At 40.3% G+C, this 57,671-nt stretch carries 45 protein-coding genes (2 of these 45 running past the window's edge); 31 read left to right on the top strand and 14 right to left on the bottom strand.

The genetic code is table 11. From position 1 onward, the window contains the following. Positions 1–3,334, top strand: part of the annotated coding region (locus AAZR93_RS20045; RefSeq protein WP_434720862.1) for an Ig-like domain-containing protein (this coding region is incomplete at its 5' end). 904 nt of the annotated region lie to the left of the window's left edge; 3,334 of its 4,238 annotated nt are in view. Between the two features lie 72 nt (positions 3,335–3,406). Here the strand turns inward: AAZR93_RS20045 and AAZR93_RS20040 are convergent. The 6 genes from AAZR93_RS20040 to AAZR93_RS20015 form a co-directional block, all read right to left on the bottom strand. Continuing rightward, the gene (locus AAZR93_RS20040) at positions 3,407–4,228 is read right to left on the bottom strand and encodes a helix-turn-helix domain-containing protein (RefSeq protein ID WP_434720861.1); all 822 of its coding nucleotides are present in this window, start codon (positions 4,226–4,228) and stop codon (positions 3,407–3,409) included. 521 nt (positions 4,229–4,749) lie between these two features. Continuing rightward, positions 4,750–5,976, bottom strand: a complete 1,227-nt coding sequence (locus AAZR93_RS20035; protein ID WP_434720860.1) for an SGNH/GDSL hydrolase family protein — start codon at positions 5,974–5,976, stop codon at positions 4,750–4,752. Further along, a complete protein-coding gene (locus AAZR93_RS20030; protein ID WP_434720859.1) occupies positions 5,948–7,108 on the bottom strand; it encodes an SGNH/GDSL hydrolase family protein in 1,161 nt (386 codons plus the stop codon). The genes AAZR93_RS20035 and AAZR93_RS20030 overlap by 29 nt, the downstream gene beginning before the upstream one ends. Further along, entirely contained in the window at positions 7,095–8,513 is a 1,419-nt protein-coding gene (locus AAZR93_RS20025; RefSeq protein WP_434720858.1) for an MBOAT family O-acyltransferase, read from the bottom strand. The genes AAZR93_RS20030 and AAZR93_RS20025 overlap by 14 nt, the downstream gene beginning before the upstream one ends. A gap of 263 nt (positions 8,514–8,776) precedes the next feature. Beyond that, positions 8,777–9,583, bottom strand: a complete 807-nt coding sequence (locus tag AAZR93_RS20020; RefSeq protein ID WP_294109832.1) for a protein bax — start codon at positions 9,581–9,583, stop codon at positions 8,777–8,779. Positions 9,584–10,207: 624 nt separating this feature from the next. Then, a complete protein-coding gene (locus AAZR93_RS20015) occupies positions 10,208–11,224 on the bottom strand; it encodes a LacI family DNA-binding transcriptional regulator (RefSeq protein ID WP_294109830.1) in 1,017 nt (338 codons plus the stop codon). Between the two features lie 179 nt (positions 11,225–11,403). On the opposite strand from AAZR93_RS20015, the gene AAZR93_RS20010 reads away from it, so the two are divergent. The 5 genes from AAZR93_RS20010 (at position 11,404) to AAZR93_RS19990 (ending at position 15,475) form a co-directional block, all read left to right on the top strand. Further along, positions 11,404–11,538 (top strand): hypothetical protein, encoded by a 135-nt coding sequence (locus tag AAZR93_RS20010; protein WP_294109828.1) that lies wholly within the window; start codon positions 11,404–11,406, stop codon positions 11,536–11,538. Then, positions 11,539–12,798, top strand: coding sequence for an MFS transporter (locus AAZR93_RS20005; protein ID WP_434720857.1), 1,260 nt, complete (start codon positions 11,539–11,541; stop codon positions 12,796–12,798). Between the two features lie 50 nt (positions 12,799–12,848). After that, complete coding sequence (locus AAZR93_RS20000; RefSeq protein ID WP_294109825.1) at positions 12,849–14,057, top strand: adenosylhomocysteinase; 1,209 nt, start codon at positions 12,849–12,851, stop codon at positions 14,055–14,057. 102 nt (positions 14,058–14,159) lie between these two features. Then, positions 14,160–14,477: a putative quinol monooxygenase gene (locus tag AAZR93_RS19995; RefSeq protein WP_336430996.1), complete on the top strand. Its 318-nt coding sequence runs from the start codon at positions 14,160–14,162 to the stop codon at positions 14,475–14,477. Next, positions 14,474–15,475 carry a Gfo/Idh/MocA family protein gene (locus tag AAZR93_RS19990; protein WP_434720856.1) on the top strand — a complete coding sequence of 334 codons (1,002 nt, stop codon included), beginning with the start codon at positions 14,474–14,476 and terminating at the stop codon, positions 15,473–15,475. Before AAZR93_RS19995 ends, AAZR93_RS19990 begins: the two co-directional genes overlap by 4 nt. Before the next feature lie 76 nt (positions 15,476–15,551). Here AAZR93_RS19990 and AAZR93_RS19985 read toward each other — a convergent pair whose 3' ends face one another. The 4 genes from AAZR93_RS19985 to AAZR93_RS19970 all read right to left on the bottom strand — a co-directional run bounded on the left by AAZR93_RS19985 (position 15,552) and on the right by AAZR93_RS19970 (position 19,273). Continuing rightward, positions 15,552–16,697 (bottom strand): DUF4056 domain-containing protein, encoded by a 1,146-nt coding sequence (locus AAZR93_RS19985; RefSeq protein WP_434720855.1) that lies wholly within the window; start codon positions 16,695–16,697, stop codon positions 15,552–15,554. Further along, a complete protein-coding gene (locus tag AAZR93_RS19980; RefSeq protein WP_434720854.1) occupies positions 16,697–17,842 on the bottom strand; it encodes a BamA/TamA family outer membrane protein in 1,146 nt (381 codons plus the stop codon). Before AAZR93_RS19980 ends, AAZR93_RS19985 begins: the two co-directional genes overlap by 1 nt. Further along, positions 17,842–18,837 (bottom strand): hypothetical protein, encoded by a 996-nt coding sequence (locus AAZR93_RS19975; RefSeq protein WP_434720853.1) that lies wholly within the window; start codon positions 18,835–18,837, stop codon positions 17,842–17,844. Before AAZR93_RS19975 ends, AAZR93_RS19980 begins: the two co-directional genes overlap by 1 nt. A gap of 253 nt (positions 18,838–19,090) precedes the next feature. After that, on the bottom strand, positions 19,091–19,273 hold the full coding sequence (locus tag AAZR93_RS19970) for a hypothetical protein (RefSeq protein WP_434720852.1): 183 nt from the start codon (positions 19,271–19,273) through the stop codon (positions 19,091–19,093). Positions 19,274–19,531: 258 nt separating this feature from the next. On the opposite strand from AAZR93_RS19970, the gene AAZR93_RS19965 reads away from it, so the two are divergent. From AAZR93_RS19965 to arnT, 7 genes are all read left to right on the top strand, one after another. Beyond that, entirely contained in the window at positions 19,532–20,989 is a 1,458-nt protein-coding gene (locus tag AAZR93_RS19965; RefSeq protein ID WP_434720851.1) for a DUF4026 domain-containing protein, read from the top strand. Between the two features lie 69 nt (positions 20,990–21,058). Further along, the gene (locus AAZR93_RS19960; protein ID WP_434720850.1) at positions 21,059–21,517 is read left to right on the top strand and encodes a regulatory protein RecX; all 459 of its coding nucleotides are present in this window, start codon (positions 21,059–21,061) and stop codon (positions 21,515–21,517) included. Between the two features lie 253 nt (positions 21,518–21,770). Next, positions 21,771–23,174: a carbohydrate porin gene (locus tag AAZR93_RS19955; protein WP_434720849.1), complete on the top strand. Its 1,404-nt coding sequence runs from the start codon at positions 21,771–21,773 to the stop codon at positions 23,172–23,174. A gap of 211 nt (positions 23,175–23,385) precedes the next feature. Further along, complete coding sequence (dcuC, locus tag AAZR93_RS19950; protein ID WP_294109806.1) at positions 23,386–24,744, top strand: anaerobic C4-dicarboxylate transporter DcuC; 1,359 nt, start codon at positions 23,386–23,388, stop codon at positions 24,742–24,744. Positions 24,745–25,080: 336 nt separating this feature from the next. Further along, a complete protein-coding gene (locus AAZR93_RS19945) occupies positions 25,081–26,340 on the top strand; it encodes an aromatic amino acid transport family protein (RefSeq protein WP_434720848.1) in 1,260 nt (419 codons plus the stop codon). A gap of 320 nt (positions 26,341–26,660) precedes the next feature. Next, positions 26,661–27,935, top strand: coding sequence for a bifunctional O-acetylhomoserine aminocarboxypropyltransferase/cysteine synthase (locus AAZR93_RS19940; protein ID WP_434720847.1), 1,275 nt, complete (start codon positions 26,661–26,663; stop codon positions 27,933–27,935). 465 nt (positions 27,936–28,400) lie between these two features. Next, positions 28,401–30,047, top strand: a complete 1,647-nt coding sequence (arnT, locus tag AAZR93_RS19935) for a lipid IV(A) 4-amino-4-deoxy-L-arabinosyltransferase (protein ID WP_434720846.1) — start codon at positions 28,401–28,403, stop codon at positions 30,045–30,047. 62 nt (positions 30,048–30,109) lie between these two features. Here the strand turns inward: arnT and AAZR93_RS19930 are convergent, their stop codons facing one another. From AAZR93_RS19930 to AAZR93_RS19920, 3 genes are read right to left on the bottom strand one after another with little or no spacing between them, the layout of a single operon-like run. Beyond that, a complete protein-coding gene (locus AAZR93_RS19930; RefSeq protein ID WP_294109797.1) occupies positions 30,110–30,286 on the bottom strand; it encodes a hypothetical protein in 177 nt (58 codons plus the stop codon). Further along, positions 30,286–33,387 carry a MexW/MexI family multidrug efflux RND transporter permease subunit gene (locus tag AAZR93_RS19925; protein ID WP_434720845.1) on the bottom strand — a complete coding sequence of 1,034 codons (3,102 nt, stop codon included), beginning with the start codon at positions 33,385–33,387 and terminating at the stop codon, positions 30,286–30,288. Before AAZR93_RS19925 ends, AAZR93_RS19930 begins: the two co-directional genes overlap by 1 nt. 10 nt (positions 33,388–33,397) lie before the next feature. After that, positions 33,398–34,507: an efflux RND transporter periplasmic adaptor subunit gene (locus tag AAZR93_RS19920; RefSeq protein ID WP_434720865.1), complete on the bottom strand. Its 1,110-nt coding sequence runs from the start codon at positions 34,505–34,507 to the stop codon at positions 33,398–33,400. A 331-nt stretch (positions 34,508–34,838) separates the two neighbouring features. On the opposite strand from AAZR93_RS19920, the gene soxR reads away from it, so the two are divergent. From soxR to AAZR93_RS19885, 7 genes are all read left to right on the top strand, one after another. Further along, positions 34,839–35,336 (top strand): redox-sensitive transcriptional activator SoxR, encoded by a 498-nt coding sequence (gene soxR, locus AAZR93_RS19915; RefSeq protein ID WP_294109793.1) that lies wholly within the window; start codon positions 34,839–34,841, stop codon positions 35,334–35,336. Positions 35,337–35,534: 198 nt separating this feature from the next. Beyond that, entirely contained in the window at positions 35,535–36,374 is an 840-nt protein-coding gene (locus tag AAZR93_RS19910) for an SDR family oxidoreductase (RefSeq protein WP_434720844.1), read from the top strand. 35 nt (positions 36,375–36,409) lie between these two features. Next, on the top strand, positions 36,410–37,654 hold the full coding sequence (locus AAZR93_RS19905) for a styrene monooxygenase/indole monooxygenase family protein (protein WP_294109789.1): 1,245 nt from the start codon (positions 36,410–36,412) through the stop codon (positions 37,652–37,654). A gap of 15 nt (positions 37,655–37,669) precedes the next feature. Continuing rightward, positions 37,670–38,206 (top strand): flavin reductase family protein, encoded by a 537-nt coding sequence (locus AAZR93_RS19900; RefSeq protein ID WP_434720843.1) that lies wholly within the window; start codon positions 37,670–37,672, stop codon positions 38,204–38,206. Between the two features lie 14 nt (positions 38,207–38,220). Then, positions 38,221–39,003, top strand: a complete 783-nt coding sequence (locus AAZR93_RS19895; protein ID WP_434720842.1) for a cyclase family protein — start codon at positions 38,221–38,223, stop codon at positions 39,001–39,003. Positions 39,004–39,006: 3 nt separating this feature from the next. Beyond that, on the top strand, positions 39,007–40,620 hold the full coding sequence (locus AAZR93_RS19890; RefSeq protein ID WP_434720841.1) for a phytoene desaturase family protein: 1,614 nt from the start codon (positions 39,007–39,009) through the stop codon (positions 40,618–40,620). Between the two features lie 75 nt (positions 40,621–40,695). Then, on the top strand, positions 40,696–41,589 hold the full coding sequence (locus AAZR93_RS19885; RefSeq protein WP_294109782.1) for a SphA family protein: 894 nt from the start codon (positions 40,696–40,698) through the stop codon (positions 41,587–41,589). Positions 41,590–41,742: 153 nt separating this feature from the next. On the opposite strand, the gene AAZR93_RS19880 is transcribed toward AAZR93_RS19885, so the two are convergent. Then, the gene (locus AAZR93_RS19880; RefSeq protein ID WP_434720840.1) at positions 41,743–42,732 is read right to left on the bottom strand and encodes an AraC family transcriptional regulator; all 990 of its coding nucleotides are present in this window, start codon (positions 42,730–42,732) and stop codon (positions 41,743–41,745) included. Between the two features lie 858 nt (positions 42,733–43,590). Here AAZR93_RS19880 and AAZR93_RS19875 point away from each other — a divergent pair. The 11 genes from AAZR93_RS19875 to AAZR93_RS19825 form a co-directional block, all read left to right on the top strand. Next, a complete protein-coding gene (locus AAZR93_RS19875; RefSeq protein ID WP_434720864.1) occupies positions 43,591–45,789 on the top strand; it encodes a thiamine pyrophosphate-dependent enzyme in 2,199 nt (732 codons plus the stop codon). Between the two features lie 10 nt (positions 45,790–45,799). Then, on the top strand, positions 45,800–47,359 hold the full coding sequence (locus AAZR93_RS19870; RefSeq protein WP_434720839.1) for an indolepyruvate oxidoreductase subunit beta family protein: 1,560 nt from the start codon (positions 45,800–45,802) through the stop codon (positions 47,357–47,359). Between the two features lie 10 nt (positions 47,360–47,369). Then, a complete protein-coding gene (locus AAZR93_RS19865) occupies positions 47,370–47,789 on the top strand; it encodes an acyl-CoA thioesterase (RefSeq protein WP_294109774.1) in 420 nt (139 codons plus the stop codon). A 28-nt stretch (positions 47,790–47,817) separates the two neighbouring features. Next, positions 47,818–50,127 carry a bifunctional salicylyl-CoA 5-hydroxylase/oxidoreductase gene (locus tag AAZR93_RS19860; RefSeq protein ID WP_434720838.1) on the top strand — a complete coding sequence of 770 codons (2,310 nt, stop codon included), beginning with the start codon at positions 47,818–47,820 and terminating at the stop codon, positions 50,125–50,127. A 29-nt stretch (positions 50,128–50,156) separates the two neighbouring features. After that, entirely contained in the window at positions 50,157–51,284 is a 1,128-nt protein-coding gene (locus AAZR93_RS19855; protein WP_336430991.1) for a cupin domain-containing protein, read from the top strand. Positions 51,285–51,422: 138 nt separating this feature from the next. Continuing rightward, positions 51,423–52,334, top strand: a complete 912-nt coding sequence (locus AAZR93_RS19850) for a fumarylacetoacetate hydrolase family protein (RefSeq protein ID WP_434720837.1) — start codon at positions 51,423–51,425, stop codon at positions 52,332–52,334. Positions 52,335–52,364: 30 nt separating this feature from the next. Continuing rightward, the gene (locus AAZR93_RS19845; protein WP_434720836.1) at positions 52,365–53,396 is read left to right on the top strand and encodes a carbon-nitrogen hydrolase family protein; all 1,032 of its coding nucleotides are present in this window, start codon (positions 52,365–52,367) and stop codon (positions 53,394–53,396) included. Further along, positions 53,393–54,148, top strand: coding sequence for a maleate cis-trans isomerase family protein (locus AAZR93_RS19840; protein WP_434720835.1), 756 nt, complete (start codon positions 53,393–53,395; stop codon positions 54,146–54,148). Before AAZR93_RS19845 ends, AAZR93_RS19840 begins: the two co-directional genes overlap by 4 nt. A gap of 85 nt (positions 54,149–54,233) precedes the next feature. Then, complete coding sequence (locus AAZR93_RS19835; protein WP_434720834.1) at positions 54,234–54,725, top strand: MarR family winged helix-turn-helix transcriptional regulator; 492 nt, start codon at positions 54,234–54,236, stop codon at positions 54,723–54,725. Between the two features lie 285 nt (positions 54,726–55,010). After that, positions 55,011–56,657: a Na+/H+ antiporter gene (locus AAZR93_RS19830; RefSeq protein WP_294109756.1), complete on the top strand. Its 1,647-nt coding sequence runs from the start codon at positions 55,011–55,013 to the stop codon at positions 56,655–56,657. A gap of 461 nt (positions 56,658–57,118) precedes the next feature. Continuing rightward, positions 57,119–57,671: the 5' portion of an AAA family ATPase gene (locus tag AAZR93_RS19825; RefSeq protein ID WP_434720833.1), read on the top strand. Its footprint extends 17 nt past the window's final position; 553 of the gene's 570 nt are visible here — the first part of the coding sequence; the start codon lies at positions 57,119–57,121; the stop codon falls past the right edge of the window.

Here is a 57,671-nt window from a genome sequence, read left to right as displayed (position 1 = left end):
TGAACCTGGATGCAAAGTTACGTTACATTTAAATAATGAATTAGTTTCGACGACGACGGATAGCAATGGTGTCTGGAGCTTAACTTTACCTAATGAATTACCGAAAGATTTTACTGGGAATTTTAAAATTAATGTCACGGATGCGGCGAGCAATATATTTGAGAGAACAGCCAAATTGGTTATCAGTAGTCATAAACCAGAGCTTTCAGATATAGATCTTATTAATCCTTCAAATTTGGGAAAATTTAATAAAGCTAAATCAATTAATAGTCTTACCCCAACGTTTCGGGGAAAAATAAATGATGATTCTAGTTTAGAGTTTAAGTTTTCTTATTCTTATCAAAATAAGAAACAGAACTATTTGTTTCCTATTACTAAAATAGATAAAGATGGAAATTGGAGCTTCACTATTCCAGAAGGGATATTTGACAATGATCGTCGTTATGATGTGGATAATATATCTGTTGTTGCAACGTCTTCTTCGGGAGTTTCTTCGGAAAAAGCATTTTATAAGCCTGGATTGCAGATAAAAAACTGTATATTGAAAATAACAGGTGAAGTTTCAGCCGAATCTAGTAGTACAGGAGAAAATAATGAACGTCTTAGCTCTAGTCGCTCACCTTATTTACAAGGCTCTATTGAAGGGAGTTCAGATAGGGATGAATTGAAAGGAACCATTTATATCGGAGGTAAAACATATTCAGTAGATTTTGGTAAAAGCCGAAAATCATGGCATTTTAAAGTCCCTGATAATGTTCAACTCCCTTTAGGTGAAGTCCCCTATACCCTAACATTTAAAGATGTTTATGGTTCGGTAAGGGAGGCTTCTTTCTCTGTAGTGATCAGTGATTTTAAATTTTATCTTGACCCTGATACGGACTCTGGAGAAGTTGGAAACAACTTTACTAACCATAAACACCCCGTATATAAAGGTCAAATCACGGCAGGCGGCACGATTTCAGCTAAGGTGAATGGTAAGGATTATTCCATTCAAGCAAATGAGAAAGGGGAATGGCGTTTCGAAGTGCCTATTAGCGGGGACGGAGCTTATCATATTAGTTTTATTCAAGATGATGGAAGCCTTGCTGTTGCACAAACGACACTAAATATCCTGACTACTGATCCGGTCTTTAATGACTTTCATATTGTGGATAAGCAACTTTATAGTGGCACTCAAGTTTCTAATGTAATTAATCCACAACTGGTTTTTACCTATTCTGGAAATATGGATTATTACCTGATAACGGTGAATGGCAAAACCACAAGACATAATAAACTACAAACTAAATATAATGGTTCTAAAACGACGTTTGCTAATGAGTTAACTTTATCAAATGGTGAGCATACCGCTAAAATTACAGCGTTTGATGTTGCGGGAAATAAAACAGAGCATAAAGTCATTATTAAAGTGCTTAGTGATGAACAAGGTATTACTTCACCGAATATTGAATTTGGTATTAATGATAAACAGTGTATTTCTACAAAAGATGGCAAGTTATTATTTAATCAAAACGAGATTAAGTTTACAGGGATAACAACTTCCGCAGGCCAAATTACGCTAAAAGACATGACGGGAAAAACCATTGGTACGACTAAGGCAGATAATAAAGGAAGTTGGGAATTAACATTGCCTAATAATATTGTTCCCATTGATATAAAGGATGGCAATAATATTTCTCTATCGATTACGGCAAAAGATTTAATTGGCCGCGAAACACAGTTTGATTTTGACTTACTCTATGACGTTACCCCTCCAGAAATAACTGCAACTTTAGATGACTTACTTTCAAATAGCGGTGTTATTAATATTAATCAACCCACATTCAGTGGGATTACAAAAGCAAATGCCACGGTATGGTTAACTATTAGTAAACAAAAATATTCAGCCATAGCGGATGCTAATGGTAAATGGAAAATAAAATTAGACGATAAACAAGAGTTAAATGATGGCACTTATAAATATGAAATCGAAGCTCATGATATTCTTGGCCAAATTAGTTTAAATAAATTATCAGGTGATTTTACGGTAAAAACAATTGCCTCCATTAATGGTGAGCTAGACCCTGATTCAGATTCTGGGGAGAAGAAAGATAATCATACCAACGTAAATAAGCCAGTATTTAAGGGAGTAACAGAGCCAAATGCCACTGTACGGCTCGTTTTCAATAATAAAATGGCATCAACTTATGAAAGCATAGCAAATGAAAGAGGAGAGTGGTCGATCAATGTGGATACCGAATTGAGTGATGGTATCCATGATTATGTGATTTTTGCGATTGATAATATTCAAGGCATTAATGGTAAAATTAAGGGGCAGTTAACCATTGATATGACAGCCCCCGATTTGCTCATTGGCGGTGCAGTGGACCCTACGGACTTTACGACTAAACAGGACATTTTAGCTCGTATTACGACACCGACTTTTGCGGGGATTGCAGAGCCAGATGCTTATTTAGAAATCACAGTTGGTCAAGATATTTATAAGGGTATCCTTGTTGATAAGCACGGAAACTGGAGCTTTACGTTATCAGAACCACTAATAGATGGTGAACATGATTATCAAATAAGGATAACAGATATTGCAGGGAATCTAGGGATAGAAAGTTTAACCGGCAAAGTTACTATTGATACCAAAGCTCCTGAACTTTCTGGTTCCTTAGAAAATTCTACTAACTCTGGGGATAAAAGTGATGATATTACCAATATCAACACACCAAAATTCAGTGGCATAACAGAGCCTGATGCGTTAGTCGAGCTTAAGATTGCTAATGCGACTTATCAAGGGAAGGCTGATAAAAGTGGTAAATGGACGATATCTGTTACGGATACCTTGATTGATAAAACCCATGATTATCATATTGAAGTAAAAGATGCAGCGGGAAATACGAAGGAGATGACAGGGCAAATTACTATTGATACCAAAGCTCCTAAACTTTCTGGTTCCTTAGAAAATTCCACTAACTCTGGGGATAAAAGTGATGATATTACCAATATCAACACACCAAAATTCAGTGGCATAACAGAGCCTGATGCGTTAGTCGAGCTTAAGATTGCTAATGCGACTTATCAAGGGAAGGCTGATGAAAGTGGTAAATGGATAATTCCTGTCACCAAGCTACTGGCTGATGGTTCCCATAAATACACGATTGAAGTGAAAGATAAGGCAGATAATAAGGAAATTATAGTAGGCAAAATTACGATAGATTCAACCTTACCCGATGCATCTGTTAGTCCTGCACCAGTACCAGTAGAAAATAAAGTGGTGATGCCAATTGATATTCCACCAGTTGATAATACGATATCTCAAATAGATATTGATAATCTCTATTTCTAGCAAAGCGATTTTAGAAAAAACAGTTGAACCTCAGCATAATAAATGGTGAGGTTCAATGTGTTAAATAATAAATTATTTGAATAATGGGAATGTAGCCGCTGGTTGTGCATGAAAACTTTTAAAGGCAAGTAAAAAATAAGAAACATCATCATAACCGACTTCATGTGCAATACGTGTCATTGGCATATTATCTGCTTTAGATAACATCATGGCTTTATTCATCCGAGACATTAAACTTATTTTAGAAAAACTGGTGTATTCACTCGATAGACGACGTTTTAGTGTTGATGCACTCATATGAAGTTTTTTAGCAACTGTATCTAAAGTACAGCATTGCTTTCCTGCACCATAAAAAATCAAGTCATAGACCTTATCTTTTACTGATATGTTCATTGAGGCATGCAGTGCGGGAATAAATCCATCCACAAATAGGAAAAAAGACAGTATAAAGCTTAAGTGGATGTTAATGACATTATTATTGGAAAGTAGAAGTAGTTCCTTCGTAGCAGAATAAAATACATTTTCAATAATAGGATTTTGTTGTAATTCGGTGTAGCAAATATTATTAACAGATTTTGATTTTGTTTTATTGAGAAACAAAGAAGAATGTTGTTGGTAAAAGCATTTTAGCATCTCGCTGGTTATCGGGATTACATCGACTGCCAATGAGTCATATTTATCACTGCGGATTATCTCAATAGATCCGCCTTTAGGTAGAAAGCAAATATTTGAGGTTGTTAGCGTTTGCCATTGTCCCTCTTCTATTCGTATTTTAATTTCACCTATACTGATTTTTAGTAACAGGGAGTGAGTAAGATAAAAGCTATTTTTTGTTTTATTGGATAGTGTTTCAATATAGGTATGAAACGTTTTTTCACAAAAAGTAATCGACATAAAATAAACCTGAATAAAGTATTACCCATGATTGCAGACCGTAAAATGACTCTGGGTATCGCAAAGAGTGGTTCACGGTTTTTTTTCAAAAACAAACCTTGATATTTATTTGTCTGGAAAATGGTTTGTTATCTGACTCTCATTCAATAAACATCGACTGACAACGATGCTATTTCTCGATTGAACATAGGTGATACTAATTTTATGGTGTGAATATTTATTTAAATAATGGTCACGATTTTTTATGTTTTTTGGGGCGTAAAATAAAGTCGAAAAAAGTCAGACATATTCATATTTTTGATGGTTTAACTTAATGTTTTTATTTGAGTTATTTGTTGGCATTACTGATGCGATGGCAGAATTTCATGGGGCAATAAATAAAAAAGTCAGAAAAGTCCAAAGTGGAATGGCGGGAAATTCCTTAGAGTATGAGAACATGCGCAGGAAAACTAACAGGAATAGAATATAAAAACGGCAGGAATGCATATCCCTGCCGTTCTCGTTGATAATATTTAAAGCGATTAGTTTAGCAGTTGGTTCAATTGGCTGTATAAACCTTGTGCACTTTTCTTGTAACCATCAACAGACAAATGTACGTTATCAGGACGCGCTAAATCTTGAGCCGCCCATGTTCGAATTGAACAAGGCCCTCCCATAAAGGCTTGCCAATCCCAGAATAACGTATTTTCTTGGGCTGCTACTTTCTTCTGTATTTGAATTACATTCATTAAGTTAACTGGCATTTGTGCCTGACAGCTTGCGGCGTTACTGAATTTGATTGAGTCGTTTGGCCCAACTAATAAAATTACGCTATTAGGCACCTGTTGGCGGATTAAGCGGATTTTTTCGCTTAAAACTCGCTCATAAGCTACTAGATCTAAGGTATCGTTAAAGGCCTCATTGGTACCGTAAGCTAAGATCACCATATCGGGCGACATTTGTGCCAAGGTTTCACTCCATTGTGGTTGCCATTTATCAACCATACTCAGAGTAGCGCCATTTAAACCGAGCGCAGAAAGCATCACGCCAGGTTGTGTTGAACGCAGCAACCAACCGCCAATTTTTAAATTATTTTCTTTACCCACTGAAACTTGTGCGGGTAGTTGAGTATTAATTGGTGATGAGAAGCGCCAACTACTACCTGTTGCAGGCAAAGAAAGTACGGATGATGCCGCAGGAGAAACATTCATCTGCGTATCAGAGGTTGTCTGGTAAAGCGCTTGTAATTGATAGTTTCCTTGTGCGGGCTGTAATGGCTTTAACAATATGCTATTACTTGCGGCGGCAGGTTGCGCAATTAAGCCGCCCAAGGGGTAATCAAAGCGTTCATCTTTACGGCTTGAAAATAGTGTCCATTGTTTTTTATCACTCACGCGATTAATGGTGGCAGTTCTTTGCCCCGGAACCGAGATTGGTGGTACAAAACCAAGACCCGCATCCCCATAGCGTTGTTGAAATAATGTTCTCAGATTACCACTAAAAAAGTCAGCCGCAGTGTGTGAGTCGCCTAATTGGACAATATGAACCTGTTGGTTACCTTGGCGCAATTTACTGGCAAAATGGCCCAGATTGGGTTCTGCGTTATTTATCAGTTGCCCTTGTTCAGTGGCTGGTTGGCCTTTTGATGGGGAAACTGTCGTGGTTCTATCCGCTGTATTTTGGCAAGAAAGTAGCCCAAGCGACAGTAGCGTAATGACGCTAGCTGCGGCTAATTTTCGACTAACTTGACGTAGATTGTTCAGTTTCATGAGGTTCCTTTGCTTCCTCTTCGAAATGAATGAGTGAAAAAACTTTTTCAGCAATGGCTTGTTGTCCTTTTGTGCTGAAATGGATCCCATCACCACTTCTTAATTTAATTGTGCTGCTTTCATCCCCAATATAGTCGGAATAAGTGTCATTTTTATATTTTAAGACATCATTCGCGGAAAAATAAATTTCACCGTGATTCTCGACCTCGGATTGGTAAAGACTTCTTAGGAATTTCATACCATCAGATAGCGTATTCTTACGCATATTGGGGGGGCCAATCCAAATCACATCGACATTGTGCTGGCGAGCGGTCGATAATATATCACTAATACGCTCACGATACACCTGTTCCCAGCCTTCGCTTTTAAATTTGACATATTTATAGCCTGCTTGAGGTGGCATATCCCATGGGTCATTTGGCCCTAAAAAGACCACTAATACTTTAATATTAGGATTATCATTCAACGCCTTGGCAATAGTTTGTGGCCAATTAAAAAAGCGAGGATAGGCAAGCCCTGTACTTTGCTTACTTAAATTAATGCTATCGATATTATATTTTTTCAAGAGCATGTTTTTAACGTGGGGTGCGATGCCTTGCATCATCGAATCCCCTGCAAAGAGTACTTGATCCCCTGTGGCGATATTGGCGATATGCTTCGGTACGATGGGGATGTTTTGCTTAGCTGTAAACGTGCCAAAATGAATTTTGGTGTTATTTGTTCTTGCTTGTGGGCGCTTAAGTAATTCAGGAAAAGTGACCGATAAGGTTTCTGCGGGATAAACATAGCCATTGAGGAAATTTAGCCCAACACGATAATCATGAGGAAAATTGAGTTTACTGTGCTGATTGGCTAAAGCTTCCGCTGCTTTCTCTTCTTTCGCTTTCTGTCCAGAAGCATGGTAGGCAAAAGAGCTCCCCGCTGCTTGTATACCCTCATTTAAATGAGCGCCATAGTCCCATGTGGCGTTTCCTGCCATATTTGACCATGGGGTATCCTGATGATACTTCTGCTGCCAGAAGCGCTCTAATGAGCTTTGGTTCAACCAGATAAGTAATAAACCTGCAATCAATACAATAAAGAGTACTTGCCCGGCTTTTATCAGGGTATTTTTAAACTCAGAAGTTAGCATAAATAAATCCTGGCATTCCAGATGGAGAAAGCATAAACATAATGGTAAGAACGATAGCCAATGGAATGGGGTAGTAGTACCAAGGAATTTGTTGATATTTCTTTGCTATGTAATGGTAACTTTGAACAAAACAAGGGTAAGCAAGTAGTAGCACCCAAAAAGCGATAATTAATCCAAGGCTGGCACTGACAGAGGCAATAAATCCAGGTGCAATAATTTGATTGAGCATCATGATTGCATCATCAAAAGTTTGGCTGCGGAAAAATATCCAAGCGAAGCACACAAAGTGGAAGGTAATAATACGCGACACTAGAGTCGAGAGTGTTTTGTTTGGTAATGTTTTTGTCCAACCTAATTTTTCCATACAGAAACTTTTAAGGTTGAGTAATACAATCCCTAAACCATGTATTGCTCCCCACACCACAAATGTCATTGCGGCGCCATGCCATAACCCTGAAATTACCATTGCGAGAAAAACGTTGGTATTCATTCGACTAAATCCCTTACGGTTGCCACCTAATGGGATATAAACATAATCGCGAATAAAGGTTGATAAGCTAATGTGCCAACGCGCCCAGAATTCTTTGAGGTTAGCGGCTATATAAGGTGCATTAAAGTTAACGGGTACTCTATAGCCAAGTAATAGCGCAATACCTGTGACTAGGTTGGTATAACCAGAGAAATTAAAATAGATATTCCAAGCATAGGCGTAGGTTGCCACTAAGATTTCTCCCGCACTGTATCCAGTAGGGGCATCGAATACGGGATTAACATAGTTCTCGGCAAGAAATGAGCTAAATAAAAATAGCTTAACTAATGCCAAGCAGATAAGCAGTATTGCTTTTCGGGTATCTAATATTGTCCGAGTTTCAGCTTGTATTTGCGGTAGGAAGTTTTTTGCTCGGTTAATTGGGCCTGCGACGATGCTAGGAAAAAAGGCAAGGTATAAAGTGACATCAAAAAAGTCAGCTTTAGCTATTTCCTTACGGCAAACCGAGACTGTGTAGCTAACGGAATGGAAAGCATAAAAGGATAGGCCTAATGGCGCGAGCAACTCAATAATAGGCAGCCCAACACTGAAACCGAATTTGTCTAATGTTTGTTGTATGGTTTCTTGGAAAAACGAATAGTATTTAAATAAAGTAAAGCAGCCAATAATTCCTGTGGCTAGAATGACATAAATCCATTTATTAGTGAGCCAATTTGTTAGCCAGTTAGTTAATAGAGAAATGAAAAAGGTATAGCCGAATAATATATAAGCAAAGTCAGGGCTAAATGAATAAACAAAAAAGTAGCTTGCCGTAATAAGTAAGCCATTTTGTAACTTTGCGCTTGGTTGACAACTCCAATAAATAAGGAAAAACACTAAAAAAGAGCCAAGAAACTCAAACGAGAAAAAATTCATGTTGGACTCAAAATGTTAATTATTTTAGTAGTAAGAAGATGCCCTATGATATTTATTATCATGCCTTATGCAATAAGATTATTGCTCGTCATATTTCAAGCAGGTGCGTTGTTGGTCTCTCTCAACGACTTAAGTCACATACTTATGTCTGTTCTCTATATTGATGCGTTTTTTTAGGCGCTGATTTATCTTAGTTGGCTCAATAAAAAAATCCACTCTATTGAGAGTGGATTTTTTAGTGTCTTGTACCTGGTGATACAAAATTAAATGCGAGTTATTGCTCTTTTTTGAGCTTGTGTAATCAATTCTTCGTTACTCGCGTACATCTCTTGTAAATAGCGGTTATAAGTAGAACCTAACTCTGAGTAGCCTTTCATATCATTGATAAGTTTTGTGGTATCTAACTCATCAGTTGATTTACGTTGTTTCGCTCTTGAATTACGTAGTGATTCATAAGCATTGTGGGTATTCATATTCTTCATATAGGCAGTTACGGTGCCTTCAACTGAAGAGTATACAGAATAACCTTTAACTTTCCCTTGTTTAGCCTGACACCCGCTTCCGCAGCGCATTCCAAACAAATTACCATTTTGTGTTGCTAGTTGAGATGTACCCCAACCTGATTCTGTTGCAGCTTGTGTCGCCACTAAATGTGTCGGCATGATATCCACACGACTGAGTAATTTATCCCAGTTAATACGTTGTGGGTTATTACATTTCATACCATAGCTATCACATATTTGAGCCAGTTGGCGTAGCTCTTGTGCGCTCCACTTCTTGTTTTTACGCACTGAAAGGAGCCAGTTTCGCTCTTCCATAATCTGTTGATTGACTTTTTCAATCACGGGGACAACCGTTTTCAAAAACGCTTTCTTACGTGGTGTACCAGTTGGGTATTTTCGCAAATCAGGCAACGATGTTTGAGCTTGATTTGTGCTCTGCACTGCCTTGTGAGAATACTCTTTTTTGAGCATGGTACTGGTGCTGGTAGAGCCTAAACTAAGACTCGAAAATAATAGTAAAAATAAGAAAGCGAAGACGGCTTTTGTCCTCATCGTTCGAGAGGGCATTTGCTTCTCCTAAGTATCTCTGAACAAAATTCGACCGAATAGTAGCAGAATAATTTTTCATGAGCTACTTATATCCGGCTGACATTAGCTAAATTTCTGTATTGTTTTGTTATGGTTTGAGGGTAAATTAAATTTATGTTTATTTTTTTGTGGTTAGCTAAAATAATTTATAGTACCTTTTAGTTATTTATAAATTATTATTACTTATTTGCCTTGATGTTGGCGTTACATAAGTCAAATTTGATTAAAATACAGTCAATACATGTACTTATTGAAAGGTTATTTTGGTTAATAAATGAGCGGTTGGTAGTGTGTTTTTTAATCGAATTGAGAAATGCATCTTTTTAGGAATGTTTACATGTCCTAGTAATGAGTAAGAAAGTGGTGGGTAAAACACAATAAAAGAAAAGTAAATTTAGCATAGGTTTTATCGAAAAAAATCATTTTAAAAGGTCGTAAAAATGGAGTGGGAGGTGACATATTTTGATTAAATAATCTCTTTCTTGGGTGATAAATTGTAATGTTGATAATGTTAATATTACCTATTAGTTAAATGTCTCTGGAAAGGGTGAATGAGTGACTATTTTAATAATGAGTCATTGAAGAATGATCACCCAGTATAAATTAGCGGGTCGAATTGCGGGGAACATAAATAAGTTCGATGAGTTCTTTTTGCTCAGTGACTTGAATATCATTTGCCCTATCTATAAGCATTTTGATTGCTAAGGCACCTATATATTCGGCAGGGATCTGTACCGTTGATAATTCAGGATATAAATAATGACAAAGGTCTGTATCATTAAAACCAATAACAGCGATGTCTTGGGGTATCTCAATATTATGTTTTCTTGCCGCACGATAAATGGCGCCTGCAAGTAAATCATCATCACAGATAACGAGATTAGGCTGGGTTTGGAGTAATATTTCTGCGCGATAAGTCGCTTCTTCAACAGAGAAAGTCGAATATTCAAGATGCAGTGTTTTATTTTGGTGTTCTAGTGCATTAAATTTACTTTCGAATATGCGATGTCGTCTAAGAAAATGCCTTCTAGGGAATTCAGCGCGAAAGTAACCGATTCGATAACGATCTGATTGCTGAATGTATTCGATGATTTTATTCGTTGTTTCAGTGATATTAAGCTCAATATCAATATTGTCTTCATTATCGGGCTCAATATAGACGATTTGTTTTCTATAACTGGCTAATTTGAGCGTAAATTCATCACTACAAGCATATATAATGCAGCCACTTATTACTTTACTTTGAAAAAGGGAAATGAGTTTATCGCACCATTCATCATTAGCGATACTGTCGAGGAGAATAACAGAATAACCTGATTTAGCAGCCGCTATCTCTGCGGCGTAAATAACTTTTCCAAAATAGGGTTGTTGTAGATCAGGTACCACAAAGGCAATATTGGTTGATGAACCATTACGTAGCATTTGAGCGCTGACATTAGGTTGATAATTTAAGTCTTCAACGACAGCTAAAACGCGTAATCGAGTGGCTTCAGAAACCCTACCTTTTGATTTACCGCTAAGAACAAGTGAAACAGTTGATTGTGAGACATTTGCTAATTTAGCGACATCTTTACTATTAATAGAGGGTTGATATGTCGAACTATTCTTTTTTTTAGTCATAACGCAAATACCTTTTTTTATAGCAAGTGTAACAAAGGTCTAGGATAATAAGGTGGATATTAATTTGTTTTACCTCGTCTTATTTATAGGGTGAAAATATGCACTATTAATATGAGTAAAGCGAATGAGTAAAGTAAATTTATTTAAGCCAATTAAATAAGTAATACGTATGACTTACTGTGAATTACCTCACATTAGGGAATAATAATCATATGTATGATGCGATGGTCGGTACTATAGTTTGGTCAGTAATTTATAGTTTGGCCGATAATAGCGGTGACATAAATGGCATCCTACAGCTAACGGGTGATTAAATGAGTACAATATTTAGATTAAAAGTTGTGTCGTTTTTACAGTATTTTATTTGGGGGTCTTGGCTCGTGACCTTGGCATCGTATCTATTTAATACGTTGCAGTTTAAAGGGAGTGATATTGGATTAGTTTTTAGTTCATTGGGTCTCGCTTCACTTTTTGCACCTGTAGTGATTGGTATGGTTGCAGATAAAATTAATAATCGAAAACTGGTATTTATTACCCTGCATTTGCTTTCAGCCGTTACCTTAATTTTAGTGGCGTATAGCACCAGCGTAACCATGCTATTTTTAGTTTTATTATTGAATTTAATGTTTTATATGCCAAGTATATCGATGTGTAATAGCATCCTATTTGAGTTACTAGAACAGCAAAAATTAGAATCAAATAAATATTTTCCTAAAATTCGTGTATTCGGTACTGTCGGGTTCATCGCTGCTATGTGGACGATAAGCCTGTTAAAACTCGAAACGAGCCATTATCAGTTATTTATCGCTTCGGGTGCTTCTGTTGTCCTTGCCATTTTCTCGCTCACCTTGCCAGCGGCTAAAGCTATTGATAAATCTGAGAAAGAAGCTGTCACGACATCTAACTTTAATATGAAAAACATTTTATTCGTTTTTCAAAAACATAATGTTGTTGTATTCCTCTTTTTTGCGATGTTGTTGGGTTCGGTTTTGCAAATCACTAACACACTGGGTGTGCCTTTCTTGCAAGATCTGGCAAAAAATCCAGAGGCGGAAGGTTCATTATTTGCAAGTTTTCCAACGATCTTCTTGTCTATTTCTCAATTTTCAGAAGTCTGTTTTATTTTAGTACTTCCTTTCTTACTTAAGAAAATCAAAATAGAGACCATCTTATTATTCAGTATGTTGGCGTGGATTTTACGTTTTGGCCTATTTGCTTATGGTGATTTCTCAACCATTGGTACTTTCGTACTTCTGTTATCAATGATTGTTTATGGCTGTGCGTTCGATTTCTTTAATATTTCAGGTTCTCTTTTCTTAGATAAAGAAATTCCATTGCAATATCGCTCAACTGCCCAAGGGATATTTACGACCTTTGTGAATGGTTTTGGTACTTACCTTGGTGCGATGTTAAGTGGTTGGGTACTTGATTTAAATACGGTTAATGGCGTTGTTGACTGGCACATGTTCTGGATTGTTTTTGCCTGTTATACCGGCTCATTCACCATTCTTTATTCAATTTACATGTTGCTTAGAAAACCGTCAGATTCACAAGGTGAAACTGTTAACCACTAGAAATAGATGTGGTTAGTTGTGAAAACGCAACAACATAATAGGTGAAAGTGATGTTGAACGAAACTGAGTACCGTATTAAAGATTTAAGTCTAGCGCCGCAAGGAATGAAGCGTATTAATTGGGCGAAAGCACATATGCCAATTATGCAAAGCTTAATGATCCGCCTTGAAAAAGAGCAACCGTTTAAAGGCCTGACTATCAGTATTTGTCTACATGTCGAAGCTAAAACGGGTGTGTGGATTGAAGCGCTAACTAAAGGCGGCGCTAAAATTGCAATAACAGGCTCTCCGGGTTCAACGCAAGATGAAACAGCGGCTGCATTAGTCGAGTATTACGGTGCTCAGGTTTTTTCACAACGAGCAGAAGATTTCGCTGACCATATTAATTATTGCAAAGAAATTTTACGCGTAGGGCCCGATATCATTGCTGATAATGGGGCTGATTTACATGAATTGATCCTCACTGACCCTGAGTTTAGCCATTTACAGACTAAAATATTAGGGGCAACCGAAGAAACCACGACAGGAGCGAATCGTCTACGCGAAGATTTCTCTGCAAATCTTTGGCCGACGCTAGTTATTAATGATACTCAAGCTAAGCGGATCATTGAAAACCGTTATGGTGTGGGCTCATCAGTGGTTGAAAGTATTGCTCACGCGACTAATGTCATGATCCACGGTAAAAAAGTGGTTGTGATTGGCTATGGTTATTGTGGCTCCGGTGTTGCTCAACGATTCAGAGGGATGGGGGCACATGTTACTGTTGTTGAAACTAACCCGTTAACACGTCTTGAGGCTCACTTGGAAGGTTTTTATACCGCACAGTTGAGTGATGCTATTCCTGATGCAGATTTTGTTGTGAGTGTCGTGGGTCGTGATAACGTGTTAACAGCTAAAGATTTTCTCTTAATGAAAGACAAAGTTATTATTGCTAATGCAGGCCATTTTCAACGAGAAGTTGATGTTGAAGCATTAAATGAACTTGCCGAATATAAAGAAGAAATCATACCGAAAATCAATCTATATCAATTGAAAAATAAAAAACAACTGTACCTGATGTCGGATGCAAATTTAGTTAATTTGTCTGCCGGAAATGGTAATCCAATCGAAGTGATGGACTTGGGATTAGCGTTACAAACCTTGAGTCTGGAGCGTATCGCTTTAGCGAGTCAGTCATTAGCTAAAATACCTCAGCCGGTACCTTATGATATTGAAATGGCAGTGGCTGAATTGGCATGTGACAACTGGATAAATCATTAATTGTATTTTAACTAGCTCGTAGAAGATGTTTTTTATAGGTCATTCAACGAAAGTTAATGCAACAGTGTGTGCAAATTTAAATCAGCTCATAAGAGAGTGTGTATGGAAGAGATGGGGCATTTTGTTACCGCTGAGGTTTATGTCAATTCACCATGGTCAGTTGAAGAAGCAAAGGTGGCAATAGATGCATTTTGCTTAGCGATGCGTCAGGAACCTGGCTGCTCACTGGCATATGCATGGCAGGATAATGCTGATCCTAGTCGGTTTATTCTATGGGAGCGCTATGACAGCCTTGCTGCTCATCAGCAACATTTTACCTTACCTCATACGCAGGCCTTTATCCAAGCCGGTTGGGTTAAACTGATCCGTGCATTTGAAACTACGTTATCTGATGATGAGCCCAAGGAGCCTACTCGATGATTAATTGGGGTATTTTGGGAACAAGTTTCATTTCTGGGGTGATGGCAGATGCAATTGCCGGTGTACCGGGGCATCAAGTTTATGGTGTTGCAGGGCGTTCAAGTGCCAATCTGGCTGCCTTTTGTCAGCAGCATCCAACAAAACATGTGTTTAATGATTATGCACAAATAATTGCTGACCCAGAAGTCGATGTGATTTATATCGCTTTACCTAATCATGTACATCATGAATATATTCTTCAGGCTGCTCGTGCAGGAAAAGCTATTTTGTGTGAAAAATCACTCTCTGTTGATATGGAGAAAACACAAATTGCATTAGCAGCAATAAAAGAGCATAAGGTTTTCTTTCTTGAAGGATTGATGTATTTGCACCATCCGTTGATTACTGAGTTAGTCGCTCAATTGAAAAGTGGTGTTGTGGGCGAAGTTCGCTCAATTACTGCACGTTATGGTGCTGATATTGTAAAATTTGTTAATCCAGACAGTCGAGGTGCGATTTATAACCTTGGTTGTTATCCCGCCTCTTTAATTCACTTAGTCATGCAGCTTAGTTATGGTGAAATGGCAAATCGCTATCAAATCGCGGCAAACGGTAGACGAGGTGCAGATACTAATATCGTAGAAACTTCAGCGCTGTTAACTTGGCCTGGGCTTGCTGTGGCACATCTACATTGTGTAGAAGATTATGGCATGTTTTGGGATTTTAGTATTCAAGGTAGCGCTGGAACCTTGCGCATTGAAAGTAACCCTTGGTTACCAGAGGTTCAAGGAAATGTGATAACTGTTAAACCTTATGAACAACCAGCTCAACGGATTGAAATTTCAGCTGAGGGTGATGCTTTTTATTATCAAGTCCAAGCGGTTGGAAATGCGTTAATGCAAAAACAGCTCGAAGCAAAGCGTCCAGCGGTGGGTTTACAAGATTCATTAGAGATTATGCAACTGTTAACGGAATGGGAAAGTCAGGCGCTTAATTTTAGTGATAATTTTTGCCATTAGTTAGCAATATAGACGAATGATTTAAATTTGATATCTATGCCGTGAATTAATAAGGTTCACGGCATAGATTATATTATTAAGGGCGCAAAATTTGTTGTTGTGCATCTTGCGCTTTGGCCGCTTCAGCCAGTAGTGAAAAGTCAGAAACTGTCCAATAATGTGTCGATGTGGGAAGCTGCCCCATATTTGTTGTTGGCAATAAGCGTAATTCAGCTAATTGTGTAAGTGAATAACCAAGGTAGCTATCTGGCAGGCTTAATCGCAAACCTTCCGAGGGGATCATTTGAGTTGGAAATAAAGGCAATCGATTATCTTTAGTTTCATAGTCTCTGGTTAACACAAGAAACTTTTCTGGAACGCGTTGGTAACTGTTCCACCAAATACCATCTACTTTATCAAACATTTTACGGGAATCTTGCTTCTTTTTATCACCGAGTTGATGTAATGCTACAGGGAGTATTTGCGTGATGGATTGAGCGTACATAGGTAATGATTGTGCTCGACCTTGTAAAATCAATGTCATCGAAAGTCTTGCCCCCAATAAGTTCGAATACAAATCTTCAGGGGAAAATGCCGAAATACCTTCAGAGAAACCTGGTACAGATTGGTAACCATACCATTGGGCTATTTCATGCCATGCGGCAAGTTGGAATGCAAGTTTTGCGGCTAAATAAGCGCTGAGAGTATAGCGTTGCTTGGCGGATTGTGGCGCATGAAATGCGCTAAAATGAATTTGTCTGCTTGTCAGCTCATTACTGAGTGTTAGCGACCATTCTTGGCCAAGGCGTGGATAAATTTGGCTAAATAAATAGAATGTATAATCGGCGGTGTCTCGGACATGGGAGACATCAATAAAACTGCCTTTATCTGTGTATAATAATCCGACTTTTTCATGACTGACACCCATCAACGCAGCAGCTGCGCCCACAAAGCTATCATTATAATGATGTTCGCCGAGTTTATCGGCCTCAACGATATTGTCGATGGTATAAAAAGGAACAGGAACTCCCCAAAGCTGTGCCTGTAAGTCATAACCAAATGCACAGCAAGCTCTCAAACCTTGTGGCGGCTCTAATTCATTAACGACAGGCCAACTTTGCAAGGCTTCTTCTTGGCTATCGCTCGTTAAAACAGGGGCAATAATTGATAAGTTCTGTTTTTGGGTATTTTGGCAAGCCGCTAAAAATACCGTCATGCATAAGATAATAATAGATTTATACATTAGAATGCCTCACCCACCTGAAAATAAACCCCGGTGCTATTTCGACCAATACCAAAATCAAGGCGTACATTCATTCTCGGTTTAAATTCAAAGCGATAACCAACGCCAACCGTAGGTAGCCAGTGCCCTTCACCTAATGAAGAGGGGGAGTCACTCATGGTACCAGTGCCAAGCCAGCCGACGACACCGTGTCGCCAATCGAGCTTATGTCTTAACTCAATTTGGCTGGTGAAAATATTATTATCACGGTAACGTCCTTCATAATAACCGCGCATCCGGTTGCCATTACCAAGCAGAGATAGTTGATCCCAAGGAACGTTACCCGTTGTAAAACGGACATAATTATCGATAGCAAAAACGGTCTTGTCAGTTATTTCATGGTAATAAGCATATTGGAGTTGAGTGGTTTGAAAGCGCGTATCACTGCCAAAACTAGGTGCAAAATAGGTGTAGATTACTTCAAAGGCTTGGCCTTGGTGTGCATTAGGTAAGAAGTCACGGCTATCATAGCTAAAATAAGTACTCATACCTGAATTGACTACTGAGCGTCCACCAATGGTTTGTGAAAAGTATTTTCGTGCACCTGCATCTGGGTCACTGGCGTTCATTGATGAAAAATGCCACCCTAATCCAAAATAAGTTGCATCAGTGAGTTTGTATAATGCTCTTGGGGTAATTTTGAATTCTTGGGAATGATACTTTTCTTTATTATTATCATTTTTCCCTGCGGCGTAACCTTTGCCCCAATAATAAGTGGGTACATTGTTTAATGTACCTGAAATAAATAATCGCCACTGGTCGTTATCAATAAAATTATAATTGGTAAAATTAATACCAAAAGCCCCTGTTGAAGAGGCGAAACCACTTAAGCCAATCGAAGAGGGCTGTGTGATTTTATCTTCTTTATCAATACGGTACAGTCCAACTATAGCCGTACCGACTCCCAGTCCCATTTCAGGGGTATAGAAAGGTCCCGGTAATATTCCCCAATCAACCGTTTTACTTTCATCAAAGCTATTTTTACCACCAAGCTCATTGAGCCAGCCATCAATTTGTTGGCGTTCAGGTAAAATTTGTGCCTGAGATATTGGCATAATAAAAAGGCTGAGCAATGTCAGCCTTTGAAGAATATTCAGTTTTAACATTAAAAACGGAACTCTCCCGAGACATAAAAGGTATTACGGTTATTAAAACCGAATTCAGTGAGCACATTAAAATTACGTGTGAATTCTACACGTGCTCCAACAGTGTTGTTCCATTTATGGGCAAGATGTTGTTTGACGTCGAATTTCATTCCAGGATCATCTAATGCATCAACAAAACCTTTAAAAGCCGGAGGTAAACTGAGATTATTTACATCCCCTTTAAAACGTTGGGTAATATCTTGATACATTGCACCAGTCCAAATTTGAATTTTAGTATTTCCTTGGCCCTCAATAAGCGGATCGAGAGTAAACTGATAACCAATACGTGGTGAGATGATCAATGCTTTAATATTACCATCGAGGATATCTAAATCTGTTCGGGTATAATTAAGATCAAGTGTCGTAAATATGTTTTCATAGCCACCAGCAAGGGTGAAACCAGCACCATAAGTTTTGCCTTTAAAATCTAAATCAAATGGTTGATCTTTTAAAAAGTCCAAAGGGAGTTTTCCAAACCCAAGATCAAAGCTACCACCTTTTAAAATAGTATGGGATTTACCTTTGGTATGGCCATATAAACCATACACATTTAAAAATGGAAAGATCCATGAGTCTATTTTTAATGTGTGGGTTTCACTTTTTTGGCGGGTATGTCCTGCATCTATACTCAGAGCATCTGCTGTTTCTGGGTTTTTAGGCATGATGAAACCAATTTTATCCACCACAATATCTTGGCGCATATTCATATAACCATAACTTGCCCCAAATGGTTCAGGTAAATCATAGCCTCGGGCGCGCGCTTCGTCTCCCCAAATAGGCAGTACTCGTGACTCTGTAGCAGAAGAACGAGTAATACCCCCTTCATTATTACTTTTCGGCGCACCAGACTCACTCATGGTCATGGAAAATAAAGGACGATCGTTATCAGCAAAACTGGCAGGAATAGAAATACAAGATGAAAGGATCAGCACAGCGCTGAATGATATGCGTGTCATAGGTGAACTCAATATACGAAAAATAAAGAAGAGAAAAACAGAATAAGCTACAAAGCTCATTCTTCTTCGTAGAATATTAGCATAGGATTTGGTTTTTTTGATGGCTCATGATGCTATTTTATATTCACCTATTAGTGAATATAACAAGGGTTGATAGTTAATTAAGGTTAATAATATTGTGGCTAAGTTCAAGGTTTGTGCCGTTATTCATTATAATCGGCACAATAATTAGCATAAGCGATGAAATTAAACGCTATTTCTTATTCTGTTGATGAAAATGAACACGTTCATGGAAATAGGTTTTTAAGTGGTTTTCCATCTGGTGGACTTTTTGCTCTAATGCATTGATGAGTACATCATCGTTATTCATGTCAAATACGCGTTGCATAGCAAGGTCATCAACGTATTCTTTTTGTTCGTGAGTTAAATTAGACATATTTCATAACCTATATTTTGATGCAATTGAATTATTTTATCGACTAAATATCATTGAACCGATAATCAATAGAGCACTATTGTGCCTTAGTGAATACGGGATGAAAAGTAGAATAAATTATTGTCGAATAATGATAATTCATTAGCTTAGACGAAATGCAAAGTATTAAATCACAATATAAAATTGTTAAGAATAATCACAATATTCTTAATGAATTTAAGCTGATATCCTCAAGTAAATAAATAATGGGTCAAAATAATGAACAATAAACAACAATACCTTGATATTGCGGCAGGGAAAGGCGAAAAAGAAGCATCTATGATGGTGGCGATCCCTGGATCTGAACTGACATCTTCATTACTTGAGAAACGTTTAGAGCAACAAACGTATTTTACTGAAGGTGAGGTTGATTATATCCCAGAAGATGGCGGTTTCTTTTTCTCATGTAAAAAAGATGAACAAGAGTTACGTTTTTATATTTCTCTTGTTGATAGCGATCCGGAATATTCAATTAACCCGTATTTTGCTACCGATCCAATTAGCCCTGAGTTATATGCAGAGGCTAGCTCTGCACCGCAAGCGGTTATCATTGAATGCATGTTCCAAGAGCAACCGCTTGTTAGCTATCTTCAACAATTAAAAATTATTCAAATACTCGTACCTGATTTGTTATTGGGTTTAGATCTTTCTGCGGCAGGTAAAGTATTTACACGGGAATGGCTAAACTTCCAATTAGTGGATGATTTGATGCCAAGTGTGGACTCTTTATATGTGGTTCATGCCATTTACGACCAAGATGAAAATGAGGAGCAAACGGAAGAGGAGCGAGCACCAACCATGTATTGGTTCCATACGCATGGTTTAGCCCGTTGCGGCCTTTCTGAAGCTGAAATTATTATTCCACATCCGATTGCTTCTTATTATGGTATTCCTGAATTATTTTGGAGTTTTGTGAATAACAGTATTACTCAGAGCAAGATTGTATTTAATGAACCTATTTTTATTGGGCAAACACAAACTGGTCATGAGTATTTGGTTGCGGTACCGTTTGAAGAAGGTTTGTTGCATGTAGGGCAATCGACATTAGTTGATGATTTAAAACCGCTTGAAGAGATGAATTTTGAGTTTGGTGATACAAATTCAGCACGTTTTATGGGGGATTGGCATGATCGTGATGAATCTCACCAGCATCCCTCCGTGATGTTATTTCGTGTCACTCAAGAAAATCCGACCCTTGAAAGCTTTTTTCAAGGGTTTGAAGATCAAAACGCCATGATGTTTATGCGCACTGATGAAGAAACCGCTGATATGTCCCGCAAGGCCAAATTACGCTGGGAATATTTCACGCATATGTTAGACAATTATGGGCCAAAGCCGGTTGTGCAGAAAAAAGGTTTTTTTGCTAAATTTATGGGGAAATCGGAAGAACAAGCGGATTCAGATTGGCGTTTCTTAGTAAAATGCGGTATTGGTTATCATGATGAAGAAGAAGACTATGATGGTCATGAACATATGTGGTTTGAACCGATATCATGGAATGGTGAGCAATTTGAAGGGCGTTTAATTAACCATCCGTTCTATGTACAGCATATGCAAGAAGGGGAAGTTTATCCGTTAACACGAGATGATATTACGGATTGGACTATTTATTTTCAAGATGGTAGTTATACACCTGATACAATCTATAAATTACTCAGTGGTGCTCAAGTTCATTAATCTTGGTTGGGCACAGGTTACGTTGAAAAATCAATGTGCCCATAAAATTAACGACAATAAGATAACAATATGAATGACCTTGAGCTTTATCAATATGCCCTTTTCTTACTTTCTCGTCGTGATTACGGAAGGGCTGAACTATTCGCCCGTATGAAGCGCCGTATGTACGAAAAAAACGATAGAATTATTGATGAACTCTTAATTGAAAGAGTGCTTGCCAAGCTGGATGAACAACACTTTCTTGATGATGATCGTGTTGTTTCTTTGTTGATGCAGAGTTACGTGCGCAAGGGCTATGGACCATTGCGCATTAAGCAAGAACTGCGGCAAAAAGGATTCATTGAAGCATTAGTTGAGACCCATCTTGAAAATGTCGAGGTCGATTGGTTCGAAAAAGCCATTGAAGTACGAACTAAGAAATTTGGCGATGATTTGCCTTCTGATTTTAAAGAAAAAAGTAAACAAGTTAGGTATTTACAGTCCAGAGGTTTCTTTGGTGACATGATTTATGAACAATTCAAAAATTAAGCCATTTTATTAGTAATTGGTCTTTTTTCTTTCTTTTTATCCTTTCTCGTTAACGGCTGTTGGTCATTATCTTCAATTGAGTTACATCAAATAATGATACGAAAACTCTTATTTTCATCATTACTGTTAACGTTAACAGTAATTTGATTGTATACTCATGTTCATAATCTAAACAATATTTTTGTTTTATATAAAAACAATGTCAGTTGAGCTGCAATTTTAGCTTATCGGGTTAATTCAAATAGGTATCAATATGAAGAAGTTTTATTTGTCCGCCATTGCAGTGGCTTTGGTTGCAGTTCTTCCTATCAATAGCCAAGCAGAAACAGATCTCAGTCGTATTGAAGAAAGATTACAAGCACTTGAAAAAAGAGCTGAACAAGCAGAACAGCGTGCAGCTACAGCAGAACGTAAAGCGCAAGAGCTTGAGCACATCATGATGACTCAGAACGTTGTACCTCAAGCTAGCCAAACTTCATTACCGGCAGAAACTGTACCTAAAAAAACGCAAAAATCAGCCCCAGGAGTGCAATACAACAACGATTTTGGTGAATTGAAACTTTATGGTGATGTTGAATTTAATATGGATGCTGCGAGTCGCAAAGGGCAGATTACGTCGGTTCGTACAGCGCTTGGTAAAGGTAATGAGCCTAATAAAAGTGATAATTGGGATATTAATGGACGTATCTTAATCGGGCTTGATGGCAAACATATGAAAGATAACGGTAACTATGCTGGTTTTTCAGTACAGCCGCTGGCAGATATGACAGGGAAAATGAATTTAGATGATGCGGCATTTTATTTTGGGCAACAAAATAGTTGGGAAGCTAAATTAGGGCGCTATGAAGCTTATGATATGTTTTCATTAGGTCAAGATACCTTTATTCAATATTCTGGTAATACGGCGAATGATCTTTATGGTGACGGTTTTGGTTATATTTATATGATGAAAGAAGGCCGTGGTCGTTCAGGGGATGGTGGCAGTGTCCAATTATCTAAATCGTTGGATGATTGGTATTTTGAAATTAATGCGTTAGTTGAAGATGGCACTTCTTTGTTTGATGACAAAACGTATCATGGCTATCAATTGGATAATAAAAAAAATGTGATTTATTTGAGGCCTGTGATTGCATGGCAGCCTAATGATTTTAAAGTTGCAGTCGCAATGGAATCTCAAGTTATCAATAATGCTTATGGCGATACGGTAGAGGGTAAATGGAAAGACATGTCAAAACGTAATGGTTACGGCATGACGGTAGGCTGGAATACGTTAGCACAAGATCCTGATAATGGACTTCAACTGACATTGAGCACTGCTTATTTAGATGCAACTTCTGAAAAAGATTTATCGATAGGCGGTTTTGGTTTATGGCGTCGTGCTCAGCTCGGCTATATCTTTGCACATAATGATATTAAAGATTTTAACTCAGATAAGATATCGTCTGATCCAAACTCTGTATTGAACTCAACACCGGGTAAATACGATATCCACACTATTTATGCTTCTTATGAATTACCCCAAATATTGGACTTAGATAACTATAAAATTTACTTGGGGGCGTATTATTCTAGAATTAATACTGATACCCATAATATGATTAATAGCCACGATAACGACCGTTATGGTGCTCGTGCCCGCTTCAAATATTTTTTCTAATATAATTATTGTTTCCCTAGCGAGTACTTATTGCTAGGGAAATGAACCTCGTTTTGTCTTCAAAAAAAGAATTATTATTTTTTTTCTTGTACTTTGTCTTATTTATATATTAAAACCATCTGCTGTTATGATTAATATCAGTGAATTTAGCTTAATTATTCGGCAGAGTATTTTTCTATAATTACAAAATGAGACAGGGCAGGAGAAACAAATGATTGAGCTCTTAATCGGCGTTATCGTCGCTATTGGAGTTGGCCGCTACATTATAAAAGGCTATTCAGCAACGGGTGTGCTAATGACCGGAGGTATTTTACTTCTGATCATTACTGCAATGATGGGAAAAAGTGTATTACCTGAATCTGTGAAAGCGACGGGGTGGCGCGTAACAGATATTTTGGAATACATTAAATTCCTATTAATGAGCCGAGGTGGCGACCTTGGCATGATGATCATGGTGTTGTGTGGGTTTGCAACTTATATGACTCACATAGGTGCTAATGATGTGGTGGTTAAAATTGCATCAAAACCACTAAAAATGATCAACTCGCCTTATATCTTGATGGTTGCGGCATATATTATCGCTTGCTTAATGTCACTGGCAGTTTCATCCGCAACAGGTCTTGGGGTGTTGTTGATGGCGACATTATTCCCTGTGATGGTTAATGTGGGGATTAGTCGAGGTGCCGCAGCTGCAATTTGTGCATCTCCGGCTGCGATTATTTTAGCACCAACTTCGGGTGATGTTATTTTAGCTGCGAAAGCCGCTGAAATGCCGTTGATTGATTTCGCCTTCAAAACGACATTACCTATTTCAATCGCGGCAATTGTGGCGATGTCTATCGCACACTTTTTCTGGCAGCGTTATCTTGATAGAAAAGAAAATGTTAAAACTGAAATGCTTGATGTGAATGAAATCAAAACTCATGCACCGGCATTTTATGCAATCTTGCCATTCACGCCAATTATTGGTGTATTGGTCTTTGATGGTAAATGGGCGCCTGAACTACACATAGTGACGATTATTGTTGGCTGTATTATTTTAGCCGCAGTGATTGAGTTTATTCGTAGTTTCAGTGCCAAGCACGTTTATGGTGGTTTAGAGGTTTGCTACAAGGGAATGGCAGATGCATTTGCCACCGTTGTCATGCTGTTAGTGGCCGCTGGTGTATTTGCTCAAGGTCTTAGTACGATTGGCTTTATTAAAGGGCTAATTGACCTTGCTCAATCTTTCGGCTCAGGCGCTATTATCATGATGATTGCCTTGGTAATTATTACAATGTTAGCAGCAATGACCACAGGTTCAGGTAATGCACCTTTCTATGCATTCGTTGAGTTGATTCCGCATCTTGCCAAGCAAATGGGTGTGAATCCTGCCTATTTGGTTATTCCAATGCTACAAGCTTCTAATTTGGGACGGACGTTGTCTCCAGTTTCTGGTGTGGTGGTTGCCGTATCGGGGATGGCGAAGATTTCGCCATTTGAAGTGGTGAAAAGAACATCTGTTCCTGTACTCGTTGGGTTGGTCGTTGTGGTCATCGCGACAGAGATCTTGGTGCCGATTTATCTTTAATATTTAATTAAATATTAATACAGATATAAATGGTTAGGGTTAATTTAAATCCTAGCCATTTTTTTAACTATTAATTAGTTGTTTTTAATTATTAACGTTGAAATTAAAAAGCGAATAAACCTTATTAATACGTTTTATCCCTATTTTAGTCGGGGTTTTTTAAACGAATGATGAATTTTTCTCTGCTTACCTCGATAAATATCATTTAATTAACATCATTTATGAGATCTGTGCCAAAAAGTGCAACAAAATTTTAAATTAAGCTAGGTAGTGCTCTTGGTTTAATGCAGAATCCGCTCATCTTTTTACAACAATGTTAATGATGAAAATTACTTTATGAGCACAATAGAAAAACCACTAAGTATTGCAGAGACGTCAGTCAGTAAATGGACCTATAAGGATTTTACTTGGGTTTTATCTTTATTTGGTACTGCTGTGGGGGCAGGCGTACTTTTTTTACCAATTAAGGCTGGCGCGGGTGGTTTCTGGCCGCTAGTTATCTTGGCATTACTGGCAACTCCCATGATTTGGTTGGCTCATAAAGGGTTAGCACGTTTTGTATTATCAGCTAAAAATCCAAATGCAGATATTACCGATACTGTTGAAGAACATTTCGGTAAAGTTGGCGCGAATATTATTACGTTCGCATATTTTTTCGCGATTTACCCGATTGTCTTAATTTATGGGGTTGGTATTACCAATACGGTAGATTCTTTCCTCGTTAATCAGATTGGTTGGGCACCGATTCCACGTTGGTTATTATCTGGTGTGCTGATTTTTGCAATGACTGCTGGGGTTGTTTTCGGTAGAGATTTGATGCTGAAATTGACATCTCTAATGGTTTATCCTTTAGTCTTCATTTTATTAGCATTATCACTGTATTTGATCCCAGAATGGAATACGTCAATGTTAGATGTTGCGCCTGATTGGGCGGCATTACCAACAGTTGTTTGGATGGCCATTCCATTAATTGTATTTTCATTTAACCATAGCCCAATTATTAGCCAATTTACTAAAGACCAACGTCAACAATTTGGTGATAAAGCTATCATTAAAACGGATATGATCACCGGTGGTGCGGCTATCATGTTAACTGGTTTTGTGATGTTTTTTGTTTTCTCTGTTGTTTTATCGCTTAATCCTGCTGAATTAGAGATTGCGAAGAGAGAAAATATCAGCGTGTTATCCCATATTGCGAATATCAATCCATCACCTATTATTTCTTATTTAGGGCCTATTGTTGCATTTGCTGCCATTGTTTCGAGCTATTTTGGTCATTTTCTCGGTGCGCATGAAGGCTTAGTTGGCTTAATTAAATCTCGCTCATCGTTCTCAGTGAAGAAAATTGAATTAGCCTCTATGCTATTTATTGTTCTGACAACGTGGATAGTCACTATTCGTAATCCAAGTATTTTAGGGATGATTGAAACTATGGGGGCGCCAATGATTGCGGCTATCCTATTCATCCTGCCAGTGGTTGCAATGCGTATTGTCCCTGCGATGAAAAAGTTCAGCACATCTAAGTTGGCTCAAGCATTTACATTGCTTTGTGGTTTAGCATCAATAACTTCCGTTATTTATGGTGCATTCTTGTAATCGCTTTTGTTTTTCTGTATCAACCTCATATCGCCTATTTGGCTGTGTGAGGTTTTTTTATATCTATAAGTTATGACATATAAGAAATAATCCGAGAAATAAATAGTGCTATTGGTATTCAAAGTAGCCATCTAGATGTATAACTGAGAGAAGCAGGTTAGATGAAATAATTTCAAGTGAAGATAGTTGTTTGAAAATTACGCTTAGGTAATATCGATTGGTATATAACAGTCAGTAACAAATAATGGTCGCCTTATAGCTTAGTTAAATCGGCTTGTAGTGAGTAGTACCGTTTTGGTGCGCTATAACAAGGATAAAAAATGAAATTAGAAACATTATCGATTCACGCAGGCTATTCTCCAGACCCAACAACGAAATCTGTTGCAGTGCCAATTTATCAAACTACGTCCTATGCCTTTGATGATACACAACATGGCGCTGATCTATTTGATTTGAAAGTGGCGGGGAATATATACACTCGTATTATGAATCCAACTAATGATGTATTGGAACAGCGCGTCGCTGCTTTAGAAGGTGGGATTGCGGGGCTTGCTGTTGCATCAGGAATGGCTGCGATTACTTATGCGATTCAAACAGTGGCACAAGCAGGGGATAATATTGTTTCCGTTGCTAAGTTATACGGTGGAACCTATAACTTACTCGCCCATGCGTTACCTCGTTTAGGGATTAAAACACATTTTGCTGAGCATGATGATTTAGCTGCGCTTGAAGCGCTGATTGATGATAAAACTAGAGCAGTATTTTGTGAAACAATCTCTAATCCTGCTGGTTTTATCGTTGATATTGAGGCACTAGCCGAAGTTGCTCATCGTCATGGTGTTCCTTTAATTGTTGATAATACCGTCGCAACGCCTTATTTATGTCGCCCGTTTGAATATGGTGCGGATATTGTAGTTCATTCATTAACTAAATATATTGGTGGGCACGGCTCTTCTCTTGGCGGAATGGTTGTTGATTCGGGTAAATTCCCATGGGCACAATATCCAGATAGATTTCCTCTATTAATTGAACCTGATGTTGCTTACCACGGCGTAAGTTATACCGAACATTTTGGCGCTGCGGCTTTTATTGCCCGTTGTCGCGTTGCACCGTTACGTGGAACTGGCGCTGCACTTTCACCATTCAATTCATTTTTAATTCTTCAAGGGCTTGAAACACTAGGGTTAAGAATGGATCGCCATACTGAAAATGCATTAAAAGTAGCGAATTATTTAGATAAACATTCACAAGTTGAATGGGTTAAATATGCAGGCCTCGCGAGTAACCCTGAACATGCATTGGCGCAAAAATACATGGATGGCAAACCAGCGGGTATTTTGTCATTTGGTATTAAAGGTGGGCAAGAGGCTGGTGGGCGTTTCATTGATGCACTAAAATTAATTGTGCGTTTGGTTAATATTGGTGATGCCAAGTCTTTGGCTTGTCATCCAGCGTCAACTACGCATCGTCAGTTGAATGATGCCGAGTTAGCACAAGCGGGTGTTTCGCGGGATATGATCCGTTTATCGATTGGTATTGAGCATATTGATGATATTTTAGCCGATTTAGCACAAGCGTTAGATGCTGCTAAATAAAGATTAAGCTCAAAATTTAGTTGGTTTTTCATTTTAAACCATCAATTAAACAACTGCTATTAGATGATTTTTATTATCAATAGCAGTTTTTTATGGGCACTATTATATGGGGCTTAGGTGTTTAACGCTTATTTTGACTATGTATGACAACTAATATGATATTCATATGACATAGAAATGAGCATTTATATGAATTGAGTGAAAATAGCAGCAGGAGCGCTGAACTATTTTTTTTAGGTTGAGTCTGATATGTTGATTCTTATCTTCATCTTATCGAAGTAAATGTTGTTTTCATTTATTGATTGTTTATACACAGCAAGGTTACTAAAAATAAATTGTTGATTTGTTTATATGGGGTTTAGTAAAGCCAACGATAATGGAAATGATTGGAAGATCATGAGCATTAATCTTGTGTTAAAGCGTCCCTAATTATTAGATATTCATAAAAAGAATGGTTGAGATGAGATGATTATGGCAAATAATAAAATTGCCTATTTAAAATGGTGTCTGTTATTTGGATTTGTACTAGTAACTTATTTTATCCCACTTAATGGTCGGTTGCTTTGGCAGCCAGACGAACTACGTTACGCAGAAATAAGTCGTGAATTGATCCGTAGTTATAATTGGAGTGTACCGGAACTGCTTGATATACGTTACTTTGAAAAACCTATTTTTGGTTATTGGGTTGGTGCCGTATTTCAAATGTTGTTTGGTGAAAATAATGTCTCAGTACGGCTAGGTGCAGTATTTAGTACATTATTAAGTGGTTTTTTTGTCTACCTCAGTGCAAAAATGGCTTGGAAAAAAGAAAATATCGCTTTTAATGCCGTTTTTATTTATCTCTCTATGTTAATGGTATTCACCATTGGCACTTATAATATCCTAGACCCCATCGTAACAGCATTTATTACGATGATTATCTTCTTTTTTCAATGGGGATTAACCACAAAGTACTTTTCTCATAAACTTATCGCCTTTATTTTTATTGGTATTGCGTGTGGCTTAGGGGTATTAACCAAAGGTTTTTTAGTTTTAGTATTACCTACATTGGTATGTTCGGTTGCGGCTATTTATTTTAAACAGTTTAAAGAAATATTTTTCTTTTCATTTGTCGCTATATTTACGGCTTTTCTAATCTGCTTACCTTGGGCTTTTGTTATCGCGAGCCGTGAGCCTGATTATTGGCATTATTTTTTCTGGGTTGAACATGTACAGCGTTTTATGTCTAACGACGCTCAAAATAAATCGCCAATCTGGTTTTACATCCCTATCTTATTAGCCGCTGTTATTCCTTGGTTAGGATACTTATTTGCTTCTATTGCTCATGCATGGCGCCAAAAAGGTATTCATCTGTATTTTCTGCTCTGGCTAGTCATACCTTTCCTCTTTTTCAGTATTACAAAAGGAAAGTTACTTACCTATATCTTACCCTGCATTGCACCTATTGCTATTTTAATGGCAGCTTATATTGATAGTGCTTTTTTGCAGAAAAAAGTGGGTACTGTGCGTCTAAATGCCTGTATCAATATCGTATTTGGCCTGATAGCCACTATTGCCATTATTGCTTCACCATATTTCCCTAAAATTAATGTTTATCAAATAGATGAAAGCAATAAGCTATGGTTAGCCGCAGGTGCATTTATATTTTGGACGCTTGTGGCTTTAGTGTCGTTTAAACCAAAGTTTTGGTATCTCGCCGCCGCGTGCACTTTGGTGCTGAGCTTGAGTGTTGGTCATGTTATTCCAAAGTATATTGAAAGTAACAATACTCCGCAAAATGTGATTGCTAAGTACCAAGACAAGTTGTCGAAAAGAGCTGTTTTGTTGACAAACAATGTAGGGCTCGGGACGTCATTAGCATGGGTATTAAAACGTAGTGATATTACGATGCTTCATCAAACGGGTGAGTTAGGTTATGGATTGAAGTATCCTGATGCGGTAAATCGTTTTTATCGCTTAGACCAACTGACTAAGTTATTGGAAGATAATCATTATCGTGATGTTGCTGTCGTGGTTGATAGCTCTCAAGATACGATACTCGATGCATTACCCGGCAATCCCATCATTATTAAAGAAGGTAAACTGGTTTTTGCTTTCTACGAAGGGCTTTAAATAGAAAACCGCATAATAAATTATTATGCGGTTTCTAACCTAAACACATCGACGTAGTTAGACTAGCGAACTATTTTTTGTATGCTATTTTCATTTCTGTCTGCAAGTTGTTTATTCTTTGTTGGCGCAGCAGGACCATGATAAATAAATAGCATTGCCATACTATTGCTCATCTCATTGACGTCGATTTCATTGATTATACGGTTATCCCTTTGATGACTTGTTAAAGAACTTCTCATTAAGATATCTCCTCAGTGTGTTTAATCAGACGATTGGCTTCTGCAAGCTCATAACGCCTTGGTGTCAGTGCAGTAGCACTGTGATTACGGGCAAGTAGTGAATAAATGGTTGGTAAAACAAATAGCGTGAACAAAGTACCCACTAACATCCCGGTTACAATAACGAGGCCTAATCCAAAGCGGCTATTGGCTCCGGCACCAGTCGCAAACAGTAAAGGCACTAAACCGATAACCATTGCCGCAGTGGTCATTAAGATAGGGCGTAACCTAATTTGTGCTGCTTTTAAGATAGCTTGGCGTCGGTCTAACCCTTCATGGGCTTGTAATTCATTGGCAAATTCCACCATCAAAATGCCGTGTTTACTAATAAGTCCTATTAGAGTGACCAATCCTATTTGAGTATAAATATTCAAGGTGGCATAACCCAAAGCGAGTGGGATCAAGGCGCCACAAATGGACAGTGGGACGGTAATCAAAATAATCAGTGGGTCGACTAAGCTTTCATATTGTGCTGCTAAAACTAAATAAATGATAAGAAGCGCCGCCATAAAGGCAAAGGCGAGGGTGTTTCCTTCTTGTTTATATTGGCGCGAATCGGATTGCCAGTCGTGGCTAAATCCTGCGGGTAATTCATTTGCGATAGTATCAAGGTAGCTAACAGCTTCCCCTAGAGTAACGCCTGGTGCAGGAATTGCTTGGAAAATGGCTGCGTTTTGTTGATTAAACTGAGTAAGTTTATTGGGCTCAACTTGTGTATTGATATCCACAACCGTTGAAAGCGGGATCATGGTGTCATTTTGAGCTTTTACATAGTGGCGTGATAGTGCTTCCGGTGTTAGGCGTTGGCTGCGAATACTCTGTGGAATAACATCATAAGAACGGCCATCCATACCAAAGCGGTTAATATAGTTTTCACCAACTAATAAGTTGAGTGATTCACCAATATTTTGCATGCTAATACCTAGGCTATTTGCTTTGGCACGATTAATACGGATCTCAACTACTGGATTGTTGTAGTCAAGGTCACTATCGACCACCATAAATAGGCCACTTTTCCGAGCTTGTTGTTTAATCTCCTCCATTGTCTTATATAACACTGGATAGTCTTGCGGGCTCCTTAATACCATTTGAATCGGTAATCCCCCTGTGGAGCCGGGTAAGGCCGGTAATTGAAAGACAAAAATACTGCTTCCTTCAACATCCCCTACCATACCCTGTAAATCGGACTGAATTGCGGATGCTGGGCGTTCACGCTTTTCCCATGACGACAAATTTGTTCCCCCAAAACTTGACGATGGGCCATCGGTACCATTAATGATCCAAGTGCTTTCGGTCTCAGGTAATTGCATGAAAACATCATGTAATTTGTGAGAGAAGCGTTCAACATATTCAAGATTGGCATGTTGCGGTGATTTAATTGCAGTGAGTACACTGGATTGGTCTTCAACGGGCGCAAGTTCGCGAGGGGCTGATTGATAAAGTAATGGCAAACTGATTACGACAGCAATCGCCAGAATACCCGTTATCCAACGATTATTGAGGGAAAAATTAAGTACAACAGTGTAATAGCGAGCAAGCGTAGCAAAGAATTTTTCTGCTATTCGTGCCATTCGGCCTTCATTTTGCTGTGAATTCAACATAAATGAGCTCATGACGGGGGAAAGCGTTAATGCCACGATACCGGAAACGATGACGGCACCGGCTAAAGTCAGTGCAAACTCTTTAAATAAAGCGCCTGTTAAACCCGACATCAAGCCAATGGGCGCATAGACTGCTGCTAATGTAATTGTCATGGCAATTACCGGCCCTGAGACCTCTCGGGCACCTATCAATGCCGCAAGTACAGGCGATTTCCCTTCTTCAATATGGCGATGTACATTTTCGACCACTACAATAGCGTCATCCACAACTAGCCCAATGGCTAGAACCATCGCAAGTAGCGTTAACAAATTGATACTAAAGCCGAAAGCCATCATTAGGGCTGCGGCACCGAGCATGGACAAGGGAATTGCTAAAATAGGAATAATGACACTGCGAATTGAACCCAGACATAGATAAATGACTACAATAACAATAAGTAATGCTTCAATTAAGGTATTGATCACTTGGCTTATGGAGGCCTTGATAAAGCGAGATGTTTCGAATGCCATCTCAATTTTCACTTCGGGTGGTAATGTTTTGATGATATCAGGCATTAATTTATTCATACCATCAACAATGACAAGGGGGTTTCCTGTTGGGGTGGCAAATAATCCTAAGTAAATCGCGGGTTCACCATTCATCAAACCACTGGTTTCGGTTGAAGATGCACCGAGTTCAATTGTGCCAACATCTTTTAAACGTACCAGACCATTGCCATCATTGCGTATGACGAGATCGCGAAATTCGTTAACGTTAGTTAAATCCGTATTAACGTAAACGTTAGAAAGCACGTATTCGCCTTTTACTTTACCGGGAGCGGCTTGGTAGTTGTTTTTGCGTACCGCCTCAGCAACATCAGCGGCAGAAAGTCCTCGGCCAGCAAGTTTATCGGCATCTAACCACAAACGCATTGCGAGTTGTTGCCCACCAAAAACTTGTACTTTAGCAACGCCTTCAATAGAGGAATACATTGGCTCGACGACGCGAGAAATGTAATCTGTTAAGGCTGGAATGGATAAATTGGTACTGGAAAAACCAATGTAGGCCACAGCAGTTGATTCTCCTGAGGAGAGTTCAATCACAGGGTCATAGGCTTCTTTTGGTAATTTATAACGGACCTGGTTCACTTTCGCCATGACTTGAGTAAGCGCTTGTGTTGAATCACGGTTTAGCGCCATACGTACAGTAACAAGGCTGCTTCCTTGTACTGATGAAGAAGATAAATAATCAATGCCTTCAACAGAAGAGACAGCTTGAGCAATAGGTTGAGTGACAAATCCCTGCATGAGTTTTGCTGAAGCACCAGGATATTGAGTTGTAATGGTAACAGTGGCACTTTCTAATTGTGGATATTGGCGAATAGGTAATTTACTTAATGCAAATAACCCGAGTAAAACAATTAATGCACTGACCACGAGTGCTAAAACAGGTCGACGAACAAAAATATCAGTAAATTTCATAGCGTCTTCCTTATGAACCTTGAGCCGTATCTATCATCGGTTGAGACAATGTATCTTGCGCTATAGGCGTGATTGGCGAACCATCATTTAGACGTAATTGCCCTGAAGTGACGACTTGATCATTTGCTTTTAAACCTTGTTCTATCTCGATTTTTCCATTCCAGCGTTGACCGGTTTTGACTGAAATTCGTTTTGCAGTCATGGCATCACCACTCCCCTTTGTAATAAAAACAGTGTCACCGTAAGCGGTATACGTCACTGCTGTTTCAGGGATCGTCAGCACTTCATTACTCACTTGGCGAACAACATTAACATTGGCATACATGCCTGATTTTAATGTGCCATCGCTATTATTTAATGTGGCTTGTAGGGCGATAGTCCGTGATTTGCCAATGAGTGGGTCAATAGCGGTAATGCGAGCGGGAAAGACTTTTCCGGGGTAAGCATCAACAGAAATATCAACAAGTTGTCCTTGGTGTAGTTCAGGTGAAGCTTGTTCGTCTAATGAAAAATTGAGCTTTAATGTTTGAGTATCAACGAGGCTAGCAATGGCTTCCCCAGGGCTTAAATATTGTCCATCATGCACTTGACGAATACCAATGACGCCATCAAAAGGGGCGTGAATAGCTTTTTGGGCGATCAAGGCATGGGTTTGTAAAATAAGTCCTTGGGCGATATCTCGTTCTGCTCGGGTACTATCAACTTGAGCCTCTGCTACTAAGTGCTGAGTTGCTAGTGAGCGTGTTCTATCATACAAGCGTGTTGCATTGCGCATTTGTGCTTGATAGCGAGTCAAATCGGCTTGTTCGACGGCATCATTGAGTTGAACTAAAAGTTGGCCTTTTTTAACTTGCTGACCAGATTCAAAATAGATTTTAGTAATACGACCTTGAGTTTCCGCAGCAACAAAAACTTGGTTGCCAGCTTCTAATTCGCCTACGCCATAAAATGTACGAGGGGCACTCGCTAAAGTGACAGGTGCTAAGGCTACTTTGACAGGAGGGTATTGATAAGCGGTTTGTTTATCTTCATCATGTTGTGCATAAGTCGAATAGATGGCTGCGCCACTACCTATTGTGAGTAATGTTACACAGAAGGTTATTATTGTTTTTTTATTCATATTTTTTTTAGTCATTCTAGTTTCCTACTACTTTTACGCAGTTTGCGTGAAATACAGACGCCGAAAATGTTCAGTAATAGCCACCACTATTAACTCACCCATAAGTGCACATGTTCGATTGCCCAAAATATTGTGATTTTGGCTAAGCTGATTGAAGCAAATAAAACTAAGATCAACACCTGAGTAATAATCCACACTTGTTGCTCTCTAAAATTTTGTTGATTATCGATGACATAGTACCTCCCCCTTAAAAATAACTTTAATTGACAAGTGCAGAGTGGGGCACTATAAAACCTTAAGTTAAGTTGAGGTCAAGCAAAGGTGTATGAAAATGGAAAACAAAGACACAAAAACGATAAAAATAAGGGAAGTCAAAGAAGAACCCATTGATTTTAGTAGGGCTTTAACGGTAGGTGAGGTTGCGAGTCGTTCTGGAGTAGCGGTATCCACGGTGCATTTTTATGAGTCAAAAGGATTGATTCAAAGTACCCGAACACAAGGAAATCAGCGGCGTTTCCCACCTATTGTGCTGCGTTATATCGCTATTATTAAAGTCGCCCAAAGTACAGGTATCCCTTTGAAGGAGATTCAAGATGCGCTGGGACGTTTTCCGGCTAACAGTAAGCTAACTTCTGAGCAATGGAAAGAGATGTCAACGCAATGGAAAACATCTTTAGATCGACGAATCAAACAGTTAACTCGTTTACGTAATGAGTTAGATCACTGTATTGGCTGTGGTTGTCTCTCACTCAGCGATTGCCCATTGCGCAACCCTGAGGATTTTTTAGGAAGCAGAGGCCCTGGGGCGCAAATTTTAGAACGCCCATAAAGCGATTATGGCGCAATATTTTATCCCTTTTTCTTTTCATAGTGATAACTCACACTTTTCATTTTTTGGATAGCCACTGCTTAATGTGGCTATTTGTCTAATTATATCATCACTTTATTTCTCAAATTGCCGCGCTGATTGGATAATCTTTGCGTATAGCGGCTACCGATTTTTCCTTTTTTTGCGCAATGATAAGTCATGTTAATTATTTGTGAATACATTGTTTCGAGTGAGCAAGAAGAGGGCACAAAAATGAAAGGTTTGCAGGGGAAGGTTGCAATTGTCACCGGAGGCGCAACTAAGATTGGCGCAACAGTGGCGAAAATATTGAGCTCTTATGGTGTTAAAGTCACCATTTTTGATATCGATAGAATTAATGGCGAAAAAGTCGCTCAGTCTGAGCCTAGTATCGATTTTTTAGCGGTTGATATTACTGATGATCAACAGCTCAAACAAGGTATTGATAGAGTTGCGCAAAAATATGGTCAACTCGATTTTTTAGTTAATCTGGCTGCCACTTATCTTGATGAAGGCCAGTCATCCACAAGGCAGGATTGGCTCACTGCTTTGAATATTAACGTTGTTAGTGCTGTTATGGCGGCACAATTTGCTAAAGCGCATTTTGTAAAAGCAGGCAAAGGTGCGATTGTTAATTTTACCAGTATTTCATCTTCTGTCGCCCAGACAGGCCGTTGGCTTTATCCCGCATCAAAATCAACCTTACTTGAAGTGACACGTAGCCAAGCGATGGATTATGCCGCCGAGGGAATACGAGTGAATTCGGTATCTCCCGGTTGGACATGGTCTCGAGTGATGGATGAAATTACGGGTGGCGATCGTCAAAAAACAGACCGCGTTGCGGCTGATTATCACCTATTAAAACGTGTTGGCGATCCTGAAGAAATTGCTCAGGTGGTGGCTTTCCTACTTTCTGATCTGGCAAGTTTTGTTACTGGCGCAGATTACGCTGTCGATGGCGGTTACTCCGCTATGGGGCCTGAACAGGCTAAACCCGCAATTCCCCGTCTTGCTGAATAAGACATCATCATTTTAATTTCATTGAGGAATAAACTATGCGTCGTATTGCAATCGTAGGTGGTGGTCAAGCGGGTATGCCATTGGCTTTAGGCCTCTTGAACAAAGGTTATGAAGTCACCGTCGCCACTAACCGCACACCGGATGATGTCAAAAATGGTCGCGTGATGTCTAGCCAATGTATGTTTGATATTTCACTGCAATTTGAGCGTGATCTAGGAATTAACTTTTGGGAAGACGAATGTCCACCCGTTGAAGGTATTGGCTTTACCGTTCCCCACCCAGAAAAACCGGGTGAAAAAGCGATCACATGGCGTTCTCGCTTAGATAACTATGCACAGGCAGTTGATCAACGAATCAAAATGCCTTACTGGATGGAGCTATTTGCCGCTCGTGGCGGTAATTTGCGCATCGAAGATGTGGGTGTTGCTGAGCTTGAGCGTTTAGCTGAAACTCATGATTTAGTGATACTCGCAGGTGGTAAAGGCGAGATAGTCAAACTTCTCGAGCGTGATGCATCTCGCTCACCCTATGATAAGCCACAGCGTGCATTAGCGCTGACTTATGTTCATGGCATGTTACCAACGCCAGAATATTCACAAGTCTCCTTTAATTTGATCCCCGGTATTGGCGAATATTTTGTGTTTCCCTCACTTACTAATAGTGGCGATTGTCACATCATGGTATTTGAAGGCGTTCCGGGGGGGCCGATGGATCAATGGAATGAAGCGCGTACTCCACAAGAACATTTGGCTTATAGCAAAAAGATCCTCAACACATATTTACCTTGGGAAGCGGATCGTTGCCGCAATATCGAGTTGACCGATGATAACGGTATTCTGGCGGGTCGTTTTGCACCAACGGTACGTAAACCTGTTCTGACATTGCCATCGGGCAAGGTAGTGTTCGGATTAGGGGATGCATTAGTGACCAATGATCCACTCACAGGACAAGGTTCTAACAATGCCACCAAAGCGTGCAAAGTCTATTATGACGCGATTTTAGCGCATGGAGACAAGGCTTATACCGCGGAGTGGATGACTGAAACATTCGAGCAATTCTGGAAATACGGCCGCAATGTTGTGGAATGGACTAATTCATTATTAGCCCCGCCAGAGCCTCATATTTTGCACTTATTAGGTGCGGCGCAACAATTGCCATCACTCGCCCATACTATCGCTAATGCTTTTAACTATCCGCCAGTATTATTCCCATGGTGGAAAGATGGGCAAGCCTGCGAAGCCTATATTCAATCACAAATGATGGAAGAAGCCCGCGCTTAACGGGAAGGAATCAGTATGTCTATGATTGCAGAGGATACGCTAATGTGTGACAGCCAATGGGGTCATACCGAATTTGAATCAAAAACGTTGCGCAATTTACTTGGTTGCTACCCGACAGGGGTAGCAATCGTCACGACGCGTACTGCGGATGGTCGTGATGTTGGGTTGACCATTAACTCATTTGCATCCCTTTCACTCGATCCTCCGCTAGTGTTATGGAGTTTAGTTAACCATTCGCCGAACTTAGCAGCATTTCGTGATTGCCAGCATTTCACTATTAATATTTTGGGTAAGGATCACCAAGAGCTAGCCATGCGTTTTGCGAATCCTCGTATTGAAAATAAATTTGAGAATGTTGCCATTCATATTACGCCAGAAGGTTTACCTGCATTACATGGGGCTATCGTCACTTTAGTTTGTGAAAATCACAAACAGGATCACATCGGTGACCATCTATTAATGGTTGGACATGTTCGCCGTATTGGCAGTGAAACGGGTAAACCTTTAGTTTTTCATAGCGGTGTTTTTACTGCTTTACATGACGCGCTCTAGGCGCAGGAGACACTATGGATCAGCAATTATTAATGTCATTTGCCACGCAATTACAACAAGGCAATATTCAGGTTATCGACCTGACACAGACACTATCACCGTCTTTTCCTGCGCTGCAACTGCCGGAGCAATTCGGACAGGTATGGTCATTTAGTATGGAGCAAATCTCCCGCTATGATGACAATGGCCCAGCATGGTATTGGAATAATTTTAGTTGTGGTGAGCATACTGGCACCCACTTTGACGCCCCGATTCATTGGATAAGTGGTAAAGATCAAGCCAATAACACCGTTGATACCATCCCTGTGCACCACTTTGTTGCCCCAGCAGTGGTTGTTGATGCGAGTAAAGAAGTGGCACAAAATTCGGATTGGGTACTGACTGTCGATTTCCTACAACAGTGGGAAGTTAAACACGGAAAAATTCCATCAAATGCTTGGGTTTTGTTTAGAACTGATTGGTCGAAAAAATCAGATAATCCAGAAGCGTATGTCAATATGCGTGAAGATGGCGCTCATACGCCGGGGCCTTCTCAAGAGGCGGTCGAGTGGCTTATTCATCAGCGTGATGTAAAAGGTTTTGGTGTTGAAACTATCAATACCGACGCAGGGCAATCCTACGCTTGGCCTATGCCTTATCCATGCCACACTTTAATGCATGGCAATAACAAATATGGCCTGCAATGTTTGAAAAATCTCGATCAACTGCCTGCAACAGGAGTGGTAATTGTGGCTGCGCCTTTGAAAATTGAAGGCGGTTCTGGTAGTCCTTTGCGTGTACTCGCACTCGTGGGGTGAGGTATGGCGACATTCTCCGATCCTCAAGTCATTGTTGTTGGCAGTGGAATGAACTCATTAATGTGTGCCGCCTTATTGGCAGTGCGCGGAAAATCGGTTTTAGTGCTTGAGCGAAATGAAAGCTTAGGTGGCTGTATTCGTACAGAAAATTTATTTGAAGGCTATACCCATGATCTGCTTTCTTGCTGGTATTCCTTATTTGTGGGCAGTCCTGGCTATCAAGAGCTCGAACCCTATTTAAAAAAACAGGGTTTGGAATTTGCGCAATGTGATTATTCAACCGGATTGGTTCAACCGGATGGTAAATCAATTGCTTTAAAACGTGATATTGCTGAAGCGGCTAAGCAACTCGATAGTATTGCTCCTGGTGATGGTTTGGTCTTTCGTCGGATGGCCGATAAATTATTTACAGAAGATGCGGCGCTAACTTTTGGTTTGTTAGGACAGAATCCGTATAGCGGTGGCATGTTAAAGCTATTGTTTTCCGAGTGGCGTAAACGCGGCGTTGATGGGTTGCTTGATTTCGCTAAGTCGGGTGTTGAAAGTTTTCGTCGTTGGTCTGAACGTGAATTACAGCATGATTTTAGTCGCGCGCTGATGGCTCCATGGGTGTTGCACACTGGACTCGGGCCTGATGAAGCTAGTTCAGCGTTGATTGGTAAGCTTACTTTTGCCGCGGTTGTTGCAGGTGGAATGCCGGTTGTTAAAGGGGGAAGTTTCCGTATTGTCGAGGCGTTTGCCAAAGTCATTGAAGAGCACGGCGGTCAATTACAAACGGGAATGCATGTTGAGAAAATTATCACTCAAGGCAGTGAAAAAAATAGTCGAGCGACGGGTGTCATCGTAAATGGTGAAGTGTTCAATGCCACTGAAAGTGTGGTGTGCAATGTGACCCCGACTCAGTTGTATGGCTCATTACTTGATGATGTTTCTCCCCAAGTGATGCAAAGCGCAAAAGGTTATCGTTATGGGCGAGCAGGTATGCAAATCCATTTTGCATTGAGTGCGCCGCCGCCATGGTGTAACTCTGAATTGCGCAATGTGCCTTTAGTGCATTTTACGGAAAGCATGGAACAAGTTTGTCTATCGGTAACACAAGCGAATAATGGTTATTTACCTGACAGGCCGACTTTTGGTATTGGCCAGCCAACCGCATTAGATCCAAGTCGAGCTCCTGATGGTGGGTGGATCTTATGGATCCAGATGCAAGAATTACCTCGTCAATTAAAAGGTGATGCGGCAGGGGAAATTACAGTTCCAGCGGATGGTCGTTGGAATGAAACTGTCCGTGAAGCCGTCGCGGATAGAATCCAGCAACGTTTAGAGTTGGTCATGCCTGGTTTTACTTCCTTAATTGTTGGACGAAAAGCAATTTCTCCAGCAGATTTAGAGAATTACAACTGTAATCTGGTTGGCGGGGATCCTTACTCAGGAACCTGCTCTCCTGATCAATTTTTCTGGTTACGTCCTTTTGCCGCATCAGGGCAAACAAAAACACATCAAACCGCAGTGAAAAATCTATTTCATATTGGAGCCTCAACTCACCCAGGTCCCGGTCTTGGTGGCGGCTCAGGATATTTAGTTGCTCAGAAATTAGCTGTAAAACGTAGAACATAATCAAATAAGCAATGGAAATGCACAATAACAAGCAAAGCACACACAGTAAGACAACCCACTATGGCAGGAAAAATGATGAATAAGAAAACAATCAGCAAGCTGGTAGCAGGTTCGTGTCTCGGCGCACTTTCATTGGGTGCTGTTGCAACCGAAGGGGGAGGATTAGGGATCTATCCTGACGGATTAGAGAATTTTATGTCAGGTGCGCTGCCACCGCCAGGAGTTCATGTATTGATGTACGGCGGTAATGCGCACTATGACAGTGTGCGAGATAACAAAGGCGATAAAATACCTGTTCCGGGTTTTAGTGTGAATGTGAATGTTTTAGCGCCGCGTTTAATTTGGGTTACTGATCAAAAGATACTGGGTGGCGATCTGGCTTTTCATACTATCGTCCCATTGTTAGATGTGACCGCAAAAGCGGCAGGGAAAAAAGATACCAGTCGAGGCTTGGGGGATGTTACTTTTGGTCCTGCATTGGGTTTTCATCCATCCGCTGATTTACATTATGTGGTTGGCTTAGATGCTTATGCGCCAACAGGAAAATACAGTAAAACAGACCCATCAAGCTTAGGTAAGAATTACTGGGCGCTACAGCCAGTTTGGGCAATTAGCTATATTCCACCCGTTGGAATCAATGCCGATTTAAAAATGATGTATGACTTTAATTTCAAAAACAATGATACGAAAACCCGCTCAGGGCAGGCCTTTCATACCGATTATGCATTAGGTTGGGGATTTGGTAATGGTTGGGTGGCGGGTATTGGTGGCTATACCTTCTGGCAAACAACGGATGATAGCGGTGACAATTCAGCTCAAGGTAAGGCTCGAGCCTATGCGATTGGACCATCAATTCGCTATGCGAATCCACAAGGCTGGTTGTTTACGGCTAAGTGGGAGAAAGATTTTGGTGTAAGAAATCGTCCAGAAGGTTCACAAATTTATCTAAAGGCTTCAATTCCATTCTAATTATTTTCAGTTATTAATGAGAAAGCACCGCCCAGTAAATGATCATGGTGCGGTGCTTTCTGGTGAAGAGTTTCTCTGATTAATAATAATTTAATGATTTGTTAATTAGCTTATGGATATTTTGTATTAATAATAATTAGCTATTTGGATTAATTAGGCTTTTTTCATACTTTGGCTTGGTGTTTCGCCATAACGATGTTTATATTCGGCGCTAAATCTGCCCATATGTGCAAAGCCCCAGCGCAATGCGACACCAGTGACATTTGTGGCTTCCCCAGATAACAATTCAGCGCGTACTCGTTCCATTCGTAAATCACGCAAATATTGCATCGGACTGATATCTAAAAACTCTTTAAATCCAGCATATAAGCTACGTAAACTGACCCCTGCAATATGTGCAAGTTGCTCAACCGTAATAGGTTCATGGGCATGAGCTTCTAAATATTCTTGGACACGGCGAACATGGCGAGGACGAATTGTCGCTCTTCTTAAGCCCGAGTCTTCGGCGTAATTATGAATATGAGTAGATAATAATGTGACTGAAACTAGTTGTTCTACTTGAGTAGCGATCAATTTGTGTTGGAGTAGATCGGGCGTTTTTGTCGCGCATTCAATCAAATAATTCATTAATGTGCGCCATGCGATACAAGACTGCCAAGCAAATCCTAGTTCAAAGACTAAAGGCTTATCTAAGGTATGACCGAGTTGTCCAACCAAAGAACGTTCTAGTAGTGACCGTGAAATGCGCAGCATGAATTGGTCGTTATCGCTATTCCAACGCATTGCTGTGGATTCTTCAGGACTGAGTATTGACGCCATTTGTGGATTGGATTCTAGACGTTTTCCCCCACTTTCAATAATAGCACTTCCTGAGAGGGGCATTTGTACGAGAAAAAAATCTTGAAGTTGGCCCGGGACAATACAAACATCAGCGCCATATCTTAAACGGCTAAGGGAAATATCGCCCATCGGAATATAGTGCATACGCGCATCAAGGCGTTGATGTGGATTAAGTAAATGAAACTGATGGGGCTTCATGACTCGGCCTACCATCGATTTTATTTCTTCAGGGTCAGCAGAGGTAAAGAGTAACCGTTCTGAAGAACAGAGTTGGTTTTCTATGGGTGTTGTGTTGCTCAGCATCGGAGATACCTCCATACCCGTTATAATTCGAATTGCAGGGGTGTTGGTTGCGCTCAGCTACTCGGGTCACATACTTGTGTATGCTCCCCAAGATATATTCTCTTACCGCCTACCTGCAATCCGAATTATTTAGGGTATTTTATAAAATTTATGTTTTTAGTAGATTGTTATTTTAATAAAATCAATGTGTTGTAGTTATTTTTTAGTCTATTGATTATCGATGATGCGAATTAGTTTATGTCTATAATTTTATGTTTGGTTTGAGTGAGTTGTTAATTTTAACCTAGCCTCATTATTTAACATTTCATTAAACTATTTGTAACTAATTGTGATTTGAACATAACATAAACAATTTGCCTTACCTAGCCGAATATGTGCAAAAACTATCCAAAAAATGCAAAAATACAGAAAGAGTATGGTTATTGTGATGTCACTAACAATATAAAAAATAAAGTTATTTTTTTGAAAAATAGCAAAACATCCATGATTTATCATATTGTTATATATATTCATCTAATAGTTAATATAGGAAACCATTTAATAAACTGTTTGCATGTGATTACTTAGCGTTATCAACTATCACCTTTATATTTGTAGGGCTTAATAATGGTTAAGTGATGATTTATAGTGTTTTTTGCTTATTAAATTTTACTTCTCACCTCAACGCATATCCTTAGCAAATTGCAATATTTCCCTTATTTTACAGTCTATTTGTCCGTTATATGCATGTCCTATCCACTCTCTGCATAAATCTAATATCCATGATTAATCATGGATTGACCTATGCGTAACAAAAAAGATACAAATAAGAAACACAAAAAAGATAAAAACATTCTGATGTTGATTGGTGAGGTTAAAATGGCTGAGCGTTCGTTTGTACAAGAAGTTCAAAAATTACGACAAGGGCAAGGTGACGTTTTCAGCGGTGAAGGCATCCTTGCTGTAACAAAAGCATTACTAGAATCAGGTGTCTCTTATGTTGCCGGCTATCAAGGTGCACCAATATCTCACTTGATGGACGTTTTAGCTGATGCACAAGATATTTTATCTGAATACGGTATTCGTTTTGAAAATAGTGCTAGTGAAGCGACTGCTGCGGCAACACTTGCCGCCTCTGTTAACTATCCGCTACGTGGTGCTGTGACTTTTAAAGCGACTGTCGGTACCAACGTGGCGTCGGATGCCCTTGCGAACTTATCTTCTGGTGGCGTATTAGGCGGCGCGCTGATTATCGTCGGTGAAGACTACGGTGAAGGATCGTCGATTATGCAGGAGCGTAGTCATGCTTTTGCCATGAAATCTCAAATGTGGTTGTTAGACCCTCGCCCCAATTTACCGTCGATTGTTCAAGCCGTAAAAGATGGTTTTGACCTTTCTGAAGCGAGTAATACTCCGGTTATGTTGCAAATGCGTATTCGCTCTTGCCATGTGCATGGTCAATTTGTTTGTGCTGATAATCAACATCCTAAATATACAGTTAAAGATGCACTCGAAAATCCAACTCGTGATGTCAGTCGGATAGTTCTACCGCCTGCGAGTTTTTTACACGAAAAAGAGAAAATTGCATCTCGTTGGCCAGCTGCAATCGAATTCATTAAACAGCGTGAGCTGAATGAGTTTTTTTCTGAAGATGCCGATGATGTGGGGATAGCATTACAAGGTGGTTGTTACAACACACTGATCCGCGCGTTGAATAAAATTGGGCTGGCGGATGTATTTGGTAACAGCCAAATTCCATTGTATGTCATGAACGTAGCATACCCATTAGTTGATGATGAGTTTGAACGTTTTTGCCGTAATAAAAAAGCCATATTAGTCCTAGAAGAAGGTCAGCCAAATTTTGTTGAGCAGAATGTCGCTAATATTTTGCGTCAGCGCGAAATTAGCACGGCATTGCACGGTAAAGATATGCTACCGATGGCGGGAGAATATAACACCGCAACCGTCTTGGCGGGTATTCGCTCCTTTTTTGAACGTTATGAAAAAATTGCACCACAAGTTAAATCCGCAGCAAAACAAATTCGTATTCCAACTATTAATGTTGCAGCACCACTAATTGAAGATTTAGAACCTGAGTATGTCAATGCTGCTGAACCAACTTTGGATGAGACTGTCCATGCGCGCCCACCAGGGTTTTGTACCGGTTGTCCTGAGCGGCCTATTTTTACTGCCATGAAATTGGTAGAACGCGAACTTGGTGAACATCACATCAGTGCTGATATTGGCTGTCATTTATTTTCGATTCTTCCTCCATTTAATTTAGGTAATACCACTATGGGTTATGGCCTTGGTGGGGCGGGTGCAGCGGCATTGAATGCAAAAGCTAGCAAACGAGCAATTTCCGTTATGGGGGATGGCGGTTTTTGGCATAACGGTTTAACCAGTGGGATTGCCAATAGTGTATTCAACCGTAGTGATAACTTAACTATCGTTATTGATAATAACTATACCTCAGCAACTGGTGGCCAAGATATTTTGTCATCGACTGCATTAAACCCAACTCGTAGTACAGGTCATGAAATTGAAAAAGCAGTGAAAGGGGTTGGTGTTAATTGGGTGAAAACAATTAAGCACACCTATGATCTTAAAACCATGACTAAAACATTGCGCGAAGCACTGACCACCAATGAAAGTGGGCCGAAAGTACTGATTGCGCAAAGTGAATGCATGTTGAATAAGCAGCGACGTGAAAAGAAAGTCGTTCGTAATAATATTGCAGCAGGTAAGCGGGTTGTTCGTGAACGTTTTGGTATTGATCCTGATACTTGCACGGGGGATCACTCCTGTATTCGTTTATCGGGTTGTCCATCATTATCGATTAAACCAAGTCAAGACCCACTCAGAACAGATCCGGTCGCAACGGTGATGGACAGCTGTGTTGGCTGTGGTTTATGCGGTGAAGTTTCTCACGCCGCAGTGTTGTGTCCTTCTTTTTTTAAAGCTCAAATTATTACCAATCCAAATGGTTGGGACAAATTGCGCCACCGAGTTCGCGGTTGGTTCATTGGCTATTTACAACGTCGTGATTCACGTCGTCGTGAACAATTGAGTTTTTAAAGAGGCCTATATGACTGCTTATTCATCAACAATAAATTCATCAACGGCACATTCATCGTCAACAATGCAGTCGATGATCGCATTACAACCAATAAAAATCGCTATTTTAGCCATGGGCGGTGAAGGCGGCGGTGTACTCGCCGACTGGGTCGTCAATTTAGGCGAAGAAAACGGCTATTTTGCGCAAACGACCTCCGTGCCGGGTGTAGCACAGCGTACGGGTGCCACTATTTATTATGTTGAGTTATTTCCGGGTGCGGATAATCCGCAAACACCTACCCCTGTCTTGGCGCAAATGCCGATGCCCGGTGATGTTGATATTGTCCTTGCTTCTGAATTAATGGAAGCCGGTAGAGCGGTGCAACGTGGTTTTGTCACACCAGAGCGCACCACATTAATTAGTTCGACACATCGTGTTTATTCCATCACAGAAAAATCAGCGATGGGCGACGGGCGTGTCGATAGCAAAGCTTTAATACGTCATACAGGTCAAGCGGCTCGCCAATTTATTCATTTCGATATGGCTCAAGCGGCGCAAGACAGTGGCAGCGTGATCAGCGCTGTCTTATTTGGTGCCTTGTTTGGTTCTGGTGTATTGCCATTTAGCCGTGAACAATTTGAAGAAACCATTGTACGCGGTGGTGTCGGTGTAAAACCTAGTTTACGTGCTTTCACGCTTGGCGCTGAACAAGCAGCGCAACCTGAAGAGGCTTATGTGTCTCCTGCTGCGCAACAGGTTGTTCATGCACCCAAAAATAAACTCGTTGCCGCATTATTGGCTCGTATTGAAACCGAATTTTCTCCTCATGTTCACTATTTAGCGATTGAAGGGGTTCGCAGGTTGATTGATTACCAAGACCCTGCATACGCCACTTTTTATTTAGAGCGGCTCAAAAAACTATTTGCCCAAGAAGGCGGCCAAGATGAGCGCTTGCAGCGTGCTCTTGTTCGTCATTTGGCACTTTGGATGTCTTATGAAGACACTATCCGTGTTGCTGATCTTAAAATTCGTGATAGCCGCTTTGCCCGAGTACGCAGCGAGGTACAGGCAAAAGATAACCAACTTTTGGACATAAATGAATTTATGCATCCACGTATTGAAGAAATTTGCGAGACGCTTCCCAATAATTTAGGTCGCTGGCTTATGCGTCCACATTGGTTTCACAAAGCGCTTCGCAAATTTGCACAAAAGGGCCGCACTATCACTACCAGTTCTCTCGGTGGGTTTTTACAGTTGTACCTGCTGGCGGCTTGGCGGCGCGGAAGACGTTCAACTTTACGTTATCAATTGGAAAATAAACGCATTGATAACTGGTTAATCGCCGTTGTCGAAGCGGCTCGCACTAATCCTGCATTAGCCACGGAAATCGTGCAGTGCCAGAGAGTGGTTAAGGGCTATAGCGATACTCACGCACGAGGTTTGCGCAACTTTCAAACCTTAATGGAAATTGTTCAACGCCAAGGTAGCCAACTTTCACCCATTAATTTGCGAGAACTACGTGAAGCAGCACTTGCTGATGAACATGGCAACGAATTAAAAAAATGCCGCCAACGTTTGGCGATGGAATAAGGAAAATATCATGAGTCTGCTGAAATTTACTCGACCACATAAAATTCATTTCTCTGAGTGTGATCCGGCGGGAATTGTGTTTTATCCACAATATTTCGTGATGTTTAACAATCTATTAGAGCGTTGGATTGATGAGTTGATCCCCGAAGGTTTTGCTGGATACATCCTTGATCAACGCTTTGGATTACCTACGGTTCATCTAGAAGCTGAATTTAAAGCGGTTAGTCGCATGGGCGATAACGTGCAGCTTGAATTACAGGTAGAACGTATTGGTCGTAAATCGATAACGTTACGCCAAAGTTGTACCAGTTTAAGCGGTGAATTGCGTATGCAAGTTACGCAAACCTATGTCACAACTTCATTAGAAACGCATCAGTCGATAGCGATACCTGAAGCGCTTTATAACGCCTTAACCCAGCAACCGGTGTAACGGCACAAGGTCACAAAGGAGACATTCCATGAATATCGTTTGTATTGGCGGCGGTCCCGCAGGGCTTTATTTCGGGTTGCTGATGAAATTGCAAAATCCACAAAACCGTGTGGTGGTCGTTGAACGTAACCGTCCTTATGACACTTTTGGTTGGGGTGTCGTGTTCTCTGATGCAACGCTCAGTAACTTGCGCAAAGCCGATCCAGTTTGCGCAGAAACTATCTCCGCAGAATTTAGTCATTGGGATGATATCGATATTCATTTCAAAGGTACCTGCAATCGCAGTGGTGGTCATGGTTTCATTGGGATTGGACGTAAAAAATTACTCAATATTTTACAAGATAGATGTATTGAAGTCGGCGTTGAACTCGTCTTTGAAACCTTAGTTACGGACGATCAAGAAATTGCACTTCAGTATGATGCGGATCTACTGATTGCATCCGATGGGATCAATAGTGCAGTACGTACACGCTATGAAAATGTATTTAAGCCTGATATCGATCAGCGCCGTTGCCGCTTTGTTTGGCTAGGAACTAAGAAGATCTTCGATGCATTTACTTTTTTGTTCGCTGAAAATGAACATGGTTGGTTCCAAGTCCACGCCTATCAATTTGAAAAAGGGTTATCGACTTTTATCGTTGAAACAACGGAAGAAACGTGGCTCAAGGCGGGTATCGACCAAATGTCACAAGAGGATGGCATTGCTTATTGTGAAAAGCTATTTGCACCTTGGCTTGATGGAGAAAAATTGATTGCCAACGCAGCACACTTACGTGGTGCTGCCATTTGGATCCGCTTTCCTCGAGTCATTTGTGATAACTGGGTACATTGGACTACACCATCAAATGGTAAAGATGTACCGGTTGTCTTGATGGGAGATGCTGCACATACTGCGCATTTTTCAATCGGTTCAGGGACTAAATTAGCCTTAGAAGATGCGATTGAACTTTGTGAAAGCTTGAAGGCAACCAACGGTGATTTGCGCAAAGGATTAGCACACTATCAAAAAGTACGTAGCGTTGAAGTGTTTAAAATTCAAAATGCTGCGCGTAATTCTACTGAGTGGTTTGAAAATGTCAGCCGCTATGAAAACTTAGCACCAGAACAATTTGCATACTCATTATTAACCCGTTCTCAGCGTATTTCTCATGAGAATTTACGTACTCGTGATGCTAATTGGTTGAAAACCTATGAACAGTGGTTTGCACAGCAATCGGGGGTAATCTCTTCTGATAATCCAATCCCACCCATACTCACGCCTTATCGCTTACGTGATATCGAACTGAAAAACCGAGTTATTGCTTCGCCAACGATGCTTTATTGCGCAACCAACGGCGTAGTCAGTGATTTTCATTTGGTGCACTTAGGTAGCCGAGCACTCGGTGGGGCAAGTCTTATCATGACTGAAATGACGGCTATCGCACCCGATGCGCGTGCAACTCTTGGTTGCCCGGGTATTTGGAATGATGAGCAAGTCATCGCATGGAAAGCTGTGACTCAATTTGTGCATCAAAAAACGGATGCAAAAATCGGAATACAGTTAGGACATGCGGGGCGTCGTGGCTCAACTCAACGCGGTTGGGAAAAAGAAAACTATCCATTAGAGAAAGATAATTGGCCGTTGGTTTCAGCGTCTGCATTGCCTTATTTACCTGATGTTTCTCAGATGCCATCAGAACTGAACGAAAAGCAAATGGCTGCAATTATCGATCAATTTGTTGCGGCAACAAGATGCGCAGATAGCGCGGGTTTTGATTGGTTAGAACTGCAAGCGGGTCATGGTTATTTACTTTCAAGTTTCATTTCACCGCTGACTAATCAACGTACGGATAACTACGGTGGAACGCTTGAAAATCGTTTACGTTTCCCGCTGGCGGTGATTCGTGCGGTCAGAAATGCATGGCCGCAAGGTAAACCACTTTCTGTTCGTATCTCTGCAACTGATTGGGTTGATGGCGGAACCACGGTTGATGAAGCGGTATTGATTGGACAAGCCATGCATCAGGCTGGTGCCGATATGATTGATTGCTCCTCAGGAGAAGTTTCACCATTACAACAGCCTATCTATGGGCGTATGTATCAAACACCAATGGCTGACCGTATTCGTAATGAAGGTTCAGTACCTGTTATTGCCGTTGGGGCTATCACTGATGCCGATCAGGTTAATAGCATTATCGCGTCAGGTCGTGCTGATTTATGTGCATTATCGCGCCCATTACTGGCAGATCCGGCATGGTTGCTTCATGAATGTGCCCGCCTTGGGTGGAATTCAGTCAGTTGGCCTGCACCTTATGAATATGGTCGCCAACAATTACTACAACAATCAAAAAACCGCTAAGCGCCTTAGCCGGATAGGAGGAAAACCTTATGAGTACTCAGTCCCATGATCAATACCGAGAAAGTGTCGCTGGACGTGCTGATGTTGAAGACACTCCCGAGCTGGTGGCGTATTACAAAGAGCTTGATGCATTAAAAACAGGCGCGTTATGGACTGTCGCTAATAAAATCGAGCCATGGCAGCCAAAATCGCAATCAGTACCTGTGCTATGGCGCTACCGTGAGTTACGTGAACATGTTTTACGCTCTGTTGAACTGGTTACGCCAGAAAAAGCTGGGCGCCGAGTGATTTATTTAAATAACCCGGGGCGCCAAGATGTTGCTGCCGCAGTGGGCTGGCTCTATTCCGGTTTACAAGTAATGCATCCGGGAGAAGCCGCATCTGCTCATGCGCATTCATCGTCGGCATTGCGTTTCATTATGGAGGGTCGCGGGGCTTATACCATCGTTGAAGGGCAAAAAATGATGTTAGAAGCTAACGATTTTGTCTTAACGCCTAATGGTACTTGGCATGAGCATGGCGTTGCCGATGATGGTTTACCGTGTATTTGGCAAGATGGTTTAGATATTCCATTAGTTAATGCGCTGGAAGCGGGTTTCTATAAAGTCCATCCAGATTTAAACCAAGTGCAGACCAGACCCATTGATTACCCCGTTGGCATGTGGGCAGGTACGGCTTTACGCCCACATAATATTGGTTGGGATAAACCGTATTCACCTTTGTTTAAATATCAGTGGGGACCGACCTATGAAGCTTTACAGCGTGCTGCAAAAGTGGCGGATGGCTCTCCTTTTGATGATGTTCTCATGCATTACACCAATCCGCTAAGCGGGGGGCCTGTTATGCCAACGATTGGCGCGAGTATGCAACTTTTACGTCCTGGCTTTGTGGGGAAAGCTCATCGCCATACGGGAAGTTTTATTTATCAAGTGGCGAAAGGTCAAGGTTATTCAATTATTAATGGGCAGCGTTTTGATTGGCAAGAACGCGATATTTTTTGCGTGCCATCATGGATGTTCCATGAACACGTCAATACTTCGAACAATGATGACGCTTGTTTATTTTGCTTTAACGATTTGCCCGTTATGCATTCACTTGGACTCTATTACGAAGAAGCGCTGGCTGAGAATGATGGGCACCAGAAGATTATCAGCTAATCATTATACCCGTTGTGTTTCAAGTATTGATGACCACTTGGCGCGAATTATTTTGGGTATGTTTTGATTATTTACATAAAGAATTTCTTTAAGTGACAAATTTGTTAGGTCAGTAAACCTAACTCAAGGAGAAGAATTATGCGTCTTATTACTTACCGTTCAGATATTACTGCTGCCGCACGTTTAGGTGCAATTGTTGATCAACAAGTGGTTGATTTAGCAAGATTGGCCGAAGAGCAAGGGCAGTATTTACCGGATAACATGTTGGATTTTATTGATTTAGGTCCACAAGGAGTACGTGCAGGCACTGAGCTACTCAATATTTATCAAGGGCAATTTCCGGCGGGAACGGCATGGTCTGTGCAGAATGTGAAGATTTTGGCACCAATTCCTCGTCCGAGAAAAAATATTTTTGGGATTGGGCTTAACTATGTAGAGCACGTCGCTGAGTCTAGCCGAACGCTTGATACCTCAAAAGAGTTACCAAAAGAGCCCGTCATTTTTTCTAAGCCACCAACAACCGTGATCGGCCCTGGAGATGCGATTGAGCATAACGGCGCAATTACACAACAGTTAGATTGGGAAGTTGAATTAGCGGTCATTATGGGAACTCGAGCAAAAAGCGTTTCTCATGATGATGCCCTGAACTATGTCTTTGGTTATAGCTTAATGATTGATATGAGTGCGCGTGATTGTCGCCGTGCAGGTCAATGGATTTATTCGAAAGGCCAAGACACCTTCGCACCTTTTGGTCCTTGTATCGTCACAGCAGATGAGATCCCAGATCCACACACACTGAATCTCAGTTTGAAAGTAAATGGTGTGACTAAACAAGATTCAAATACACGTCATATGCTATTCAATGTAAATGCATTAATTGCAGATATCAGCAAAGGGATAACCTTAGAGCCGGGGGATATTATTGCGACGGGGACACCTGAAGGCGTTGGTGCGGGTCGTTCACCACAAGAGTGGGTGTGGCCAGGGGATGTGATTGAGGCATACGTCGAGAAAATTGGCGAGCTACGCCATCCCGTCGTTGCAATCTAATTGCAGTATCAACACCAAGGAGCGTGACTGATGTTAAATTTAGCGCAATTTAAAGCTGCGGCGGTGCAGGCCGCCCCCGTTTTCCTCGATACTGACGCAACCGTAGATAAAGTTTGTCGCTTGATTGAAGAAGCGGCAGATAACGGTGCAAAATTAGTGGCTTTTCCTGAAGTGTTTATTTCAGGATATCCTTATTGGAGTTGGGTCATGAACCCGATTGATGGCAGCCCATGGTTTGAAAAACTGTGTAAGTCAGCAATTGAAGTACCGGGGCCTGAAATTCAAAAGGTGGCTCAAGCGGCAGCTCGCCATCATATCAATGTGGTTATTGGCGTGAATGAGCGCAATCCTAATGGGATTGCCACATTGTATAACACCTTAGTGACTATCTCAGATGAAGGCCGAATTCTTGGGCGTCATCGTAAATTGGTGCCGACATGGGCTGAAAAATTAACCTGGGCAAATGGTGATGCTTCATCGCTGAAAGTTCATCAAACCAGTGTTGGCCCCTTGGGTGCCTTGGCTTGTGGCGAAAATACCAATACATTGGCACGTTTTGCTTTGCTTGCACAAGGTGAGCTCGTCCATATCGCCAGCTATATTGCGTTACCTGTCGCGCCGAAAGATTACGATATGGCAGAGGCTATCCGTTTGCGTGCTTCTGCTCATTGTTTTGAAGGGAAAGTTTTCACTATTGTTTCCTGCTCTACGGTTTCGCCAGAGATTATTGATGCTATGGCGGCAACACATCCAGAGTCTCGTGAATTATTAGCGCGCCCTAACAGTGCATTTTCAGGCGTTATTGGTCCTGATGGTCGTGTTATCGGTGAGCCGTTGATTGACCAAGAAGGTATTGTTTATGCGGATATTGATTTAAATAAATGCATTGCACCACGCCAAATGCATGACATTACCGGACACTATAATCGTTTTGATATTTTTGATTTACAGGTTAATCGTCGTCCTTTAACGGCTGCTCGTTTTCATCATGATGGACAAGATGAAGATGAACTTAACCCATTTACACCATCAGATGATAATTCATTGGAGAAAGGCCTATGAGCCACGGACGCATTTTTCGTATCGGGCAGATAGTGCCCTCATCAAATACCACGATGGAAACGGAGATCCCTGCCATTTTACGTGCACGTGAAGCGTTGTTTTCAGAGCGTTTTACTTTTCATTCTAGCCGTATGCGTATGCAGAAAGTCACAAAAGATGAACTCGCTAAAATGGACTCAGACAGCGACCGCTGTGCGATTGAATTATCAGATGCTGCGGTTGATGTGCTTGGCTATGCTTGTTTAGTGGCGATTATGAGTATGGGTAAAGGGTATCACCGAGTATCAGAAAAACGCTTATTTCAGCGCACTGTAGATAACGGTCATCCTGCACCCGTTGTGACCAGTGCTGGTGCATTAGTCGATGGCTTACATGCGATTGGTGCGAAAAAAGTGTCTATTTTGACGCCTTACATGAAGCCGTTGACGCAATTAGTGATCGATTATATTGAAAGCGAAGGGATAGAAGTTGTTGATAGTATTTCATTAGAGATCCCCGATAATCTGGAAGTGGGTCGCCAAAACCCATTAGCACCGGTTGAAATTACGAAGAAACTTAGTACTAACGTCGATGTCATCGTGGCTTCTGCTTGCGTACAAATGCCATCATTACCTTCAATTCAGTTGATTGAGGATCGAGTGGGTTTACCCGTATTGTCCTCATCGGTTGCGACAACCTACATGATGTTGAAAAAATTAGGTTTAGACACTCGAGTTGATGGTTTCGGTTCGTTACTTAGTGGAAAGTTTTAACTAAATTATGTTAAGAGTTAAGTTTCCTTCTGCTACTCTTCTAGTAACAAATGCAATAATGCATCAAGAGAGGCAAGAGGGCGAGATGTCAGATTCAAAAGTCTTTGTTGATAATTATCTACCTGCCCTATTGGGGCAGGCATGGATGTTAGTTTCATCTGAATTTCATGCGGTTGTTGAGGCACATGGTTTATCTGTCTTAGAATGGCGTGTACTTTCAACCCTTGCCAATAATGGCTCTATGGGGATCACTGAGCTTTCACAAAAAACAGTGAGTAAACAACCCACTATTACCCGAGTGCTACAGCGATTAGAGCAACAAGGGCATGTGATTAGACATAATAATCACAGTGGTAGTGACCGACGCGTTACTTTAGTGAGTGTCACTTCAAGTGGTATGCAGTTAGTTGAAGGGTTACTGGTTGAGGCTCAGCTACATGAACAGGCGGTACTTGCTCCATTAGGGGCTAGAAAAAGAAAAATGCTAAAACAAGTACTACAAGAGCTTATCGAACGTCATTCAGTTGATATAAATAAGGCCGATAAAAATGTAACTGAGCAAAATGATCTTGAATAAGATTCTCTAGAAAGCGACAAACTAGTCAAATAATGACGGTTTGGTGCGACTATTGATAGCACTCGCTAGATTGTAAGATAAAAAATGAATATGATTTTTAATATCAATAAGATATAAATAAATAATATTAGAGAGGGTAGAGCGGATAATATCTTGTAACACAATGATTGATATGGTTGTTTCTGATTTCTTTATTTTTTTTATCTCTTCATAAATTGCGACTTTACATTGATTCAATTTATCTATTTACTGATCATCAATGATTAGCTAAACATGGAGCAATCGATGTCGGTAGTGACACTTGTACTCGTTTTTTTATTAGCCGTTGTTGTGAGCGTATTTGTCTCACGCTTGCTAAAAGATATTATCCCATTACCCCTTATTCAGATAGCGTTGGGTGCAGGGTTATCTCTGTTCGGATTTACGGTTGAGTTTGAACCTCATTTATTCCTATTTTTATTTATTCCGCCACTGCTCTTTCTTGATGGTTGGCGCATTCCAAAAGAAGCGCTATTTCAAGAGATCAAACCCATTATGTCACTGGCAATTGGTTTGGTTGTCGTTACAGTTATCGGTATGGGTTTCTTCATCCATTGGTTGATCCCCGCGATTTCATTGGCCGTCGCGTTTGCATTGGCGGCAATATTGTCACCCACAGACCCAGTTTCTGTCTCTGCGATGACAGTAAATTCTCCTCTTCCATCACGTATGGCTCATATTCTTGAAGGTGAATCGTTGCTCAATGATGCAACAGGGCTAGTATGTTTTGGTTTTGCGGTGTTAGCGGCCACAACGGGTGTCTTCTCTTTAGTTTCAGCTGCGGGCCAGTTTGTAGTGGTGGCTGTTGGCGGGATTTTAGTGGGCTTATTGGTCGCTTGGGCAATAGGTTGGTTAAATCAATTTTTAGTTAAGCGTACGGGTGAAGAACCTGCTATTCAGATAATGATCAGCTTGTTAATGCCATTTACCGCTTATCTGGTTGCTGAACATTTACTTGTTTCTGGGATTTTAGCTGCGGTGGTTGCGGGTATCGCAATGCACTATGAAAAAATTGCAGGTCGTATGCAAGCGGCAACCCGTATGCAAAGTAAAGCGGTTTGGGATACGGTACAAACTGCATTGAATGGTATGATTTTTATCTTATTGGGCGAGCAGCTGCCGGGTATGTGGACAAACATGCCACAGGTCGCTGAGGCCGCGGGAGCGAGCCACCCATGGATGTTGTTTGTCTATGTTGCAGTGATAACTATTACGTTGGCAATACTACGATTCAGTTGGGTATGGATTTCAATGACATTAACCGTCTTCCATAATCGCCGCCGTGGTAAAGAAGCTGACGTAATGCATATTCGCATGATGGCGATTATGGCAACCGCAGGGGTTCGGGGCGCAATTACTTTGGCGGGTATTTTAACGCTGCCATTATTGATGCCTGATGGTTCCTTGTTCCCAAATCGAGATGTTGCTATCTTTTTAGCTATGGGTGTTATTTTGTGTTCATTACTGATTGCCAGTATTGCACTGCCTATTTTGACTAAAGGATTAGTACAAGACTTACCTTATGATAATGACGAAATTCGTGCACGTTTGGCGCTAAATGAAGCTGCAATGGCACATTTACGCGAGTTAATGAATCATCCGTCGGAAGATATGGATGAAATCGCGATGCGTACAGAAGTTGGTGCTCAGTTATTAGAGATTTATGGTAGACGATTAGATAACTCAGATGAGACTGAGTCAGATGTCTTTGATTTACATAAGATGATTGATATGGAGCGCAATATGTCTCGTTCAGCGCTTAAAGCTAAGCGTGATGCTCTATATCAAATGCGTAAAGGTAAAAATATTAATGAACGTGTTTATCATCGTTTGCGTGATGAGCTTGATTTAAAAGAAGAAACATTAAATCATCATAAAAATAATAAACACTAATTAGTCTTGAGTTTTATGATTAGAACGGTCAGAGAGATGTTGTGCTCTGGCCGTTTTTTATTTATAAGTTATTACAAATAATCTTTTTTAATTGGACGAGCTCACATAATTCTTTCTGAGATTTTTTGCACTATTTATAATTTATTTTGGGTTCATATTTAATATTTTTACTATTTAAGCGGTATTTTTGGTCATTTAATCTTCTTATTATAGTATTAAAAGTATCAACTATGACTCTTTTAGAGGTTATAATTCATCCGTATTATCAATTGAATTTGACAACCAACATTGAATTGATAATGTATTAGTTAATTGTTTTTAGGAAAAATTATGTCATCGTTTGTCGCTTATTCAGTTGTGATTATTACCATCACTTAGTGGTGGGGATAAGCTGCATTCTAAACCCGCCAGATAGGCGGGTTTTTTGTTCCTGTCTGGTTAATTGTCAGTAGGAGTTATTTATGTGTTCAATGAAAAATGGCCAGAAATTAGCATCTGACCCCGAGTGTAATCTACAACCAACGGATACTCTTGAGGAGATGATCCAAATGATCAGTGATGCAAGATTGCATTTTTTATGCGGTAAAATTGCATCGGGAAAATCAACCTTATCAAGCAAGTTGGCGAAGCGCCCTCAAACTATCGTACTCAATGAAGATGAGTGGCTGACAAAATTATATCCGGGTGAAATTACTGAGCTCGCTCATTATGTTGAAAAAAGCGCGTTAATTAAAACGTTGTTAGAAAATCACATTAAACAGCTTATCAGTGCGGGACTCTCCGTGATAATGGATTTCCCTGCTAATACGCCAACACAGCGGAAATGGTTGAAATCACTGGCAGAAGTATCGGCTGTTCCATATATTTTTCACGTATTATCGGTTGATAATGATGAGTGCAAAAAAAGATTAGTGGCGCGTAACTTAACGGGTGAAAACCCATTTAAAACATCTGAGGCAGCATTTGATTTGATAACCAAACATTTTTCCTATCCCGATAGTCAGGAACAGCTCG

The sequence above is a fragment of the Providencia sp. Je.9.19 genome, assembly GCF_051129765.1.
GTDB lineage: Bacteria > Pseudomonadota > Gammaproteobacteria > Enterobacterales > Enterobacteriaceae > Providencia.
Note: the sequence above shows the minus strand (reverse complement) of the source record. Positions and strands in the feature narration are given on the sequence as shown.

Coding starts and splice junctions, on each gene's coding strand:
- AAZR93_RS19850 (WP_434720837.1), top strand. CDS start 51,423: ATGCGTCTTATTACTTACCGTTCAGATATTACTGCTGCCGCACGTTTA.
- AAZR93_RS19960 (WP_434720850.1), top strand. CDS start 21,059: ATGAATGACCTTGAGCTTTATCAATATGCCCTTTTCTTACTTTCTCGT.
- AAZR93_RS19965 (WP_434720851.1), top strand. CDS start 19,532: ATGAACAATAAACAACAATACCTTGATATTGCGGCAGGGAAAGGCGAA.
- AAZR93_RS19945 (WP_434720848.1), top strand. CDS start 25,081: ATGAGCACAATAGAAAAACCACTAAGTATTGCAGAGACGTCAGTCAGT.
- AAZR93_RS19980 (WP_434720854.1), bottom strand. CDS start 17,842: ATGTTAAAACTGAATATTCTTCAAAGGCTGACATTGCTCAGCCTTTTT.
- AAZR93_RS19925 (WP_434720845.1), bottom strand. CDS start 33,387: ATGAAATTTACTGATATTTTTGTTCGTCGACCTGTTTTAGCACTCGTG.
- AAZR93_RS19855 (WP_336430991.1), top strand. CDS start 50,157: ATGAGTACTCAGTCCCATGATCAATACCGAGAAAGTGTCGCTGGACGT.
- AAZR93_RS19870 (WP_434720839.1), top strand. CDS start 45,800: ATGACTGCTTATTCATCAACAATAAATTCATCAACGGCACATTCATCG.
- AAZR93_RS20015 (WP_294109830.1), bottom strand. CDS start 11,224: ATGACTAAAAAAAAGAATAGTTCGACATATCAACCCTCTATTAATAGT.
- AAZR93_RS19970 (WP_434720852.1), bottom strand. CDS start 19,273: ATGTCTAATTTAACTCACGAACAAAAAGAATACGTTGATGACCTTGCT.
- AAZR93_RS19890 (WP_434720841.1), top strand. CDS start 39,007: ATGGCGACATTCTCCGATCCTCAAGTCATTGTTGTTGGCAGTGGAATG.
- AAZR93_RS19880 (WP_434720840.1), bottom strand. CDS start 42,732: ATGCTGAGCAACACAACACCCATAGAAAACCAACTCTGTTCTTCAGAA.
- AAZR93_RS19860 (WP_434720838.1), top strand. CDS start 47,818: ATGAATATCGTTTGTATTGGCGGCGGTCCCGCAGGGCTTTATTTCGGG.
- AAZR93_RS20030 (WP_434720859.1), bottom strand. CDS start 7,108: ATGCTAACTTCTGAGTTTAAAAATACCCTGATAAAAGCCGGGCAAGTA.
- AAZR93_RS19975 (WP_434720853.1), bottom strand. CDS start 18,837: ATGACACGCATATCATTCAGCGCTGTGCTGATCCTTTCATCTTGTATT.
- AAZR93_RS19840 (WP_434720835.1), top strand. CDS start 53,393: ATGAGCCACGGACGCATTTTTCGTATCGGGCAGATAGTGCCCTCATCA.
- AAZR93_RS19835 (WP_434720834.1), top strand. CDS start 54,234: ATGTCAGATTCAAAAGTCTTTGTTGATAATTATCTACCTGCCCTATTG.
- AAZR93_RS19905 (WP_294109789.1), top strand. CDS start 36,410: ATGCGTCGTATTGCAATCGTAGGTGGTGGTCAAGCGGGTATGCCATTG.
- AAZR93_RS20020 (WP_294109832.1), bottom strand. CDS start 9,583: ATGCCCTCTCGAACGATGAGGACAAAAGCCGTCTTCGCTTTCTTATTT.
- AAZR93_RS19865 (WP_294109774.1), top strand. CDS start 47,370: ATGAGTCTGCTGAAATTTACTCGACCACATAAAATTCATTTCTCTGAG.
- AAZR93_RS19995 (WP_336430996.1), top strand. CDS start 14,160: ATGGAAGAGATGGGGCATTTTGTTACCGCTGAGGTTTATGTCAATTCA.
- AAZR93_RS19940 (WP_434720847.1), top strand. CDS start 26,661: ATGAAATTAGAAACATTATCGATTCACGCAGGCTATTCTCCAGACCCA.
- AAZR93_RS20040 (WP_434720861.1), bottom strand. CDS start 4,228: ATGTCGATTACTTTTTGTGAAAAAACGTTTCATACCTATATTGAAACA.
- arnT (WP_434720846.1), top strand. CDS start 28,401: ATGATTATGGCAAATAATAAAATTGCCTATTTAAAATGGTGTCTGTTA.
- AAZR93_RS19875 (WP_434720864.1), top strand. CDS start 43,591: ATGGCTGAGCGTTCGTTTGTACAAGAAGTTCAAAAATTACGACAAGGG.
- soxR (WP_294109793.1), top strand. CDS start 34,839: ATGGAAAACAAAGACACAAAAACGATAAAAATAAGGGAAGTCAAAGAA.
- AAZR93_RS19845 (WP_434720836.1), top strand. CDS start 52,365: ATGTTAAATTTAGCGCAATTTAAAGCTGCGGCGGTGCAGGCCGCCCCC.
- AAZR93_RS19920 (WP_434720865.1), bottom strand. CDS start 34,507: ATGAATAAAAAAACAATAATAACCTTCTGTGTAACATTACTCACAATA.
- AAZR93_RS19885 (WP_294109782.1), top strand. CDS start 40,696: ATGAATAAGAAAACAATCAGCAAGCTGGTAGCAGGTTCGTGTCTCGGC.
- AAZR93_RS19830 (WP_294109756.1), top strand. CDS start 55,011: ATGTCGGTAGTGACACTTGTACTCGTTTTTTTATTAGCCGTTGTTGTG.
- dcuC (WP_294109806.1), top strand. CDS start 23,386: ATGATTGAGCTCTTAATCGGCGTTATCGTCGCTATTGGAGTTGGCCGC.
- AAZR93_RS20025 (WP_434720858.1), bottom strand. CDS start 8,513: ATGAATTTTTTCTCGTTTGAGTTTCTTGGCTCTTTTTTAGTGTTTTTC.
- AAZR93_RS20005 (WP_434720857.1), top strand. CDS start 11,539: ATGAGTACAATATTTAGATTAAAAGTTGTGTCGTTTTTACAGTATTTT.
- AAZR93_RS19985 (WP_434720855.1), bottom strand. CDS start 16,697: ATGTATAAATCTATTATTATCTTATGCATGACGGTATTTTTAGCGGCT.
- AAZR93_RS20000 (WP_294109825.1), top strand. CDS start 12,849: ATGTTGAACGAAACTGAGTACCGTATTAAAGATTTAAGTCTAGCGCCG.
- AAZR93_RS19910 (WP_434720844.1), top strand. CDS start 35,535: ATGTTAATTATTTGTGAATACATTGTTTCGAGTGAGCAAGAAGAGGGC.
- AAZR93_RS19895 (WP_434720842.1), top strand. CDS start 38,221: ATGGATCAGCAATTATTAATGTCATTTGCCACGCAATTACAACAAGGC.
- AAZR93_RS19990 (WP_434720856.1), top strand. CDS start 14,474: ATGATTAATTGGGGTATTTTGGGAACAAGTTTCATTTCTGGGGTGATG.
- AAZR93_RS19955 (WP_434720849.1), top strand. CDS start 21,771: ATGAAGAAGTTTTATTTGTCCGCCATTGCAGTGGCTTTGGTTGCAGTT.
- AAZR93_RS19900 (WP_434720843.1), top strand. CDS start 37,670: ATGTCTATGATTGCAGAGGATACGCTAATGTGTGACAGCCAATGGGGT.
- AAZR93_RS20035 (WP_434720860.1), bottom strand. CDS start 5,976: ATGAAACTGAACAATCTACGTCAAGTTAGTCGAAAATTAGCCGCAGCT.
- AAZR93_RS19930 (WP_294109797.1), bottom strand. CDS start 30,286: ATGAGAAGTTCTTTAACAAGTCATCAAAGGGATAACCGTATAATCAAT.